The 57,671-nt window shown below is 64.3% G+C and carries 48 protein-coding genes and 1 pseudogene (1 of these 49 running past the window's edge); 12 read left to right on the forward strand and 37 right to left on the reverse strand.

Annotation, left to right across the window (positions count from 1 at the left end):
• A partial coding sequence (locus BM031_RS07105; RefSeq protein ID WP_143084523.1) for an IS3 family transposase occupies positions 1 to 476 on the forward strand: 476 nt, incomplete at its 5' end.
• 673 nt (positions 477 to 1,149) lie between these two features.
• Here BM031_RS07105 and BM031_RS24960 read toward each other — a convergent pair.
• Positions 1,150 to 3,375 carry a hypothetical protein gene (locus BM031_RS24960; protein ID WP_143084524.1) on the reverse strand — a complete coding sequence of 742 codons (2,226 nt, stop codon included), beginning with the start codon at positions 3,373 to 3,375 and terminating at the stop codon, positions 1,150 to 1,152.
• A gap of 334 nt (positions 3,376 to 3,709) precedes the next feature.
• Here BM031_RS24960 and BM031_RS07110 point away from each other — a divergent pair.
• A pseudogene (locus BM031_RS07110) lies at positions 3,710 to 4,646 on the forward strand (IS5 family transposase).
• Between the two features lie 558 nt (positions 4,647 to 5,204).
• Here the strand turns inward: BM031_RS07110 and BM031_RS07115 are convergent.
• From BM031_RS07115 to BM031_RS07145, 6 genes are all read right to left on the reverse strand, one after another.
• A complete protein-coding gene (locus BM031_RS07115) occupies positions 5,205 to 5,690 on the reverse strand; it encodes a Mov34/MPN/PAD-1 family protein (RefSeq protein ID WP_177207677.1) in 486 nt (161 codons plus the stop codon).
• Positions 5,687 to 7,369 (reverse strand): ThiF family adenylyltransferase, encoded by a 1,683-nt coding sequence (locus tag BM031_RS07120; protein ID WP_218147573.1) that lies wholly within the window; start codon positions 7,367 to 7,369, stop codon positions 5,687 to 5,689. Before BM031_RS07120 ends, BM031_RS07115 begins: the two co-directional genes overlap by 4 nt.
• Positions 7,362 to 8,609: a nucleotidyltransferase domain-containing protein gene (locus BM031_RS07125; protein WP_218147574.1), complete on the reverse strand. Its 1,248-nt coding sequence runs from the start codon at positions 8,607 to 8,609 to the stop codon at positions 7,362 to 7,364. Before BM031_RS07125 ends, BM031_RS07120 begins: the two co-directional genes overlap by 8 nt.
• A gap of 16 nt (positions 8,610 to 8,625) precedes the next feature.
• Positions 8,626 to 9,627: an SAVED domain-containing protein gene (locus BM031_RS25470; RefSeq protein ID WP_177207678.1), complete on the reverse strand. Its 1,002-nt coding sequence runs from the start codon at positions 9,625 to 9,627 to the stop codon at positions 8,626 to 8,628.
• Positions 9,628 to 10,864: 1,237 nt separating this feature from the next.
• Complete coding sequence (gene ppsA / locus BM031_RS07140) at positions 10,865 to 13,324, reverse strand: phosphoenolpyruvate synthase (protein ID WP_091873026.1); 2,460 nt, start codon at positions 13,322 to 13,324, stop codon at positions 10,865 to 10,867.
• A gap of 37 nt (positions 13,325 to 13,361) precedes the next feature.
• The gene (locus tag BM031_RS07145) at positions 13,362 to 13,919 is read right to left on the reverse strand and encodes a glutathione peroxidase (protein ID WP_091873029.1); all 558 of its coding nucleotides are present in this window, start codon (positions 13,917 to 13,919) and stop codon (positions 13,362 to 13,364) included.
• A 109-nt stretch (positions 13,920 to 14,028) separates the two neighbouring features.
• Between BM031_RS07145 and BM031_RS07150 the strand changes: the two genes are divergently transcribed.
• The 3 genes from BM031_RS07150 (at position 14,029) to BM031_RS07160 (ending at position 16,621) form a co-directional block, all read left to right on the forward strand.
• Positions 14,029 to 14,496, forward strand: a complete 468-nt coding sequence (locus BM031_RS07150) for a bacteriohemerythrin (RefSeq protein ID WP_091873032.1) — start codon at positions 14,029 to 14,031, stop codon at positions 14,494 to 14,496.
• 116 nt (positions 14,497 to 14,612) lie between these two features.
• Positions 14,613 to 16,010: an aromatic ring-hydroxylating dioxygenase subunit alpha gene (locus BM031_RS07155; protein ID WP_091873034.1), complete on the forward strand. Its 1,398-nt coding sequence runs from the start codon at positions 14,613 to 14,615 to the stop codon at positions 16,008 to 16,010.
• A gap of 41 nt (positions 16,011 to 16,051) precedes the next feature.
• Complete coding sequence (locus BM031_RS07160) at positions 16,052 to 16,621, forward strand: 3-phenylpropionate/cinnamic acid dioxygenase subunit beta (RefSeq protein WP_091873037.1); 570 nt, start codon at positions 16,052 to 16,054, stop codon at positions 16,619 to 16,621.
• 108 nt (positions 16,622 to 16,729) lie between these two features.
• Here BM031_RS07160 and BM031_RS07165 read toward each other — a convergent pair whose 3' ends face one another.
• From BM031_RS07165 to BM031_RS07240, 16 genes are all read right to left on the reverse strand, one after another.
• Positions 16,730 to 17,929 carry a multidrug effflux MFS transporter gene (locus BM031_RS07165; RefSeq protein ID WP_091873039.1) on the reverse strand — a complete coding sequence of 400 codons (1,200 nt, stop codon included), beginning with the start codon at positions 17,927 to 17,929 and terminating at the stop codon, positions 16,730 to 16,732.
• Positions 17,930 to 17,991: 62 nt separating this feature from the next.
• A complete protein-coding gene (locus tag BM031_RS07170; protein WP_091873042.1) occupies positions 17,992 to 18,918 on the reverse strand; it encodes a quinone oxidoreductase family protein in 927 nt (308 codons plus the stop codon).
• Complete coding sequence (locus BM031_RS07175; protein WP_091873044.1) at positions 18,918 to 19,748, reverse strand: SDR family NAD(P)-dependent oxidoreductase; 831 nt, start codon at positions 19,746 to 19,748, stop codon at positions 18,918 to 18,920. Before BM031_RS07175 ends, BM031_RS07170 begins: the two co-directional genes overlap by 1 nt.
• Before the next feature lie 27 nt (positions 19,749 to 19,775).
• Entirely contained in the window at positions 19,776 to 20,597 is an 822-nt protein-coding gene (locus BM031_RS07180; protein ID WP_091873046.1) for an enoyl-CoA hydratase/isomerase family protein, read from the reverse strand.
• Position 20,598: 1 nt separating this feature from the next.
• Positions 20,599 to 21,564 carry a VOC family protein gene (locus BM031_RS07185; RefSeq protein WP_091873049.1) on the reverse strand — a complete coding sequence of 322 codons (966 nt, stop codon included), beginning with the start codon at positions 21,562 to 21,564 and terminating at the stop codon, positions 20,599 to 20,601.
• The gene (locus tag BM031_RS07190) at positions 21,557 to 24,013 is read right to left on the reverse strand and encodes an efflux RND transporter permease subunit (RefSeq protein ID WP_091873051.1); all 2,457 of its coding nucleotides are present in this window, start codon (positions 24,011 to 24,013) and stop codon (positions 21,557 to 21,559) included. The genes BM031_RS07185 and BM031_RS07190 overlap by 8 nt, the downstream gene beginning before the upstream one ends.
• Before the next feature lies 1 nt (position 24,014).
• Complete coding sequence (locus BM031_RS07195) at positions 24,015 to 25,145, reverse strand: YCF48-related protein (RefSeq protein WP_091873054.1); 1,131 nt, start codon at positions 25,143 to 25,145, stop codon at positions 24,015 to 24,017.
• 134 nt (positions 25,146 to 25,279) lie between these two features.
• Positions 25,280 to 26,644, reverse strand: coding sequence for a DUF1329 domain-containing protein (locus tag BM031_RS07200; RefSeq protein WP_091873056.1), 1,365 nt, complete (start codon positions 26,642 to 26,644; stop codon positions 25,280 to 25,282).
• Positions 26,645 to 26,665: 21 nt separating this feature from the next.
• Positions 26,666 to 28,345, reverse strand: a complete 1,680-nt coding sequence (locus tag BM031_RS07205) for a DUF1302 domain-containing protein (RefSeq protein ID WP_091873059.1) — start codon at positions 28,343 to 28,345, stop codon at positions 26,666 to 26,668.
• Positions 28,346 to 28,546: 201 nt separating this feature from the next.
• Positions 28,547 to 29,398 carry an SDR family oxidoreductase gene (locus tag BM031_RS07210; RefSeq protein WP_091873061.1) on the reverse strand — a complete coding sequence of 284 codons (852 nt, stop codon included), beginning with the start codon at positions 29,396 to 29,398 and terminating at the stop codon, positions 28,547 to 28,549.
• Between the two features lie 73 nt (positions 29,399 to 29,471).
• On the reverse strand, positions 29,472 to 30,644 hold the full coding sequence (locus BM031_RS07215; RefSeq protein WP_091873066.1) for a thiolase family protein: 1,173 nt from the start codon (positions 30,642 to 30,644) through the stop codon (positions 29,472 to 29,474).
• Positions 30,641 to 31,546 (reverse strand): 3-hydroxyacyl-CoA dehydrogenase, encoded by a 906-nt coding sequence (locus tag BM031_RS07220; RefSeq protein ID WP_091873069.1) that lies wholly within the window; start codon positions 31,544 to 31,546, stop codon positions 30,641 to 30,643. Before BM031_RS07220 ends, BM031_RS07215 begins: the two co-directional genes overlap by 4 nt.
• Positions 31,547 to 31,556: 10 nt before the next feature.
• Positions 31,557 to 32,429, reverse strand: a complete 873-nt coding sequence (locus BM031_RS07225; RefSeq protein ID WP_091873071.1) for a fumarylacetoacetate hydrolase family protein — start codon at positions 32,427 to 32,429, stop codon at positions 31,557 to 31,559.
• Positions 32,426 to 33,520 (reverse strand): amidohydrolase family protein, encoded by a 1,095-nt coding sequence (locus BM031_RS07230; RefSeq protein WP_091873073.1) that lies wholly within the window; start codon positions 33,518 to 33,520, stop codon positions 32,426 to 32,428. The genes BM031_RS07225 and BM031_RS07230 overlap by 4 nt, the downstream gene beginning before the upstream one ends.
• A 143-nt stretch (positions 33,521 to 33,663) precedes the next feature.
• Positions 33,664 to 34,302 carry a TetR/AcrR family transcriptional regulator gene (locus BM031_RS07235; protein WP_229408689.1) on the reverse strand — a complete coding sequence of 213 codons (639 nt, stop codon included), beginning with the start codon at positions 34,300 to 34,302 and terminating at the stop codon, positions 33,664 to 33,666.
• A gap of 32 nt (positions 34,303 to 34,334) precedes the next feature.
• The gene (locus BM031_RS07240; protein ID WP_091873076.1) at positions 34,335 to 35,135 is read right to left on the reverse strand and encodes an SDR family NAD(P)-dependent oxidoreductase; all 801 of its coding nucleotides are present in this window, start codon (positions 35,133 to 35,135) and stop codon (positions 34,335 to 34,337) included.
• Between the two features lie 98 nt (positions 35,136 to 35,233).
• Between BM031_RS07240 and BM031_RS07245 the strand changes: the two genes are divergently transcribed.
• Positions 35,234 to 35,977 (forward strand): DUF2889 domain-containing protein, encoded by a 744-nt coding sequence (locus BM031_RS07245; RefSeq protein WP_091873078.1) that lies wholly within the window; start codon positions 35,234 to 35,236, stop codon positions 35,975 to 35,977.
• A 36-nt stretch (positions 35,978 to 36,013) separates the two neighbouring features.
• Here the strand turns inward: BM031_RS07245 and BM031_RS07250 are convergent, their stop codons facing one another.
• The 4 genes from BM031_RS07250 to BM031_RS07265 all read right to left on the reverse strand — a co-directional run bounded on the left by BM031_RS07250 (position 36,014) and on the right by BM031_RS07265 (position 40,411).
• On the reverse strand, positions 36,014 to 37,246 hold the full coding sequence (locus BM031_RS07250; RefSeq protein ID WP_091873080.1) for an NAD(P)/FAD-dependent oxidoreductase: 1,233 nt from the start codon (positions 37,244 to 37,246) through the stop codon (positions 36,014 to 36,016).
• A gap of 43 nt (positions 37,247 to 37,289) precedes the next feature.
• Positions 37,290 to 38,555, reverse strand: coding sequence for an MFS transporter (locus tag BM031_RS07255; RefSeq protein ID WP_091873082.1), 1,266 nt, complete (start codon positions 38,553 to 38,555; stop codon positions 37,290 to 37,292).
• 81 nt (positions 38,556 to 38,636) lie between these two features.
• On the reverse strand, positions 38,637 to 39,623 hold the full coding sequence (locus BM031_RS07260; protein ID WP_091873084.1) for a fumarylacetoacetate hydrolase family protein: 987 nt from the start codon (positions 39,621 to 39,623) through the stop codon (positions 38,637 to 38,639).
• An 89-nt stretch (positions 39,624 to 39,712) separates the two neighbouring features.
• Positions 39,713 to 40,411, reverse strand: coding sequence for an SDR family NAD(P)-dependent oxidoreductase (locus tag BM031_RS07265; RefSeq protein WP_091873087.1), 699 nt, complete (start codon positions 40,409 to 40,411; stop codon positions 39,713 to 39,715).
• Between the two features lie 145 nt (positions 40,412 to 40,556).
• Here BM031_RS07265 and BM031_RS07270 point away from each other — a divergent pair, with 145 nt between their 5' ends.
• From BM031_RS07270 to BM031_RS07295, 6 genes are all read left to right on the forward strand, one after another.
• Positions 40,557 to 40,955, forward strand: coding sequence for a Zn-ribbon domain-containing OB-fold protein (locus BM031_RS07270; protein WP_091873090.1), 399 nt, complete (start codon positions 40,557 to 40,559; stop codon positions 40,953 to 40,955).
• On the forward strand, positions 40,952 to 42,145 hold the full coding sequence (locus tag BM031_RS07275; protein ID WP_218147576.1) for a thiolase family protein: 1,194 nt from the start codon (positions 40,952 to 40,954) through the stop codon (positions 42,143 to 42,145). Before BM031_RS07270 ends, BM031_RS07275 begins: the two co-directional genes overlap by 4 nt.
• Positions 42,146 to 42,221: 76 nt before the next feature.
• A complete protein-coding gene (locus BM031_RS07280; protein ID WP_091873092.1) occupies positions 42,222 to 43,007 on the forward strand; it encodes an IclR family transcriptional regulator in 786 nt (261 codons plus the stop codon).
• Between the two features lie 92 nt (positions 43,008 to 43,099).
• Positions 43,100 to 43,315, forward strand: a complete 216-nt coding sequence (locus BM031_RS07285; protein WP_091873095.1) for a ferredoxin — start codon at positions 43,100 to 43,102, stop codon at positions 43,313 to 43,315.
• An 18-nt stretch (positions 43,316 to 43,333) separates the two neighbouring features.
• Positions 43,334 to 44,092: an SDR family NAD(P)-dependent oxidoreductase gene (locus BM031_RS07290; protein WP_091873100.1), complete on the forward strand. Its 759-nt coding sequence runs from the start codon at positions 43,334 to 43,336 to the stop codon at positions 44,090 to 44,092.
• 38 nt (positions 44,093 to 44,130) lie between these two features.
• A complete protein-coding gene (locus tag BM031_RS07295) occupies positions 44,131 to 45,051 on the forward strand; it encodes a VOC family protein (protein WP_091873103.1) in 921 nt (306 codons plus the stop codon).
• Positions 45,052 to 45,062: 11 nt separating this feature from the next.
• Here the strand turns inward: BM031_RS07295 and BM031_RS07300 are convergent, their stop codons facing one another.
• The 10 genes from BM031_RS07300 to BM031_RS07345 form a co-directional block, all read right to left on the reverse strand.
• Positions 45,063 to 45,803, reverse strand: coding sequence for a Crp/Fnr family transcriptional regulator (locus BM031_RS07300; RefSeq protein ID WP_229408690.1), 741 nt, complete (start codon positions 45,801 to 45,803; stop codon positions 45,063 to 45,065).
• A gap of 12 nt (positions 45,804 to 45,815) precedes the next feature.
• Positions 45,816 to 46,745 carry an electron transfer flavoprotein subunit alpha/FixB family protein gene (locus BM031_RS07305; RefSeq protein WP_091873106.1) on the reverse strand — a complete coding sequence of 310 codons (930 nt, stop codon included), beginning with the start codon at positions 46,743 to 46,745 and terminating at the stop codon, positions 45,816 to 45,818.
• Positions 46,746 to 46,757: 12 nt separating this feature from the next.
• Entirely contained in the window at positions 46,758 to 47,507 is a 750-nt protein-coding gene (locus tag BM031_RS07310; protein WP_091873108.1) for an electron transfer flavoprotein subunit beta/FixA family protein, read from the reverse strand.
• Positions 47,508 to 47,518: 11 nt separating this feature from the next.
• Complete coding sequence (locus BM031_RS07315; protein ID WP_091873111.1) at positions 47,519 to 51,040, reverse strand: indolepyruvate ferredoxin oxidoreductase family protein; 3,522 nt, start codon at positions 51,038 to 51,040, stop codon at positions 47,519 to 47,521.
• Positions 51,041 to 51,109: 69 nt separating this feature from the next.
• Entirely contained in the window at positions 51,110 to 52,234 is a 1,125-nt protein-coding gene (locus BM031_RS07320) for an acyl-CoA dehydrogenase family protein (RefSeq protein WP_091873113.1), read from the reverse strand.
• Between the two features lie 32 nt (positions 52,235 to 52,266).
• Positions 52,267 to 53,067, reverse strand: a complete 801-nt coding sequence (locus BM031_RS07325) for a crotonase/enoyl-CoA hydratase family protein (RefSeq protein ID WP_091873116.1) — start codon at positions 53,065 to 53,067, stop codon at positions 52,267 to 52,269.
• Positions 53,064 to 54,119: an acyl-CoA dehydrogenase family protein gene (locus tag BM031_RS07330; RefSeq protein WP_091873118.1), complete on the reverse strand. Its 1,056-nt coding sequence runs from the start codon at positions 54,117 to 54,119 to the stop codon at positions 53,064 to 53,066. Before BM031_RS07330 ends, BM031_RS07325 begins: the two co-directional genes overlap by 4 nt.
• A gap of 2 nt (positions 54,120 to 54,121) precedes the next feature.
• A complete protein-coding gene (locus BM031_RS07335) occupies positions 54,122 to 55,267 on the reverse strand; it encodes an acyl-CoA dehydrogenase family protein (protein WP_091873121.1) in 1,146 nt (381 codons plus the stop codon).
• Positions 55,268 to 55,399: 132 nt separating this feature from the next.
• Positions 55,400 to 56,707, reverse strand: coding sequence for an amidohydrolase family protein (locus tag BM031_RS07340; RefSeq protein WP_091873124.1), 1,308 nt, complete (start codon positions 56,705 to 56,707; stop codon positions 55,400 to 55,402).
• A 122-nt stretch (positions 56,708 to 56,829) separates the two neighbouring features.
• Positions 56,830 to 57,671, reverse strand: the 3' portion of a protein-coding gene (locus tag BM031_RS07345) for a cytochrome P450 (protein ID WP_091873125.1). It continues 433 nt past the right edge of the window; 842 of the gene's 1,275 nt are visible here — the last part of the coding sequence; the start codon falls outside the window, past its right edge; its stop codon occupies positions 56,830 to 56,832.

Here is a 57,671-nt window from a genome sequence, read left to right on the forward strand (position 1 = left end):
TCACGTACATCCGCACCTATGAGGGCTGGCTTTATCTGGCCGTCGTACTGGACCTGTTTTCACGTCAGGTGGTCGGCTGGTCGATGAGTTCTCGAATCGATCGCGAGTTGGCCATGAATGCGCTTTTGATGGCTGTCTGGCGTCGGCAACCCAAAAATACAGTGATGGTGCATTCCGATCAGGGCAGCCAGTTCAGCAGCTACGACTGGCGCGACTTCCTGGACCAGCACAACCTGCAGCAGAGTATAAGCCGGCGTGGGAACTGCCACGATAACGCCGTGGCCGAGAGCTTCTTCCAGCTCCTGAAACGGGAACGGATCCGACGCAAGACCTACGGTACTCGGGAAGAAGCAAAACAGGATGTCTTCGATTATATTGAGATGTTTTACAATCCCAAGCGCCGGCACAGCGTCAGCAATGACTTGTCGCCGGTGGAGTATGAAAAGCAGTACTTCAAGCAGCTCGCGAGTGTCTAGGAAACTCGTGGCGATTCAATACCATGTCAAGGTTGTAGATCTTTCGCCTGACAAAGACGGGCATTTAACTGCTCTTACGGTACTGCGACTACCATTCTCGCCACCAGAGCCTTGTGTCCATGGTATCGCGAACGAAGTGCCACCGACGGACCTGAAGCTACTGGCCTCCACAAAGCTGGAGCGGTTCAGTTGTATGCACCAGCGCTACTGAGTCCCCCCGGCGGGCAATCATCGCCGCCGCGCTCACCGGGTTACCGAAGGCCGTCGGGCGCGCAGCCCTATGTCGTAAGGCAGCATCGCGACACTGCAGCCCTCCTGATCCGTACACTAAGCTCCGGCGAACGCTACCTCAATTGGCTCGTCACCGAAACGCTCATCGTGCAGATCACAAGCCACCCCATTGTTCCGCAGCAGGTCGAGCGCTTCAACAAGACAGCCCCGCGGCAAAGTAACATGCGGTAGTTTGTTCTCCGCGTTCCCGATCAAGTAAGCAAATGCTGTTTATCGCTTTTTGACTCCTGTAGAGACCGTAGCGGGGGCTTCTTCCTTGACGTATTCCACGACTCAATGTTTTAGCAGAGAAAATTAAACGGGAGAAGAAGTTGTTGCTGTTAGGCGGCTTGAGGCCCCGCTTGCCGAAACAAATCGCCCAAAATTTTATTGGCGAGAGAATTTAATCGACAATATCGTCCATGCCGAAATTGGCGATCGAGCCAATTTGTGCTCGCGCTTTATCCAAATGATCTCGAACGTTTCTCTGTATGACACGTTCAGGCAGACCAGCAAAAGACGACCTAATCCTTTCAGCCTCGTCCATTAAATCCCTCGTTAGAAGAGAGCCACTACGGAAGGTCATCAATAATGGAAGATGGGATCCCTTAGCTTTTGGAACATTACGTCTGTTAGGGCCGAATGCTAGGTAATTAATCAAAAAATCCGCAGCCATAACAGGGGAGTCGTGTGGAGTCACGTCTTGGCGTTGGGACAGGAAATTCTTCAGCCCGTAGGCTTGTCGATCAACTGTAAGCCACCAAGCACTATAACCGAACGCCGACTTACTTTCCTTCTGTCGAAGCTGTACTATGCCAGCGTAGCACTCGATGTCGTGTTTTACTAGCCGAGTTATGGCAATGTCGTCAAGCCTATATCCGTACTGTTCCTGTCGGCGGTCGTATCGCTCTATCAAAATTTGTTCTAATGCATGTCGTAAAGCAGGTTCAGCTGCAGCGCATTCAACGTCGAGATCGCGCTCGGTGATTCCAAACTCATCATTGAGATAATCTGCCAAATCATCCAGAGGACGTGCTTCCCCTCTAAAATTGAAAAGCCAGTTTTCGAATGATGCTGCAGATCTACCGTTCGAAATGTACTGATCTAACAGATAAGGAATTGAACCTTGCCATTGATCATGTTTAAGACGGGTGCAATACAGCGCACGGTTCATATGACGTTCCACTTCTTCGATAACCCCACGGGTAACATTCAAGGTCAAGCCTGCCGCCCTTGCCGCATCGATCATCTGCGTAAATCGACCTTGCAAACTCTCACCATCAGCTAAAGTCTCTGCAATCAACGGCAGAATGATGTTGGTGTCGAGCCATAGAGTTCCATGCGAAAACATCTTTGCCACGGCGCCCTGCACGTCGGGCGTCTGTTTCAAAAACGCCATTAGTGTGTATGAGTCGGCAAGAAGACGCAAATAACTCTGGATCTCGAGATCGGAGCTAATAAGTATCTCACGTACAGCAATTTGAACGGTGTCAACCCAGTCAATACCCTTGGTTTTTTTAAGGTGCGAACTGGAAATCTCAGAAGTTACTGTAGACCTAAAATCTTCTTCTGCAAGGCTATCCAATTTCCCCATCTGGATGGCCATAGCGAATGATTGACTACGTTCAAACAAAACCGCGTCGGTTGCAAGCCTAATAACTGATGCCAACTCACCAAGCTGCGCCGCTGTTATAGATTTTTGGGGAACAATTTTTTCCGCAAGCCTCGCGATTACATTACTCACCCTTTCTTCCGACATTGCAGCGTCGACTCGATAGTCCTTTACACGAAGCACTTCGTCATGTGAAAGACAAAACTCATCCTGTTTTGCCCAATGCTTGATTGTAGCCTTAGATAAGCGGGTTAACGCGTTATCAACGTAGGTAATAATCTGTTGCTCAGGATGCTCAGGCAGGAGCAATCTAACCTGCATTCGTATTTTCTCACGGCTTAGACGATTATCAGAATCGGTCGACGATAGAGCAGCAAGAACAAGAGATTCAAAAGTAAGTTTTGTCAAACCTTTATCGCGTTCAGAATCGTGCCACTGCAGCCCGAGATAGGTAACCGCAGCAGTAAGTTCGTTATTAGACAACTGGGCTTGCACCTTCGGACCCACGCCCGACTTAGCTAACAATGGGTCGACAATAACACTTGAAAGCTCCTCGGCAGCTGCTTGACGCTGCATAGTCGAATTTACGCGTTCAATAAACCAATTCTTATCTCGAACATCAAGCGTAAGACCTTCTTGACGATAAGTTTTTTTAAGATCGTCAGCAGCAGCACCAATTACCTGATTTGAAACATATATCAGCATCAAAGTGTTTGGAAGCGTCGATTTTAACCGCTTAACTGTTGCCTTAATTTTTGTGTTCCATTTAGGCGTCACGGAGTATTGGAACACAATCGACGGCTCTTGCGTCGGTGAAAACAACTCTGCATCTCTTCCGTCATCTCCTCCTGGAAATGCTACAGTCCGTATGTGAGTAAATTCATCAATTAGAAAGGCAGATGCTAGTTTCTCAAATCGTTCCCAGTCGGAGGGCTTTAAGCGGTCAAGCGCTAATTCAAGTCGATTGCTATTCATTTTTTCATAATTTCTGAAAGCTTTTTTTGGGTCTTTGATCACAGTCCCTCCCGCGCTCTAACGAATTCTTGAATTAAAGACGGTGTGACGCTCTTGTTATTGAAGTTTATCAGCTGTAGCGCGGAGAATGTGAACAACTTTTAGTTATCAAAAAAGACACTACATAGAATTTCATCCTCTAACGCTACAAGAATCCGCCTCGTATGCAGCGGCCCCGTGGGGCTTCGTGATGTGTGATTGCAAACGGTCGCATGCCACGTAGTCTACTGGTTCACCAACCCTGCTCACCCTGCGCTTCGTATTGAGATCGAACTGGCTTTATTGCACAAATCGGCCCGTGCAGCGGGCCAGAGTGGGTCCAGACTAAACTGATGACATGAGCGCCCTGACAAAACCGAAGTACCGAACAACCAGCCGGAACGATTCCAACCCAGCGCTGAAGGCGCGCGGCTCTCTGCTCATTTGGCTAGACAAGGGAATGTGCTGTACGGCAGCGCCAGCAGCAAGCGAGGCCGCCAACCAAAGTACAGCGAGGCAGCGATCGAGTTCTGCCTGACGATCAAGGGCTTGTTCAGTCTGGCCCTGCGCCAGCCCATGGCCATGAACATGGCGCAAAGTCTACTCAATCTCGCTGGCCAGGCCTGCCCTAGCCTGGCCTGGCAGCTGCCTGACCGGCGCAACATTTTTCGCTGACGATCGGCGCGCAGCCGATGACCACGGAATTACACGTCCTGGTCGACAGTACGGGCGTCACGATGCTGGGCGAACGTGAGTGGAAGACCAAAAAACATGGGGCCGGCTACCGCCGCCAGTGGAGCAAGGTTCACTTTGGCGACGAAGCGTCCATGCTCGAAATCCGGGTCATCAAAGTGACCGACAATGCCACCGGAGATAAGCCGATACTTCCATGCCGGCTTGACCAGATTCACGGTGACAAGACCGTCACGAGCGTCAGCGGCGAAGGTGCCTGCGACACCAAAGGCTGTCACGAAGCGATTGCACAAAGTGGGAAGCAGGCGATTATCTACTCGCAAGAGCGCCAAACCATACGAGGACCCGCGTCCTGGTGCCGCAGCCCGCGATGCTATCCTGGCGGCGACGCGCCTGCTTGGCAGGAAAATCTGGAAATATTGGAGCGGCAATTACCAGAGCAGCTTGGTTGAACTGAGATGCGTCGCTTCAAATTACTTGACGATCGCGTGATGGCGCGCGACCTCGACCGCCAGATCGCCGAACTGCGGGTCCGTGCCACTATCCTCAATTGGTTCACCCGGTTGGGCACGCCCACGACTAGCTCGCTGAACAAATCGTAATTGTGCCTTGGGTCAGGGAATCACAAACTCCACTGCCTCACGCAAAAGAGCCCCGTGGCCCCGTAACCTCACGCGCTACGCGATTCTATGGGTGAACGCGATCTAGTTTGCAACAAGGAAACCGAAGGGCCATTGATCATTCAGATCGAACAATCAATGGCTCAAGCAAATTTCCTTTAAAATCAGTTGTTTGACTTACTACAATCGTTCCGATCACTCCGACACATTTCAATGACTGAGCTAAGCGCTTAAATTGCTTAGTGTTTTCCGGTCCCTCTCGGGCATGTACCATTCCCGATACCATACAGAGGTCATCGATCTGTGAACCGGCAACAACAGCATTACCTCGAATTTCCTTTACCGCGAACAATTCCCGCTGTTGATTCCTATTTTCATAGGTTTCGCGAACGATCTGCTATCGACCAGACTTAAACTAACCGCTATCCACGAAAGCCGGGCGGTTCAATGAGGTGACGTGAACTAGCCCTTCAGCAACGAACAATGTGGAGGTGCGTACACATGTACATTCTCTGCCCAATGACCAAGCCTACACTTCGCCTATGCCTCTACCAGTTTGAGCCAATCAGATCGGTGATCTGCTCGGGCCAGCCATAAAGCCAGATGAAGAGGGCAGCCTTGGTTACCCAAGATAACCAGTAGGAAGCCCCTCATCGCACCCTCGAAAGCGTCAAGGTAGTCCATGGCAGTATTCCGATCCTGTACAGATGGCGTCGGATTGACTTCGGGATGCGTGTGCCACAAGCCAACTGCATAACGTCCCTCGGCAAAATGGCTGTGCCTGTCCGCAGTTGCGCGGCGGGCATCTGGAATGAAAGCATGCCGGCGGCGCACATCGCTGCGATGCGGCCCAGTCGCGTGCGTGATGATAACGGCACTGTCATGGGGGGTGTGGCTAAACAACTGCCCGCCAGCCTCACGGTCAAGCCAGCGCTTTTGCGCATATTCATACATGTGAGTAAGTACCGGCTCATCGAACAAGACGTATCCCGCCCCGTCCGGCAAATAGAATTGGCGATTGTTCATGGCCATGGGCGGCAAAGCAGCACACCGTCGAGTTTCGTTGCTGAGTGGGCCCACTCGCGCAGAACCAGACCGGGGTAGTGAGCATCCAAAAAACTTTGCCCGCGAACCCAACTCCGGAGATGTGATGCCGCGACCTGCCGGTCGATCAGCGCGAGTGCGGCCTCCGCTACGAGTGCAACAGCGAACGTCGCTTGAGCCGGCGTGTAACTTTGAAACTGGCTGCTACAGCCGGGTTCTTGCATGATGACGTCATCGGGCCAATCGACCGCTTGCAAGTCGATCAGCCTGTCGGGAAGCCCGGCGAGCCAGTGCTCCGTGTCCTTCAGGACGCAAACGTGGGCGGCAGCAACATAAGGCTCCATCCAGCTGATCACGAGCGGTCGCGGGTGAAGCAACCTGGCCGTCTCAAGCGCTGCACGTACATCCGGTTCACCAGTGATATCCAGAACGATATCGACGCCGGAAAGCGTGGCCCGCATTAACCAAGCTTCTGCATCTTCTCTGGAATAGTCCAATTGACACGAGGGCACCGCCCGCCCGACATGCGCAGCGATGCCCTGGGCTTTCGGCAAACCGAGCATGTCGGCACCGAGCAGATGCCTGCCAATGTTAGACGCCGAAAGGAAATCAGGATCAACGACGGTGATCCTGCCGACACCCGAGCGCGCAAGGGTATCGATCACTACACTACCGAGCGCACCGGCTCCCAGAACGAGTACATGCGAACGCTGACGCGCACCTACTTGTGCATGCTGGTCCCGGCCACAGGTCCATCCTGGGTCGACCCGCTCCACCAGCAATGGCAAAAGCTGCCCAGTTGGATAAGCACGCTTTGTCTTGCCCTTGACCACCACGGTTGGCGGGCCGCCGGGTAATAGGTAGCCGTACGTGCAAGTCGGCGCGCGCAGTAGAACTAGACGATGCGTTGCCCGCGCGTGGGATGCCCGTTCAAACGCCCGGTACTGCACATCATTCAGGCGACTCTGCAGAAGGCTCAGGATGTCGGTCAATTGTGCCGGCCAAGTCCGCGGCGTAAAAGGAAAATCGACTGGGATATCTGCGACGATGACCGTCGCGACTTGGGTCGCACGCGGACCAAGCGACGCGATCAGCCGCGAAGCCAACGGGAGATTGTCGCCAACGATCAGGGTGCGCGAAGGTTGCAGTAACTGGCCATCAAGCAGACGCGGCTCGGTCGGGCGCACATCGAGCGTATACACCCGCTTTACTGCGTCGACATCCGATGCGTATCGATTGACATGGATGGTCCAATAATTGGCTGTTTCCTTCTCGAAGTCGCAGTCAAGTTTGCCCGTCAGCCAGGGAACGAGAAACTCTTCCTGGAACAGGGCCAATAGCCGATCCAGGCGTGCTTCCGCCGTAGCCCCGCTCGCAGGACCTGCTTCGCCGGAAAAACAGAGATCGCCGCTGGAGTCGACATGCGGCACGCGTAGGATAGCGTCTCTGGACAACTGAATGCGCGCCCGTTCTTCAGGAAACTTCCCGGGCAATACCAGCCACGCATTCGAGAAAGCCCTCTCCTCCGGCATTGGGGGCAGAACGAGAGCGAACCGCCGTTGACGGCGCTGGTTGGCGTCTTCCGCCACGCCAGCTATCAGTGGATGCTTAAGCAGATGGCTCTCGAGAGGGCTGGCCGCGGCACCAATCGAGTCAGGCAAGGCCGCGTCCTGGACGTACCGGTTGCACTTGGCGCGGCTGTGCTGCCGCGAGGCCAGTCAGCATGCTGTGTGCCGCATCAGGCGAAACCACCGCGCCCTCGCAGCCAAACGTTTTTTGTACGCGTTTGCGAACTTCGGCTGGCTCGGTCGCGCCAAGAATGAACGTGAGATCTGCAACCAGCAGGCGGCACCAGTGCGTGAACGCGCGGGCACGCTCGCCATTGTCGGTGTTCCAGCGCTCAGCGAAGTTTTCGCCCTGAACGGTAGGATTGGCGATCACATATTCCCCGTTATGGCGCTCGACCATGTTTGGCAGCAGTTCAGCCAGTTCAGCCAGCAACTCGACTGGATGGTGATACCGGCGCTGTTGATCGGCCAGACCTGCATAGCACTGCGTCAAGAGCGTCACGATGATGACCGAGATGGGCTTGAATTTGCCGTCGATCTGACCACGGCGAACCGACATGCAACGGTGCCGCTTGAAAAGGCGGATCGCCACGCGCAGCGTGTCCGAGAGCGGCACTTCTTGGTCAGGCACTGGCTGGATATCGGCACGTTTCGCCACGGCCTCCGCCTTTAGCAGGAGCTGGATGAGGAGCTGGCGCTTGGCTTGATCGTTGACCCAGGCTGCAAACCCCGCCGGATTCGACGTCTTCCAGGATTGTGACGGCCGGTCCACCACGGCGAGGGCGGTCGACTCGTAGCCAGCGGCAGGCTGGTAACGCACAAACGCGCGCTGCCCGGCAGGCACCTTATCCAGCGGTACCGAAGGGGTGAAATCGATGTAGTAACCCTTGTTAGGAAAATTGATCCGCCAGCACCTGTTCATCTCCTCGGGTTCGTAGCCTTCCAATGCACGACCAACGTCATCGAAGAACTGCATTGGCTCGCTCGCATCCACACGCGACAGGTCGACTGCGCACACCGCGTCAATGTCGAAGCGCTCGGCAGTTGGGGCGCGTACCAATGTTTTCGTATTGGTCGAGCCTTGCGGTGCGATCGCGATGGCATCTTCTGACCAGCGCAGCCGCTCGACCAGACACCGCCCGAGTTCCTCATAACTCGCCGCGGCTTCCTCGACCAATTCGCGGTCCACTGTAATGTGCCGGTTTACGATGTCGAGCTCGCGCCCCCACACATCCAACGCGACGGCGCCGCGCTCTCGGATCGCCTTCTCAAGCACATCGGTACGGTAGGTCAATGCTGATTCGACGAGCTGGTCATACTTGGTCTTGGACATGGATTCTCCTTATGGGCTAGCGAAGCTGGATGCGAACAGGATGGCCACTGCCAGGCGCCAGGGCATCGGTGGCCTGCTGGCCGTCGATCGTCATGGCAGAGAGGAAGCGGGTTGTATGGTTTGGACGGTCGTAGACGACATAAGGACAATGATGCCCAGCCTGCAGCATCTGGCCAAAACGGAACAGCGTGCTGGCCGGCGACAACCCGATGAAATGAACTTTGGAAGCGCGCATCCCGTCCTGGACCGCCGCGATAGCCTGCCTGGCAATCTCATTAAATTGTTCGAGATCGTCGGGGTGCCCAATACAGGACAGATTCGGATGGGCAGCGCGGATGCGCACCCAAGGAATGGCGCCGGACTTGACTGCCGCATCGAGCTCCAGCGGTAGTGCCTGGTCGTCCGCGGTCGCGGTCAACTCGAGCGTCAAGAGCACTTCGCTTGCGCGGCCAGCGCCCGCTCCCTCCAGGTAGAACGCTCCCCTTGGCTGCGGTGTCGCACCCTCCTCCCAGCGCCAGGTGCTGCGATGACGATGGTACTGGAAGACCTCGACCCTTCTCGCCTCACCGACAATACGGCCGGCAAGAAGCAGTACTGGGACCGTATGCAAGGGGAAGACCGACAGCACGTCGAAGTGATCGTCCTGGTCCTGTGGGGTGCCGAGTTCCCGCACGAACGCATCCAGTTCACGCGCATGCTCGTGCAGCAGGTGCCGCCAGAAATCTGGTTGATCACGGTCGTCGCGCTGCGTGCGCCGAATCGGATAGCGGACAGAAGGAAGGCAGGCAAGGCCGCGATCCAGCATCGCTTGCCGGATTTCACGTTCCGACGCCTGAGACCAGGCGCCGGCGACGTTACCGAGCACCGCGATCGCCTTCGAACGGGGGAAAGCAAGGCCATCGAGCGACCTGCGCACGATTTCTGCATGCTCTCGACGCATGTCGCGCAAAACTGGCACAGAATAGCCATCCGGGTCGATCCTGTCGATCAGGCGATGGTGCTGATCGCACATTAACATGACATTTTCCGGGTCGGCCGACAGCCGATGCGAATTCGTTGGGCAGCCACGCGGCCCATCCTCATCGGAAGCAACGATGTGAGCCAGGTAGCCAGCCGCGGCTAATTCGGTCGTTAGCGATGTCCGTCCAAGGTCCACACCGCACCCACGAAACATGCAGCGACCGGCGGCGTCGTGCCAGACGCGCCGCCCTCCTGCGGGCGGTAGCGGCTTACCGCGCCCTGTATCGAACAATGCTGACCTTGCCTTAAACCACTTCCTGAGATCGTCCTTGTCCGTCCCAAGTGCACTTACACTCCAACGAGGATCAGGCGTCGCGTGCCCCTGCAAAGCACTTTCGGCCACTTCGACCCGGCGCAGCCGATCTGCCTGAGCAATGAGTCGTAAGGACTTAACCGAGTGCGGACCTGGGTCCGCCGGCCACAATTCGCTGGGACGGCTGTCATCATAAAATGCGCAGCGATGTTTGGCATAGACGATTGTGACCAAGCATTTCTGCTTGTGGCAGTCCTTCAACCACACATCCAGGTCGTCATCATCCAGGGTGCGCTGTTTAGATATCGGAGCCGTGCCTTGAAGGGGAGCTACGATCAGACCCTGCTGTAAAGGTGAGACTGCGTTTGTCAACAAACTCTCCTATGATTTTCGGCAACTCTTTCGCGAATCCATATATGGCAGGTTTTCGCAATATCAATAGGCTTCTAAAAAAACGTTCACGTTGACGACAGCGTACAGCCAGCGTCCAAGCTTGCGCGTCAACACATCGAGCGCAACGATGAAGGAGCGCAGTTGACTTCCCCTACCTCATGGGGTTGCAAAGTACTGTGGGCTCCGAAACTCAGGGACGAAGACCAGTGCGGAACCCTGATCTGCAAATCCTTGAAGTGAAGGTAGGAGTCAATCCCATCCCCGCAACTCAGGCTGCTGCAAAGCCTGTTACCGCCGTAGCAGAGTTTTACGTAGGTAAGCTGACCTAGAACGCCAGCTTCGATAAGTACTAGCCAGCTTCGATCGGATCGACTATCAATCTTGAGCGGTCTTAAGGCTACCCTCGTTGGACCGCTTAATCTAAAAGAAAAGCTCGCCGAAGCGAGCTCTCTTCAAAACCGCAAAAACGCAGTTTCCAGCGGGAAACCCTACTCCCACTCAATGATTAATGGATAAGCTAAGTAACTGAAACATCATGGTTTTTCCAAGACGGAGCTCATCCATACCATGAGCGATACCATTGGCCGGACTACTCCTTGGCCAGCCTGTTCCAGGTATCGATTACCGAATCGGGATTGAGCGACATCGACTCGATTCCCTCAGCCACCAGCCACTCCGCGAAGTCCGGATGATCCGACGGCCCTTGCCCGCAGATGCCGATGTACTTGCCTTGAGCGCGGCACGCCTTGATCGCCATCGACAGCAGCGCCTTGACGGCCGGGTCGCGCTCGTCGAAATCCTTGGCCAGCAGCTCCATGCCGGAATCGCGGTCCAGGCCCAGAGTGAGCTGGGTCAGGTCATTGGAACCGATCGAGAAGCCGTCGAAGAACTCAAGGAAGCGCTCGGCCAGGATCGCGTTGGACGGCACTTCGCACATCATGATCAGACGCAGGCCGCCTTCACCGCCACCTTCGCCGCGCTTGAGGCCATTCTTGGCCAGCAGGTTCACGACTTGCTCGGCCTGGCCCAGGGTGCGCACGAACGGGATCATGATCTCGACGTTGGTCAAGCCCATGTCGTTGCGCACGCGTTTCATGGCGGTGCACTCCATCTCGAAGGCTTCGGCGAAGTCTTCGGCAAGGTAGCGCGCGGCGCCGCGGAAGCCCAGCATCGGGTTCTCTTCGTCCGGCTCGTAGCGCGAACCGCCGATCAGCTTCTTGTACTCGTTCGATTTAAAGTCCGACAGGCGCACGATGACCGGCTTTGGCCAGAACGCCGCCGCGATGGTGGCGATGCCCTCGGCCAGCTTGTCGACGTAGAAGGCGCGCGGCGAGGCATGGCCGCGTGCGACGGATTCCACCGCTTTCTTCAAGTCGGCATCGATGTCCGGGTACTCGAGGATCGCCTTCGGGTGCACGCCGATGTTGTTGTTGATAATGAACTCGAGCCGCGCCAGGCCGACCCCGTTGTTCGGCACCGACTGGAAGTCGAACGCCAGCTGCGGGTTGCCGACGTTGAGCATGATCTTCGTTTTAATCGGCGGCAGTTCGCCGCGCGAGACCTCGGTGATCTCGGTTTCCAGGATGCCGTCGTAGATGCGGCCTTCGTCGCCTTCGGCGCACGACACGGTCACGAACGTGCCGTCCTTGAGCACGTCAGTCGCATCGGCGCAGCCTACGACTGCCGGCACGCCCAGTTCACGTGCGATGATCGCCGCGTGGCAGGTACGCCCGCCGCGGTTGGTGACGATCGCCGCGGCACGCTTCATGACCGGCTCCCAGTTCGGATCGGTCATGTCGGCTACCAGCACGTCGCCCGGCTGTACGCGTTCCATCTCGGAGGGATCGCGAATGACGCGCACCGGACCGGCGCCGATCTTCTGGCCGATTGCGCGGCCGCTGGTGAGCACCGTGCCCGAGCCCTTGAGGCTGAAGCGCTGCTGCGAGTCGGTGGCCTTTTGCTGGGATTTGACGGTTTCCGGACGCGCCTGCAGGATGTAGAGTTTACCGTCGCGGCCATCCTTGCCCCATTCGATGTCCATCGGGCGGCCGTAGTGGTTCTCGATGATGACGGCGTACTTCGCCAGCTCGACGACTTCGGAATCGAGCAGCGAGTAGCGGTTGCGCATCTCGATCGGCACGTCGACGGTTTTCACGGAACGGCCGGCTTTCGCCTCGTTCGTAAACTCCATCTTGATCAGTTTCGAGCCGATGTTGCGGCGGATGACCGCCGACTTGCCCATTGCGAGCATCGGCTTGTGCAAGTAGAACTCGTCCGGGTTGACGGCGCCCTGCACCACGGTCTCGCCCAAGCCATAGCTGGAAGTGACGAACACCACGTCCTTGAAGCCCGATTCGGTATCGATCGTAAACATCACGCCGGAGGCGCCGGTATCCGAGCGCACCATGCGCTGAACGCCGGCCGACAGCGCCACTTCGGCGTGCGTGAAGCCCTTATGCACGCGGTAGGAGATCGCGCGGTCGTTGTAGAGCGATGCGAACACATGCTTCATCGCCTCTAAAACGTTGTCGATGCCGACCACGTTCAGGAAGGATTCCTGCTGGCCCGCGAACGACGCGTCCGGCAAGTCTTCCGCGGTGGCGGACGAGCGCACGGCGAACGACATTTCGCTTTCCGAGCCGGCCACCAGGGTATCGTAATAGGTGCGGATCTCCTGTTCCAGGCGCGGCTGGAAGGGCGTGGCGACGATCCACTGACGGATTTCAAGACCGGCGGCCGCCAGCGAGCGCACGTCGTCGATGTCGAGGCCTTCCAGGCGCGTGGCGATACGCTGGCCGAGCGATGGGCCGCCATCGAAACGATGGTCGAGGAAATCGCGGAAGGCGTCGGCCGTGGTGGCGAAGCCGCCCGGCACGCGCACGCCGGCGCCGGCCAGCTGGCTGATCATCTCTCCCAGCGAGGCGTTCTTGCCGCCGACCGACTCGACGTCGGTCATGCGCAGGTTCTCGAACGAGGCGACGTACACACTCCTTGTCCCATCGGCCGCCGGATGGGGCGTGGTCACCCCGATATTGAACAGTTCAGTCATCCTAGCTTCCCTTACACGTTGTTGATTCTGTTCGCAGCTACGCGAGCTTGCCCAGCTCGCGCTCGACCGCCTCCACCAGCACCGGGTGATCAGGCGCGAGGTCGGGGCTGAAGCGTGCAACGACGCGGCCGTCGCGTCCGATCAGGAATTTTTCGAAGTTCCACAGCACATCCGAGGGCGCGGCCTGCTGGTAGCCATAGCCGGCAAGTCTGGCCCGCATGGCGCCGTCGGCAGGATCGATCGCTTGCGGCTGCAGGCGCGTCAGCGCGCCATACAGCGGATGCCGGGCGGGGCCGGTCACCGCAATCTTCTGCCCGAGCGGAAAATCGACACCGAAGGTGGTCTCGCAAAACTGCGCAATCGACTCGTTATTGCCTGGCTCCTGTCCGCCAAAATCATTGGCGGGAAAACCCAGCACGACCAGGCCGTCGCCGCGGCGGGCCGCGAACATCCGTTCCAGGCCCTCGTACTGCGGCGTGAGACCACATTGCGACGCCACATTCACCACCAGCACGACCTTGCCGGCATAGGCGGCCAGCGTAGCTTCGCTGCCATCCATGAGCCTGAACGGTATGTCGACGATCTGCGTTTCCATATTTGATGCTCCTCTCCGGTTGACGATATTGCCGATAACTTGTGAACCTATGCTACCATTTTGCTAGACACTTTAGTCAAAAGTGTCACGATTAATGGGAGACGAGAATATGGCAGCGCATACCGAAGAAGCATTCACCTGGTCCGATCGTTTCCTGATCGGCCACGACGCCATGGACGCCACGCACCGTGAGTTCGTCGACATCGTCGGCGCCATGCTCTCGGCTCCCGATCATGAACTCGGCCGCCTGCTCGATACCTTCGCGGAACACGCTGAACGCCACTTCGAGGAAGAGCGCCAGTCGATGCTCGCAACCGCCTTCCCCGCCGCGCAATGCCACATCGACGAGCACCAGGCCGTGCTGGCGTCGGTGCACGAAGTCCGGGCGCTGCTGGCCGGCGGCGGGCGCGAGCCCACCTGCCGCGCCCTTGCGCGCGAACTAAGCCGCTGGTTTCCCGCGCACGCCGACTACATGGACGCTTCGCTCGCCCAATGGCTGGTGAAAAAGCGTACCGGCGGCATTCCTGTCGTGCTGCGGCGCAACGCTTGCGCCGGCGCGCCCGTGGAGACGAGCTAGCCTTCACACCGAAGCGGTGCTGCCATGACAAATAAATCGACACATCCGCATCCATTAGTTGAACATACTTCGTATTTGTGTACAATTAAAGTGCGGGCAAAACAAAGGAGACAAAGATGCACCAGAATGCCGAAACAAGACTGCGGGACGGGACCAGGATCTCGGACCTGATCAACCACGAGACACGCGAAGTCAAGGTACGTACCCTCTCCGATCCGGAGCTGTACGAACTGGAAATGGAGCGGATCTTCGCCAAGACCTGGATCTTCCTGGGCCATGACACAGAAATCCCCAACAAGGGCGATTTCATCACCCGTGACATGGGTTCCGATGCCGTCATCGTCGCGCGCGACCGCGACGATCAGATCCACGTCTCCCTGAATGTCTGCCCGCACCGCGCGATGAAGGTGCAGACACATGACGCCGGCAACACCAACGTCCACATGTGCATCTACCATGGCTGGGCGTTCAAGCCGAACGGCGACTTCATCGGGGCGCCGGTCGAAAAAGAATGCATGCACGGCCACATGACGCCCAAGGACCAGCTGGGGCTGAAGAAAGCGCGCGTCGCCCTGTACGGCGGCCTGATCTTCGCCACCTGGAACGTCGATGGCCCGACCCTCGAGGAATTCTTTGGCGACGCCAAGTACTACTTCGACACCCTGTTCCTGCGCACCAAGGGCGGCCTCGAGGTCCTCGGCCCGCCGCAGCGCTTCCGCCTGAACGCCAACTGGAAGACCGCCTGCGAACAGTCGGCGGCCGACGGCTTCCACACGCTCACCCTGCACCGCTGGCTGGCCGAAGTCGGGCCGTATGCAAAGAAGCCGGACGCCGAGGGCAAGGGCGCCGACCTGTCGCCGGAGATGTACGGCAGCGAAGTGTGGACCGATCATGGCCACGCCATGCGCTGCATCGACCTGGACCGCAAGATCGTCCGCCTCACCGGCAAGAACCCCGATGAGCTCTCGCCCGTCGAGCGCCTCACCGCCCTGCCGCCGCCGGGCATCACGCCCGAAATGATTCCCGAGCTGCTCGAGCGTTTCGACGACGGCCAGCTCAAGCTCATGTCCTGGCGCCCCCCTCAGGTCGGCGGCTTCTTCCCGAACGGCCTGTTCGAATTCATCTACCTGCCGCAGCCGGATGGCACGATCGTGGGAGCCTGCGCGCTGCATGCCTACATTCCCAAGGGACCGGACAAGCTCGAGTTCATGAACTGGATCTTCGCCGAGAAGGACACGCCGCCTGAACTCAAGGCGCGCATGCTGCGCCAATCGGTCCAGATGCTCGGCACCTCGGGCATGGTGGAGATGGAAGATTCGGACACCTGGCCGCACCAGACCGAAGTGGCCAAGGGCGTGGTCAGCAAGACCATCACCCTGAAATACCAGGCGAAATTCGACAAGGGCGCTCCCGAAGGCTGGCCGGGTCCGGGCCATGTGGGCGACGGCTTCACGAAAGACGACACCCAGTGGGCATGGTGGAAGTACTGGCACGAGCTGATGACCGCAGAATGAGCAGTCAGCCCGAACCCCGACAATACCACCAGGAGACTCACATGGAACGAAATCCGCTCGAACCGACGCCGCTGCCGCCTTCGGTGCGCGCCAACCGGGTCGCCATCGGCAGCCAGGTCTACAACGACATCGTCGAATTCATGTACGACGAAGCCGAATACTTCGACACGCTGCGCCTGCGCGACTGGCTGGCCATGGTCGCCAAGGACATCGAATACACGGTGCCGCTGCGTCATACCCGCGCCACACGCGACCAGGACAAGTCGATCGTGCGCACGGTGCAGCACATGTTCGACGACTACCGCTCGATCACGCTACGCGTGATGCGCGTGATGGACACCCGCAGCGCCTGGGGCGAAGACCCACCGTCGCGCACCAAGCACATGGTGTCGAACATCCGGGTCTACCGTACCGACAAGGAGAACGAGTTCAAGGTCCACAGCTATATGTTGCTGACCCGCAACCGTTTCGACAACGACAAGTTCGACCTGGTCCCCTGCGAGCGCCACGACGTGATCCGCAAAACCGAGGAAGGCTACCTGCTGGCGCGGCGCGAGATCATCATCGACCAGGCGGTACTGGGCACGCCGAACCTGGGCATCTTCCTGTAAGCCTGCACCTTCGCACAAGGAAACAAGCCCTGCGGCCGTACCGGCCGCAGGGCTTTGTCATTGGTGCTCCGGGACCAAGGCGCGATGCCTCGGTGATCTTCGTGAAGCCTATTTCGACAGCCGCGCCGCGAGCAGCGTGCCGAGCCCGGCGCACACGAACAGGGCGGCCGCACCCAGCGCCAGCGACAGGAGCGATCCCCACAGCAGCGGCGCCAGGACAGCCGCGATGAATGCATTGAATCCGGTCTGCGCGAACAGTTGCACCGACGACCCCATGCCGCGCCGCGCGGGCACGCAATCGAGCGCACGGATGGCCAAGGTCGGGATGGCGAGCGACATGCCGATATTGAATACGGCCACATACAGCACATACCACACCGGTTCGGGCGGGGCGGCCAGGCACACGGCGAGGTTGTACAGCGTCGCCGCCGCCATCAGGCCGAAGCCGCCGAGCAGCGTACGCCGCACCGACCACCGCACCGCCATCCTGCCCGCCAGTGCCGAGCCGCCGACCAGCCCGAGCGTCGCAGGGCCGAACAGCCAGAGGAAATCGGTTTCGCCCAGGCCCAGGTGCTGCATCAGGAACACTGGCGCCGACAGTACGTAGATGAAAAAAGCACCGAACATCAGCGCGTAGGCCAGCGACCAGGCCATGAAGGCGCCGTTGGCCAGCAGCGCGGCGTAGCCCTGCACCAGGTCGGCGGCGCGGAAAGGCCGGCGCTGGGCCGGCGGCAAGGTCTCGGGCAGGCGCAAGGCGACTGCGAGAAACAGGGCGGCCGCCATCAGCGCAAGGAACAGGAACACCGACCGCCAGCCGAACGCGAGCTGCAGGGCGCCGCCGGCCAAGGGGGCAATCGCGGGAGCCACGCCATACAGCATGACTACCTGCGACATCATGCGCCGCGCGAGCGGGCCGTCGTGCAGGTCGCGCACGACGGCCCGCCCGATCACGATCCCGGCGCCCGCGGAAAATCCCTGCAGCGCGCGTAGCGGCCAGAGTTGTTCGACACGGGTTGCAAACACGCAGCCGAGCGAGGCTGCTGCATAGACAGCCAGTCCGGCCAGCACCACCCTCCGCCGCCCGTACGCGTCGGAAACCGCTCCGTGCCACAGGGACATGAAGGCGAAGGCTGCGAAATAGACCGAGATGGTCTGCTGGAGCGCCACCCGGTCGGTATGCAATACCCGCTCCATTTCGGGGAAGGACGGCAGGTAGGCATTGATCGAGAACGGACCGAGCATCGCCAGCCCGGCCAGGATCAGGGTGATGCCGAACCGGCCGGGCGCAGCGGTGGCGGCGGGGCCCACCTAGCGCCGCATGCCGAGGACGGCGGAGGGTTTGTGTCCCTGGCCTGTTGCCATGTCGGGGTTCAGCCGCGCACGCGCGCGGTGATCTTCGCGTGCGGCCCGCTCACTTGCGCCGCCCATGCCTCGGCCGCGTCGTCGAATGCGAAATCCGTGTAGTCCACCTGGATGTTCTGCTCGCGTGCGATGCGCAGCAGGCGTTCCCAGATGGCGCGGCGGTCCGCAGGCGGACGCTGGCCGGTGCCGATGCACGACAAGGTACGGAACAGCAGGTCGGCGATGTCGAGCTGGACCTGGCGGCCGGCGCCGGTGCCGATGGTCATGATGCGCGCGCCCCAGCGGGTGGCCTTGAGTGCGTTGAGCATCGGCTGCCCGCAGACCAGGTCCAGCACCACGTCGAAGCCTTCGCCGGCGGCGGCCTTGAGCGCCGCGACGTCGTCGTCGCCGCCCAGTACCACGACCTCGTCGGCGATGCCGCGTTCTTTCAGCCGCGCCAGCGCGTCAACCGAGCGTGCGGCCGCCACCACCCGGCCGGCGCCGAGGAAGCGGGCCAGTTGCAGGGCGATCTGGCCTAGCGTGCCGGTCGCGCCCAGCACCAGCACCGCCTCGCCAGGCTGGATATTGGCCTGCTCGAGCGGCACCAGGGCGCCGGTGGCGGCAATGCCCATCGAGATGGCGGTACGGTCGTCGACATCGTCCGGTACGTCCCACACTTCCGCGACCGGCACCAGGGTGCGCTGAGCCCAGGCGCCGTAAGGCAGAACCGAGCGCTCGCCGAAATAGACCCGGCGCCCGTCAGGAGCACGTCCGACGCCTTCTCCGCGGATCACGCACGGGTATTGCACGCCGAGCCGGTAGGCGCCCAGCACGTCCCAGCCGCCCAGGCCGGCCGTGTCGACCACGATCAGGACCGCGCCTTCTTGTGCGGCCGGCTCCGGAAAGTCGCGGATAACCGGCGCCGCGCCGCGTTCGTGGATGATGGCGGCCTTCATCACATCCCCTTCGCGCCGGTCTGCGCGAACAAGGCCTTCATCGCCACCAGCGAGGGCGTATGGCTGCCGAAGCCGCCGTCGGCCACCAGGGTGGTACCGGTGACGAAGGCGGATTCGTCGGATGCCAGGAAGGCCACCACGTCGGCGATCTGGCGCGGCGTTCCGAGTTCGGGCGTGAGGTGGTTGTCGCGCAGGATATCCAGCAAGGGCGCCGGCATGCTGCCGTGCGCATTCTCGGCCGGCGCCAGGCCGATCTGCAGCGCGTTCGAGCGGATGCCCTGTTTGCCGTACTGGGCCGCCACCGAGCGGCTGAGCATGATCAACGCCGCTTTGGAGGCCGCGTACGCCGACAGCGACAGGTCGCCCTGCACCCCGAGGCCCGAGGTGACGAAGATGACCGAACCGCGGCCATGCTTGAGCATCTCGCGGATCGCGTATTTACTGCACAGCATGGCGCCGCGCAGGTTGACCGCCATCGCACGGTCCCAGGCCTCGACGTCCATGTTGATCACGTCGCGGTCGCGCTGGCGCTGCTCGACGCTCAGCACCGCGGCGTTGTTGTGCAGGATATCGACGCGGCCGAAGCGGCCGACTACCGCCTCGACCATGTTGCGCACCTCGGCTTCAACCGAGACGTCGCACTGCACCGCAAGCGCCTGCCCGCCCTGTCCTTCGATCTCCGCCGCCACGCGCTGCGCTGCTGCGCCATCGATGTCGACGATCGCCACGTGCGCACCGTGCAGTGCCAGCACGCGCGCAGCCTCGGCGCCCAGTCCGCCGCCGGCACCGGTCAGGATGGCGACCCGGCCATCCAGTTTCTTGTTACTCATTTATTGTCTCCTTCAGTATGCCGACGTTCAGCGGCCGGTGAATTGCGGTGGACGCTTCTCGCTGAAGGCCAGCGCCGCTTCCCGTGCGTCGTCGCTGGGCTTGAGCATGGCGAACAGGTCCAGCTCGAGGTCGAGGCCCTGGCGCAGTTCGAGATCGAGCGCGCTGCGCGCCGCCCGTTTGACCGACAGCGTGGCGGCCGGCGCGCGCGCGGCGATGCGCAGGGCGAAAGCGCGCACTTCCTCGACCAGCGCACCGGATTCGCTCGCCATGCGCGTGACCAGCCCGATGTCCCTGGCAGCCCGGGCGTCGAGGCGCTCGCCGGTCAGCAGCAGGTCCATCGCACGTCCGGGTCCGACCACGCGGGCCAGGCGCTGGGTACCGCCGCCGCCCGGGATCAGGCCGAGCGCCGTTTCCGGCAGGCTGAATACCGCATCCGGGGCGGCAAAGCGGATGTCGCAGGCCAGCGCCAGCTCCAGGCCGCCGCCCATGCAATAGCCGTGCACGGCGGCGATGACCGGTTTTTGCACCGTATCGATCGCCTCGATCCAGCGCGCGCCCTGCATGCGGCGGCGCACCTCGACGGCGGTTTCGGGACCGCGCTTCTCCTTGATGTCGGCGCCGGCGCAAAACCCCCGCGCGCCGTCGCCGCGTATCGCGATGACGCGCACCGCCGGGTCGGCGTCGAGCGCGCGCAGGGCTTGCGGCACGCCCTGGCGGATGTCGTCGTTGATGGCGTTGATCTGGGCGGAGCGGGTCAGCACCACCCAGGCGAGAAGCCCTTCGCGCTCGATGGTGACGGCGGCATTGACCACGCTGGTCGACAGGTCGTCCGGGTCGTGGAAGTCCATGTCAGGCTTCCTCGAACTCGACGAGCTGCCCGCGCAGCTCGGACGCGTCGATCCGGATCAGGGCCTTGCCGCCAGCCGATTCGGATTCTTCCACCCAGGTAAACTTTGTGCCGCGCTCACGCAGGTCGTCGGCCTTGGCCGCCAGGCCGTTGACGGCGATGCGGATGTAATACAGGCCCGGCCCCCAGTTGTTGAGGTAATGCGCGGCCGGAGTGTTCCAGGCGGTCGGCTGGATCACGTGCAGGGCGGCGCTGTTGGCCACCGTGAACGGCATGACCGCGCGGCGCTGGCCCTCGCGGCCGAGCAGCTCGACCCCACCCTGCGGTTCCCAGTCGAGGTTCTTCGAGCAGCAGCGCAGCGTGTGGTCGAGGTCGCGCACCAGGAAGGCGCGCGCGCTGACCCGCAGCATGTCGCCCGGACGCGGGTCGCGCGGCTGGGCCGGCGGCGTGGCGAAGGTGTCGGGCGGCATCTGCAGCGGCTCGGTCGGCATCACTTCGATGCACAGGCCGCCGTCCACGTCCGGGGAGTAGCGCGGACGCTCCGGGGTGGCGCCCAGCCACAGGCGGTCGAACGGCATTTCCGGAGTGCGCTGGGCCATGCGGAAGGCCAGGCCCCGGCGCATCAGCTTGTCCACGAAGGCATCGAATTTCGGCCCCTGCAGCGCCAGCACCACCGAGTGGGTCAGCATCGGGCGGTGGCGGCCCTGGTAATCCTTCAGGCTTTCCAGGAACTCGTGGAACATCGGGTCGCCCGGGTTGTCGTAGTCCAGGTGCCACTGCGGCTCCAGGCGCGTGGGCGAGACGGCCAGCGACTTGTGCACGCGCAGGAAGTGCGCGATATACGGATGGTTGTCGAAGGCCTGGCGCCAGTTCGGGTGGCTGTGCACGCCGAGCTTCTTCACCAACAGTTCGGTCATCCCGTCCGGGTCGGGCAGCATCATGTCGGCTGACAGCAGCAGGTCAAACATAGGTCTTCTCCAGTGTTGGGGTAACGCGCGCATCGTCACGTGCGCTTTTTGGATTGAGCAGGAAGTAGGACAGGGCCGGCGTCAGCATCAGCGCGCCCAGCATATTCCAGAGGAACATGAAGGTCAGCAGGATGCCCATGTCGGCCTGGAACTTAATAGGCGACCAGGCCCAGGTGACAACGCCGGCCGCCATCGTCAGGCCGACCAGCGCGACCACCTTGCCGGTGAAGTCGAGCGAGCGGCGGTAGGCCGCGCGCAGGCTGTCGCCGCGGCGCTGGCAGGCGATCTGAACCGACAGCAGGTAGAGCGCGTAGTCCACGCCTACCCCGACCCCTACCGCGATCACCGGAAGGGTCGCGACCTTCAGGCCGATCCCGAGCCAGACCATCAGGGCCTTGCACAGGATGGTCGTGATCACCAGCGGGACCAGGGCCACGATGGTGGCGCGCACGCTGCGGAAGGTAATCAGGCACAGCAGCGCGGTCGAGCCGTACACTGCCAGGTACATGGTGATGATGCTCTTGCCGACCTCGATATTGGTGGCGGCCTCGATGCCGGCGCTGCCGGCGGCCAGCAGGAACTGCACCGGTTCCTTGGCGCCAGGTGCGGTGTTGTTGAGCTGTGCGTAGCCTTCCGCGGTCTTGAGGATGCGCGCCACGGTGTCGGCCTTGTGGTCGGACAGGTAGGCCACCAGCGGCGATACCGAGCAGCTCTGGTTGGTGATGTCGGGGGTGGCGATGGCCGCCGCCGACATGGCGCCGTCGGTGATCGACTGGTTGCGGCTGATCGTCAGCCACTTGCCGCTGCCTTCGGTCATGGCGGCGGTGGTAAACCTTACCGTCTCTGCCAGCGAAGTCGTGGTCTGCACAGCCGGATCGGCGCGCAGCAGCTGGGCCAGGCCGTCCATCTTGTTCAGCGCCGGCACCAGGCGGCAGCCTTCGTCGGCGGTTTTCATGATGACGACGAACTGGTCGCTCGACAGGCCGTAGTTGCGGGTGATGTAGGCGTTGTCGCGGTTATAGCGCGAATCCGGGCGCAGTTCGGGTGCGCCGGCATCGAGGTCGCCGATGCGCAGGTCCTGCATCACCACCGCCGACACCGCCGTCATGGCAAGCGCGACGCCGATCACCGTGATCGCCCAGCGCCTCTCGGTCAGCCGGTCCAGGTGCGCCCAGAGCCGTCCCAGCACCGAGCGGCCCTGCGCCATCTCCTGGTCTTCCTCGAGCGCGCGCTGCGCCGCCTTCGGGCTGATGCCGATATACGACAGCGCGACCGGGATCAGGAACAGTTTGGTGAACACCAGCACCGATACGCCCATGCTGGTGGTGATCGCCAGGTCGCGGATCACCGGAATGTCGATGATGATCAGTACCGCGAAACCGACGATGTTGGCCAGCAGCGCCGTGACGCCGGCCACGAACAGGCGGCGGAAGGTATAGCGCGCAGCGACATAGCGGTGGGTCCCGCGCCCGATGTCCTGGATGATGCCGTTCATCTTCTGGGCGCCGTGCGACAGCCCGATGGCGAAGATCAGGAAAGGCACCAGGATCGAGTACGGATCGAGTTCGTAGCCGAGCAGCTGCATCAGTCCCAGCAGCCAGACCACGCCGAGGACGGCCGCGCTCACCAGCAGCGCCGTGCTGCGCAGGCAGCGCGTGTACATGTAGACGAACACGGTGGCGATCGCCACCGAGACGGCGAAGAACAGCATGACGGACTTCAGGCCTTCGATCAGGTCGCCGACGATCTTGGCGAAACCGACAATGTGGATGCCGACCTTGTCGCTCTCGTAGCTGCGGATCTTCTGTTCCAGCTGCTGGGAAAAAGCACCGTAGTCCAGCGGCTCGCCGGTCTTGGGATCGGTGTCGAGCATCGGCGCGACGATCATGCTCGACTTCATGTCGAGCGCCACCAGGCGGCCGACGATGCCGGCCTTGGCCACGTTCTCGCGCAGCTTGGCCAGTTCGGCCGGGCTGCCGTCGAACTGCGCCGGCATCACGGCGCCGCCGGTGATGCCGTCTTCCGTGACCTCGCGCCAGCGCACGATCGGCATCCAGATCGACTTCATCCAGGAGCGGTCGACACCCGGGATCATGTACAGGTCGTCGTTCACCTTGCGCATGACTTCCAGAAAAGCCGGGTCGTAGATGTCGCCGGTCTTGTTCTCGACCACGATGCGCACCGTATTGCCCAGGCCCGGGAGCTGGTCCTTGTGGGCCAGGTAGTTCTGGATATACGGGCTGCTGAGCGGGATCATGCGCTCGAAGTTGGCGTTGACCTTGATCCGCGTTGCCGCATAGCCGAGGAATAGCGTCGCCAACAGGCAGGCCAGCAGCACCAGGATGCGGTGGTTGAAAATGACCCGCTCGAGCAAGTTGCCCGAGGAGCGGTCGAAGGAATGGAGGTCCCGCACGACGGGCATGCGGGGCTGTTCGGTATGCGCGGCCATGTCAGTTCTTCCCCATTCTTGCAGCGTCGGCCCCGCAGCCTGGAACCTGCGCCATCCTCGCGCCAGCGGTTCCGGCCAGGGCGACCTGCCCCGTCCCGGCGGGCGCCGCGCCATACACCTCGCCGTTGCGCGCGAGACGTGCATCGACGGTCTTGCCGCCGCGGTGAACGAGCATCTGCCCGGATTGCGTTACGAAGGCCAGTTCCCCCGGTGCGCAAGCGAAGGCGCCTACCACGGTAGCCTGGGTGCCGAGGGCGAGGGGCTCCCAGCTTGCCGCGCCATCGTTACTGACAAAGACATTGCCGCGCAGGCCGAACGCGAACAGGCCGGCTTCGTTGGAAGCAAGGCCGAACCAGGTGCCGGTATAAGGAGTTTCGACCTCGGCGAAACGGCCAGCTGCGCGGTCGAGCCGGCGTAGCAAGCCCTGCTCGCCGGCCAGGTAGACGTTGCCATCGATGGTCTGCTCGAGCGCATACAGGTGCATGCGGCGATCGTTCCCGGCCTTCTCCAGCCAGGGCTCCCATGTCTTGCCGCCGTCGCCGGTGCGCAGCAGCAGTCCGAATGCACCGGCCACGAAGCCTTCGCCGTCGGCGCCTATGCGGATGTCGAGGAAGGGATACGGCAGCACGCCGGGCGTAGCCGAGAGCGCGGCCGCGCGCTTGACTTCGTCGACGATGGCCGCGGCGTCCGGAACGCCGGCCGCAAGCTGGGCGCGGTAATGCTTGTCCAGCATGGCCAGCAGGCTGCGGCCGTCGAGCACCCGGACCCATGCCTGACCGCCATCGCTGCTGCGCAGCACCACGCCGTCGTGGCCCGTAGCCCAGGCCGTGTTAGGGCCGGTAAAGCGCACATTGGTCAGGTCGGACGTGACCGGCACGTCGGCCTGTTTCCAGGTCTTGCCGGCATCGCGCGAGACCAGTATGGTGCCGCGCACACCGACCGACACGGCGGTGTTGCCCTGGACCGCAATGCCTGTCATCGCCCGCTTGAACGCGGCCGGCGTGCGCTCGGCTGGTTTATCAAGGACTTCGGCGCCGGAGGGAAGCGGCAGGCCCAGGCAGGCGGCCACGGTCAGGACGGCCGCAAGCGCTCGGCGCCCCGGTCCGGATGCAATCGATATAGAGATGTTCAACGGAGACTCCGTGTTGGTACGTACAACTCGACGGCTGCCAAACCGGTAGCGGCGCTATCGGACGGCCTGCCTGCCGCTGCACCGCCGCTGCAGCCAGCAGGCGACGGACAGCCCTTCCAGGAAGCGGCGCCCGATCAGCGCGCGGTTTCCTTGGCCACGATCGCCTCCGGGTTGAGGTCGCGGTTCGAGCGCGGCTTGGCCACCACGCCGTAGCCGCCCACCAGGCCGTCGTTCACCAGCGCGTACATGCCTTTGTTGAAGTCGAAGATCACGTTTTTCACGGTGTACGGTGCATCGACGTCGTAGAGCTGGATCATCGAGTTGAAGATCGAGCGGTACAGCTGGCCGCTGCGGTCGTAGGCGTCGTACAGCATGGCGCCGTAGCTGTCTTCATCGATGTAGTAGGTGCGCTTGGCGTAGGCGTGGCGGAAGCCCTGCTTCAGGGTCGCCTCGACCACCCACATGCGGTGCAGCTCCCAGCGCCAGCAGGCCGGGTTCGGGTACTTTTCCTTGAACTGTTCTTCCACGCCGCAGCCGAAGTACAGCTTGTAGGCGTTGTAGGGAACGTACATTTCCTTCTTGCCCACCAGCTTGAAGTCGAAACGGTCCATCTGGCCCGAGAATACGAACAGCTCGTCGAACAGCGTGACGCCGCCCATGCTGGCCACCGGGGTGTCGTACGAGAACTCGGGCGCGAGCTTGATGCGGCGCTGGCCCGGGGCGTAGCTCCAGGCGCGGCGCGGCTTCTGGGTCGGATCGAGGAAGTCCATCAGGCCGGTTACTTCGCCCGCCTTGCGGATCGGGGCGCTGGTGACCGAGTAGGTGCGCCAGTACATCTGGTCGTCGCGGCCGTCCAGGTCCTCGTGGTAGTAAGGCGTCTCCTCGAAGGTCTGCTGCTGCGAGGTCATGACGGCCTTGCCGCTGGAATCGACCACCCACGAGCGCGAGGACCGGGTGGTGGTGTCGGCCTTGTAGCGCAGCTGCTGGTTCCACATCATCTCGTTGCCGGTCTTGGCGATCGGGAACGGGATGCCGCCGCGGCAGGCCTGGTCCACCGCCAGCCCGCCCTTGGCGGTCTTGCAGGTGGTGGCGTTGCGTACAGTATTGGCCAGCACGCGCTCGGGCACCGCGGCGGTGCGGTGAGTCGGGTAGACGTCCATGTAGAAGCCGGGATGTTTCTTGAACAGCTCCTTCTGGCCGTCGGACAGCTTGTCGCCATGTTGCTGGTAGTTCTTCGCGTCGATGCGCAAGACCGCCGCTTCGTCCTTGAACGGATCGGCCCAGACGCCGCTGCCGGCCTTGAAGCCCCCCGGCGCCTTCTGCAGGCCACCGGTATAGGCCGGGATCGTGCCCTCCTTGTTGGCCGCCTTGACGGCGCCGAGCTGGGTCAGCGCCGCGCCGAGCTGTTTGGCTTCGTCTGCCGTCACCTGTGCCTGCGCGGCGGGTGCCAGTACCGCCATACCTGCCAACGAGCCGATGATGAGTCGCTTGATGTTCATGTCGAGTCTCCTGTTTGCGGCTTAGAACGCCGTCTTGAAGGTAAAGGACAGCCAGCCGCGGTCGATGACGCCAACCGACGAATTGCTGTGGGCCGCGCCCCCGGTAATCCTGCCGTTCAGTTCCCGGACGGGGAGCTTGCGGTCGGCGTACAGGAGCGAGAATTCGTACTTCGATGCGTAGGTTGCCGTGGCGCCGATCGACCAGCGCAATTCGCCCTCGGTGCCACCACCCGAGGACGGCGCGTTGCCCGACAGCCCGTAGGTGGCGCTGACAGGCAGCGCCAGGTCCCACGAAGGTAGCACATTGAGGTACTGCGGAGTGAAGCGCAGCGCCATCAGCCATGCATCTTTGGTAGAGCAACCGTCATCCTTGGTACCCGAACGCGCGACGCCGGTCCGCGAATCGACGCAGGATGCGGCGCCAACCGAGCGATACAACGCTGGATTGGTGCTGACCTCGTCGAGGCGGTTGTAGGCCAGCTCGCCGACAAAGGTTCCCGTTGCCCAAAGGGGAGTAGCGGGCAGCATGTAGATGCCGTTGACGACGGCGTGCCAGGTGTCGCCGCGTGCGCCGGTCGGGGTTGTGATGGAAGACGGCGTGTTCAGGGCGCCGTTCTTGCGGTAGGACAGTTCAGCGCCGACGGCTACTGAATTGATCACACGGCTAAAGCTCAGGCTGTACTGCTCGATCTTGTCCGGATACACGAACCGGGCGCGGGTCGGCAACGGTCCGCTGAAGTTCAGCAGTTGCACGCCCAGCTCCGGCGAGTAATCGTCGAAGCGGCGGTAGTAGGCGCCGAAGTTCGACTCGATCGACTCCACGTTCAGGCGGGCGCCGACGCCCCAGTTGCCATGGTCCCCCGGCTTGCGCGCCTCGATCAGCTGCGCCGCCACGCCCGGGATCGGAAACACCAGGTTGTCCGATGACGGCGCCGTGTCGGCGCCCATCAGGTAGGTGCCGGCGTGCGGGATGCGGGTCGGCTTCCACTCGTAGTAATACTGGCCGACCAGCGTCAAGGTGTCGGTGACCTGGGCGCTCAGGGCGACCTGGCCGATCGGCAGGAACACTTCCTTGGTTTCGACACCAGGATTGATGGCGGCCTTGACGCCGTCCACCGGCGACTGCGCATACGAAATCGCATGGGCGCCGAGCAGCAGGCCTTCGCCCCAGACGTTGGTCTGGCGCCCGACCTTGATATTCAGCGGAACCGTGCCCAGGTCGACGTTGCCCCACACGAAAGCGTCCAGGATCTCGCCGGACGGTCCGTTCACGTAGCGCTGGACCTCGTTGTTGTAGGTGGCGTTGCGATAGGCAGTCAGGAAGCCGGCCGGCGAACGTACCGAATGGTCGTCGTAAGCCTGGTCATACCAGCCGGCGGCCGAGACGCGGGCGCCGATTTTGTTGCGCCAGCTGACATCGAACTCGGTCAGCACGTCGATCCGGTTGGTCACCATGTCGTGCTTGTCGAACTTCGAGTCGCCCTCGTCGTAGATGTAATTCTTCAGCAGGCGGCTGTCCTGTCCCTCCATGCGAACGCCGCCGGTGTAGCGGACGGTGGCATCCAGGCGCAGCTTGATGTCGGGGTTGGCGACGATGATTTCGGTTGCCGCAGCCGGGATGGCGCAGACAAGTGCGGCGGCTGCCGCGATGGACCGCACCGCGTGGCGGGCGATGGGTTGCATTGCACTAGCTTGGTTCATGGAACTGTCTCCTGTTTTAGCGTTTGGACCGCTTTTTAGAATCGTTCAGCACTGCCTGCTTGTTCTTCCAGTGAACCGTGCTGCTCGACTGTCTTCGGCCCAACGGAAACGAGACTCGTGATGCGAATTCATTGTAGCCCGATTATCCGGATTATTCTACTGTTCGATTAACATTCTGTATTGAGAATTTTCGTATCGTATTCACGGCTCTGCCCTACTATTGTTGCGGGCCTTGGCCATCTCGGTAAATTCGCGCTTGAGCGTGGGGTAATACGCGATCTGCCCCTGCAGGCCGCCGCTGATGTCGATCGAGGCCGCGCTGATGAAAGAGGCGTAGTCGCTGGCCAGGAACATGGCCATCCCGGCCACGTCCTCCGGCTTGCCGAAACGCCCCAGCGGCACCACCTTGAGCGCCATCGCATCGAATTCCTCGCGCGACACACCCGGCCCGGCCTCGGCATAGTGGCGGTCCCACTGGCCGGTGTCGATCCAGCCCATGTTGAGCGAGTTGACGAGGATGTTGTCCTTTGCCAGCGACATGCCGAGCGACTTGGAAAGCGCCAGGCAGGCGGCGCGGTTGATGACCGACGGGATGCCATCCGGCGTCGGGAAGGCGCCGGCCAGTGCGTTGATCTCGATGATCCGTCCCCAGCGCTGGCGCCGCATGTGCGGCACGACCGCCTGCACGAAGCGAAAATGCCCCATCTGAAGGATATTCGCGTGTTCGAGGATCTGCTCCGGGGTGAGCGTGTCGAGGTTGCCCCCACGCCCCTGCCCTGCATTGTTCACCAGGACATCGACGCCGCCCCAGGTGCCGGCCACTTCGTCGACGAACGCCTTGACGCCGGCGCTGTCGGTCACGTCCACCGCGCGCGCGATGACGGCCTGCGCCCGCGCCGCCAGTTCGCCTCCGGTGGCCTCGATGGCGTCCGGGCTGCGGGCGCAGACCGCGACCCGCGCGCCCTCCGCCGCGAAGCTGCGCGCGATGGCCAGGCCGATGCCGCGCGATGCGCCGGTCACGATCACCCGCTTGCCGCTCAGGTCGATGTGCATTGCTGTCTCCTTGTTATAGGGTCTGCTGCTTGCGGCGGCCGGTTCTGTGCCGGCCTGCCGCGCGTTTGCCGTGCTAGAGGCGCTCGATCAGGGTCGCCGTCCCCATGCCGCCGGCGCAGCAGATCGCCTGCAGGCCATAGCGCGCTCCCCGCCGTTCGAGTTCGTGCAGGAGCGAGGTCATGATCCGGGCCCCGCTGGCGCCCAGTGGATGGCCGAGCGCGATCGCCCCGCCATTCACATTCAGCTTGTCGTGCGACACGCCCAGTTCCTGCGCCCACATCAGCGGCACCGGCGCGAAGGCTTCGTTCACTTCGAACAGGTCGATATCGTCCACGCCCAGGCCGGCCTGCGCCAGCACCTTGCGGGTTGCCGCCACCGGACCAGTCAGCATCAGGGTCGGGTCGGAGCCGACTGTGGTGAAGGCGCGGATGCGCGCGCGTGGCTTGACGCGCAGCCGGTCTACCGCGGCGCCCGACATCAGGAGCAGGACCGCCGCGCCGTCCGAAATCTGGGAGGAATTGCCGGCCGTGAGTTTGCCGTCGGCGCGAAAACTCGTCTTGAGCGTCGCGAGCTTCTCCACATTGGTGCCCGGGCGGATGGTCTCGTCGGCGCTCAAACTGTCGGGGGCCGGTTCGGCGTAGGCCGCGTCCTTCAACGCGGCCACCGGCACCTCGACGATCTCGCGCTCGAACCAGCCGGCTGCGCTGGCCGCGGCGGCGCGGCGGTGGCTCTCGGCCGCATAGGCGTCGAGCTGCTCGCGGCCGAGCTTCCACTGGTCCGCCACGCGCTCGGCCGCCTCGCCCTGGCTGGTCAGCTCGTAGGCGTTCGAGGCCAGCGCACCGAAGGCCTCGCCGTAGATTTCGCGATTGCCGCCCATGCGCACCCGGCTCATGTTCTCGGCCCCGCCCGCTACCACCACGTCGGCGCTGCCGGCGGCGATCAGGCCGGCGGCCATGTGCACGGCCACCTCGCCCGAGCCGCACTTGCGGTCGATCGTCAGGCCCGGGATCTTTGCAGGCCAGCCGGCGCCGAGCACCGAGGTGCGGGCGATGTTGGCCGACTGCTCGCCGACCTGGGTGACGCAGCCCAGGATGACGTCATCCACTTCGGCGGCGTCGACGCCGGCGCGCGCCAGCAGCGCGCCGAGCAGGTGCGCGCCCAGGTGGTCGGCGCGCACCCCGGCCAGGCTGCCTTTGTACTTGCCGACCGGCGTGCGCACCGCTTCCACGATATACACGTCGCTCATAGATTGCTCGCCTTCAGGCCCGAACCGGCCACGCGCTGCCCGGCCGCGTCGTACTGGTAGACCCCGTGCCCGGTCTTGCGGCCGTGGCGTCCGGCGGCGACCATCTTGATGATCAGCGGGCACGGACGGAATTTCTCGCCCAGCGTCGCATGCAGGTAGCGCAGCACCGACAGGCGGGTGTCCCAGCCGGTCAGGTCGCCCAGCTCGAGGGGGCCCATTGGGTGGTTGAAACCCATGCGCAGCGCGGTGTCGATGTCCTCGGCGCTGGCGGTGCCCTCCTGCAGCATCCACATCGCTTCGTTGCCGAGCATGGCCGACATGCGGCTGGTGGTCAGCCCTGGCGACTCGTTGACCAGGATCGAGGTCTTGCCGATGGCGTCGACCCAGGCCCGGGTGCGCGCCACGGTCGCCGCATCGGTGGCGATGCCGAGCACCAGCTCGACCAGCTTCATCTTGTGGACCGGATTAAAGAAATGCATCCCGATCACCCGTTCCGGCCGTTGCACCGAAGCGGCAATCTCGGTCACCGACAGCGCCGAGGTGTTGGTCGCCACCAGCGCGTCTTCCAGCAGCAGCGGCACGGCTTCGGCCAGCACCGCCTTCTTCACCGCCAGGTTTTCGGACACGGTTTCCACCAGCAGGCTGGCGCCGGGGGCGCCGTCGGCCAGCGAGGTGTGAATCGTGAGGCGCGCCTTGGCCGCCTCGGCCAGGTCCGGCGCCAGCTTGCCGAGCTTCACCCCGCCGTCGAGGATCGCGTGGATGTTCTGGAGCGCTTTTTCCAGGGCCTGGCCATTGCTGTCGACCAGGCGGGTCGGAAAACCGCTGCCGGCGAAGGCGTGCGCGATGCCGGTACCCATCAGGCCGGCGCCGACCACCACCACGGATTGGTTCTTGTCGATCATGTTTGTCTCCTCATGCGCCGGACCGGGGCCCGACGACGTTGCTGATGGCGCCAATGCCTTCGACGCTGGCTTCGACCACGTCGCCCGGCTCCAGGAACAGTCCCGTGCCCTGCCCCACGCCGGCCGGTGAACCGGTGAACATGATGTCGCCAGCGGCAAAGCTGGAGCGGGCCTGGACGAAGCGCACCAGCTGCGCCACGTCCCAGGTCATTTCCGCCGTGCTGGCATCCTGGCGCACCTGGCCGTTCACCTTGAGCGTCAAGCGCAGCTGCGGGCTGCCCGGCGCGAACTCGTCGCGCGTGACGATCCACGGGCCCACCCCGGTACTGCGGTCCTGGCTCTTCGCCGCGAACAGGTCCATGCCGATCCCGGCCGGCCCGCTCCTCTGCAGGTCGCGCGCCGACACGTCGTTGCCGACCATATAACCCAGCACCGCGGCGAGCGGATCGGCGTCAATGATGGCGCCGTCCCCGATCACCACGACCAGCTCCACCTCGTGGTCGAGCTCCTTCGTCAGCGGCGGGTAGCGGATCGGGTCGTTGGCGCCGATCAGGGCGCCATAGGCCTTCAGGAAGGCGATCGGCTGCTGCGGCGTCCTGAGGCCGAAATCGGCCGCAAGGTGCTTGGCGTAGTTGGCGCCGGCCACGACCACGCGGTTGACCGGCTCGACCGGCGGCAACAGGCGCAGGCCTGCCAGCGGACGGGCCGGACCGGCGAACGGCAGCGCATCCTCGCCGGCGGCGGCGCGACCCGAGGCGATCGCGCGAGTGAGCGCCGGCCCCCAGTCGGCAAACGCGCCGGCGATCGGGCGCACCGAGCCCGCCTCGCTGTCGACCAGCGCCCAGAACGGGGCGCCGTCGCCCGCGCAGCGTGCGATCTTCATGCTGCCAGCGCCGCTGGCTTGGCCGGCTCGACCAGCGTGGCCGGGTCGATGTGGAGCAGCTCGCAGGCGTTCTTCCAGCGGATCTTCTGCAGGTCCTCGTCGGAAATGCGCAGGCCGTCGGTCAGGTCGTGGCGCACCGCGTCGCTGCCGCCGAAGTTCGAGCCGTACAGCACGCGGTCGGCGCCGATGATCTCGACCATCGCCTGGCGCATCGGCAGCTCGTGCAGCTCGACGTCGAAGTAGAAGTTGTTCATGTAGTCCAGCACCGGCTTCTTGTTGTGCGCGACGTCCAGGTTGGGATTGGTCTGCGCCAGGCGGCCCAGCTGGTAGGGAACGAAACCGCCGCCATGGGTGATGTAGACCTTCAGCTTCGGGAAGCGGTCGAACACGCCGCCATTGATCATGTTCCAGAAGCACTTGGTCTCGTCGTAGTTCATGCCGACGATGGCGGTAGTCTCGTAGCGGTCGGTGTTGGCATCCTCGCCCCAGGTCACCGACTGGTTATAGCCGTGCACGAACATCGGCAGGTCGAGGTCGCACAGGGCTTCCCAGACCGGGTCCATCTCGGGGGAGTCGAATTCGAGCCCCCCGAAATTGGCGCCGCCCGCCACCAGGCCCTTGGCGCCGAGCGTGGTGCAGGCGCGGCGAATTTCCTTGGCCGCCTCCACCGGCACGTTGAGCGGCGCATGGGCCCAAGCCATCAGGCGGTTCGGGGCGGCGGAGCAGTATTCGGCCAGGACGTCGTTGACCTTTTGCGCGAATGGCACCCCGAACTCGGCATCGGCCCAGTACATGTAGCAGTGCGAAGGCACCGACACCACCTGGGCGCTCTGCCCGGCCGCATCCATGCCGGCCAGGCGGGTCTTCGGATCGGCCCAGCGCGCCAGGTACTGGTTGATGTCGAGGGTCTTGCCTTCGGCGCGCGCCTTCTGCAGGGCGGCGCGGCGCTCGGGCGAACCGAGCGACAGGATCCAGTGGCCGACGCGCAGCTTGATGTCGCCATCCGGGCGCTGCTCGAAGAACGGACCCCAGTGCGGGTGCTGGTTGTAGTAATCCGGATGGGGGGCGTGGGCGTGAAGGTCGATGAGCATGTGGTGTCTCCCTGTGACGATTGGTTATCCCGACAGCAGGCGCATTGGCCGGACACAACACATGTCTCCATCCCGCGGCACTCGGTCGGTGCTTTTGCATCAGGACCTATATTGCCAAAAATGGACAGAAATGGCAAATGTGTTTAACTTTTATTTTGCGCGGTGTCGCCTGACTCGCACTCGACGATCGAATACAGGAAGCTCACGATGCGCTGCACCCCGTCTTCCGGACGCTGGTTGGGCACCACCAGCTCGCTCAGCACGCAGCGGATCAACAGTTCGCAGATCAGTTCGCGGTCGGTGCGGATGCCCAGGCGCCGGTCCCAGGCGTCGAACACGATCCGCATCAGGTCGTCGATGCGCACCAGCGATTCGTTGAACAGGCGGCCGAACAGGCGCAGCGTGTATTCGGGCGCGGCGCGCAGCAGCAGGCGCGCCTGGCCATGCGCGGCATAGTCGTCGAGGTAGCGCACCAGCGCATGGAAGCGCGCGGTCGGCTCGGCATACGGCGCCACAGCCTCTATCATCGCTTGCTGGAACGAGGCGCGCTTGTGGCGCGCGAAGGCGTCGAGCAGCTCGTCCTGCGAAGCGAAATACCGGTAGAAGGTGCCGCGCGAGATCCCGGCCAGCATACAGACGTCGAGGATGGAGATCCGGTCGGAACCTTCGCGCAGCACCATCTTCTCGGTCGCCGCGAGGATTGCCGCGATCGTGGTTTCGGCGCGGCGGTTGCGCTTGCCCGCCGTGTCGCCGCTGGCCTTGTCGCGCTTGACTGCTTGCATCGTGAGGCCTGTATCGTGGGTTGGTGCTGGGCTCAGTATTCGCGGACCGCCACGTTGGCGGGCCTGGAGTTATAGCCCGGCAAGTGCAGGCCGCCGTCGACGTGGAAGGATTCACCCGTCACGTAGCGCGACATGTCGCTGGACAGGAACACCACCACCGGCCCGATATCCTCTTCCGGGTCGCCGCAGCGCCCGAGCGGACGCATGGCCGCGGCGCGTTCGGCAAATCCCTCGTTCTCGGCCGCCAGCTTGTGGAAGGTGGCGCCCATGGCGGTCGGCGCGATCGCATTGACCGTGATGTTGTAGCGCCCCCACTCGGCGGCCGCACTGCGGGTCAGGCCGACGATGCCCGCCTTGCCGGTGTTGTAGTCGGCGTGCAGCCATGCGCCCAGCTCGACATCGATCGAATAGAAATTGACGACCTTGCCGCCGCCGCGCTTGCGCATGTGCGGCAAGGCCGCGCGCATCGCCCACCAGCTGGCCTTGATGGTCGAGGTCAGGGTCTGCTCGAGCATCTCGTCGGTCTTGTCCTCCAGCAGCACGTTCGGGGTCGGCACGAAGGCGTTGTTGACCAGGATGTCGAGTCCGCCAAAATGCGCCACCGCCGCGTCGACGGCTGCCAGCACGGACTCCTTGCGCAGCACGTCGGTGTGTACGAACAGTGCGCGCCCGCCGAGTTCCTCGAGCTCGCGCGCCACCGCGGCGCCGCTGTCGCGGTCGATCTCCGCGATCACCACGGCAGCGCCCTCGCGCGCGAAACGGCGTGCCACGCCACGTCCGATGCCGCCGCCGGCCCCGGTAATCAAGGCCACTTTATCGTTCAGCAATCCCACAGTCGTCTCCTCGGTATCGAATCGTTCGGGTATATTATTAGACAGTTTTTCTGTTATTGTACACATTCATTCCCACAACCCCTACCAGGAATTACACCATGCAGCGTTTTCGCCGGCGAATCGAACTGGCAGGCCGTCACGACCGCGAGGGCGGCCAGGTGCGCGCCGTACTGGAAGACGATTTCCACCACTTCCGCGTCGTGCTGGATCATCATGGCGGGCAAGTGACCGCGGTGCGCGGCGAGACGCCGCGCCACCCGTTCAGCGCCTGTCCGGGCGCCGTTCCGGAACTGCAGCGCCTGGCCGGCATGCGCCTGGACGACATCGCGCACTCGGTCAACCTGCACACCGATCCGACCCAGCAGTGCACCCACATGTTCGATCTCGCCGGCCTGGCCGTCGCCTGTGCTGCGCGCGGCGACGACGCACGCCGCTACGATATCGAGATCCCGCGCCATATCGACGGCCGTACCCATGCCTACCTGGAACGCGACGGCCAGCTGGTACTCGACTGGTCGGTCGAGGGCAGCACCATCCTCGGGCCGGATCCCTACACCGGCATCGACATGCGCCAGGGTATGGCGCGCTGGGCCATCGGCAGCTTGCCCGCCGAGGAAGCGGAAGCGGCGCTGGTGCTGCGCCGCTGCGCCCTGATTTCGCTGGGCCGCCTCAAGGACATCGACAAGGAGCCGCACGCGCACCTGACCGGGCGCTGCTACGCCCAGCAGCCGCAGCGCGCCCCGCAGGCGATCCGCATGCTCGGCTCGACCTGGGATTTCACGGCGCGCGCTGAAGCGCTGTGCGTCGACGACCAGGCCTGGCTCGCCGACTTCAGCGCCTGAACGACCGGCGCAGCCTCCAGCCGGCACCGGACGCGCTCAGCGGTTGGCCGCTTCCCATTCCTTCAGGTCGAACCCTGGCGCCGCCGCCACCGCCGGGGTGAGCGCGGGCGGGCGCGCCAGGATCTTGCGCGCCGCCATATGGTCGCCCGCGCGGCAGCACGACTCCACCGCCAGCAGCTGCTCGCCGCGAAAGCACAGTACCGAGACCTGGCGCGCGGCCGGGTCGCCCAGCACCACGTGGTTGTCGGCGCACAGCGCCAGGCCGGCGATCTGCAGTTTCAGGCTGCCCTGGTCGGTCCAGAACCAGGGCAAGGCGGTATAGGGAGCGGGCTTGCCGACCAGCCGGGCGGCGATCAGCTTGCCCTGGTCGCAGGCGTTCTGCACCGATTCGAGCCGGGTCAGCTGCGACCCGTTCTGCAGGCAGGGAAAGGCCGCGACATCCCCGAGTGCCGAAATGTTCGGGTCGGAGGTCAGGAGCCCGGCGCTGACCTTGATGCCATTGTCGATGTGCAGCCCGGCTTCCAGGGCCAGCGCCACGTTCGGCACCACGCCGATGCCGTACACGACCAGGTCGGCCGGCAGGCGCCGTCCGTCGGCCGTGATGACGGCCACCGCCCTGCCGTTGTCACCTTCGATTTCCGCGACCGCGTCGCGGAAGTTGAAGTGCACGCCCCAGCTTTCGTGGGCGGAGCGGAATATCTCGGACATCTGCGGCGATATGGCGCGCGCCATCGGCCGTTCGCCCAGCTCCAGCACTTCGACCGCCGCCCCTTCGGCGGCGGCAACGGCCGCGAACTCCAGGCCGATGAAGCCGGCCCCGATGACCACTACCTTGCGCGCGGTCTTGAGCAGCGGCGCCACCGCGTCGGCATCGGCGCGGGTCTTGATGCCGAATACGCCGGCCAGGCCGGAGCCCGGCACCGTCAGCGGTCGGTTGTGGGCGCCGGTGGCCAGCACCAGGTGGTCGTAGTCGAGCGCCGTGCCGGATGCCAGCACCAGGCGGCGGTTCTGGCGGTCGATCGCCGCGCCCCTGTCGGCAATCAGCTCGATGCGCTGCTCGGCGTAGAACTCGTCGGAGCGGAACTGCATCGCCGTGGCGCTGATCTTGCCCAACAGGAAGGCCTTCGACAGCGGCGGGCGCTGGTAGGGCAGCCATGGCTCGTCGTTGACCAGGGCAATGCGTCCCGCGAAGCCCTCTTGACGCAGGGACAGGGCGACCTGCACGCCGGCATGCCCGGCGCCGGCAATGACTACCGATTGTAGCGACATGATGCTTGTTCCTTATGAAGTGAGGAGCGGTGCGCAGGCCGGCTTACGCGCCGGCAGCCTGCGGCTGGACCGCGGCCTGCGGACTGCGTCCCAGGGTCAGGAGCAGTGCGGCGCCCACCAGCGTACTGGCCGTGCAATAGGTGAGCATCGCGCCATAGCTGCCGGTAGCGCTGAACATCGCAGCGAATGCCAGCGGCGCGCCGGCCGACGCGACCGTGATCAAGCCCTGGTGCAGGCCGAAGATGCGGCCGTAGTCCTTGAGCCCGAAATAGCGGGCCATGAGGAAGGCCGCGATATCGAATTCGGCGCCCGCGCCCAGGCCCGCCAGGGCAGCGGCGAGGCTGAGCACGGCGATATCAGGGTTCCCGGACAGGAAAATCGCGGTGCCGATTGCGGGCAGCGCCAGGCTGATCGCCGCCACGCCCGGGGGCCAGAGGCGGTCGAGCAGATAGCCGACGACCAGCCGGCCGAGTACCAGCGCGATGCCGAACCAGGCGAAGACCTGGGCCGCGGCGGCGGCATCGAGGCCGCGGTCGCGCAGCATGGGCACCGTGCTCGTGACCACGCCCATCACGGCCGAGACCACCAGGCACAAGGCCAGGTTGCAGATCCAGTACTTGGGCGACGCCAGCGCAGCGCGGAAGGACATCCCCGTGACCGGCAGCGCTGCGGCGCTGCCCGGCCTTGCTGCTGCGGTGGTTTCCGGAAGCCGGAACCACGCGAGCGTGAGCGGGATGCCGATCACGACGTTGACCAGCGCCAGGATCACGAACGGCGCCTGCCAGCCCCAGTTCGCCACGCTCCACGCAAACAGCGGCGGCGTCACGGCGGCCGTGATGCCGGTGCCGGACAGGCCCAGCGCCAGCGCCAGGCCGCGGTTGCGCACGAACCAGAGGTTGAGCAGCTGGGTCCAGGTCACCGCCAGCGCGCCCATGCCCACGATCGGCAGCAGGAAAAACGCTGCGTACAGGGTCCATACCGATCCACCGATCTGGGTGGTGGCCAGGTAACCCAGGGCCATCGTCAGCAGCGATACCACGGTGACGCGCTTGATGCCGAAGCGCAGGTTGAGCCAGCCGACCAGCTGCAGGCCGATCACCGCGCCACCGAACAGGAAGCTGATCGCCGCCTGCAGCGCCGGCCGCTCCCAGCCGAATTCGGCCTGCAGCGGGATTACAAGCACGCCGAAGCCGTACAGCAGGGCGGCGTTAATGCTGATCATGATGCCGGCGATGGCCAGCAGCAGGACGCGCCACGACTGCCTGAATTCGGCGAAGTCGATTGCCGCGCCGTTCTTTGATGTGACCATGGGTGTCTCCTGGTAGGTCGTGGAAGCGGCGTCCGGGGATTCTCTGGCCCGTGACGCCGGATAGGTGCACTGTCCCGATGCTCAGGTCAGCCTGATCCGGGTGCGCAAGGTGCCGATTCCCTCGACCTCGAGCTCGATCACGTCGTCGGGCTTGAGGTAGCGCAGCTGCTCGAGGCCGCAGCCGTTGCCGACTGTGCCCGACCCGAGCACTTCTCCGGGATACAGGGTTTCGGAGCGCGAGATATGGACGATCAGGTCCTCGAACTGCCAGCGCATGTCGCGCGTCGATCCCCTGCCCCATTCCGCGCCGTTTACACGCGCGATCATCGTGAGGTCATACGGGTCGGGCAGCTCGTCGGCGGTCACCAGGCATGGGCCCATCACGTTGCCGGTATCGAAATCCTTGCTCTTGGCCGGACCGAGCATGCCGCCCATTTCCTCCGCCTGGGTGTCGCGCGCGCTCATGTCGTTGAAGATCGTGTAGCCGACGATGTGCTCGCGCGCCCTTTCGCGTGGAACGTCCTTTGCCTTGCGCCCGATGTAGCAGGCCAGTTCGAGCTCGAAGTCCATCGCCTTGCTGTACGACGGCCAGATCACGTCGTCATCCGGTCCGACGACGGCGAAGCGGTTGCACTTGTAGTAGATGGGCTGGCGGTTGAAGGTGGCGATCACTCGCTCGTCGGCGCGGGTACTCATCTGCGCCAGCGCCTCTTCGGGATTGGGCAGGTGGGCGACGCGGGCGCGGCGGGCGGCGGCGAAGCTCTGCTTCAGGTGCAACTCGAAGCAGGAGCAGTCGCGCATCTGGGGCGGCGGCTGGATCGGGGCGCACAGCTTCACGCTCGCGCGCTCGATCACCGACGCGGTGGGCGCCAGCGCCACCATGCGGCGCGCCTCCGTCATTGCCTCCTCGCCCGCTTCGACCAAGGCCAGGATGCTGTTGAAGGCCGGCCAGGCGCCCAGGCCGGCGCTTCTTGCGGCGATGCTCAGGTCGACGATGGCGCTGTCCGATTCGATCAGCGCCCCGGGACGCATCGCGCCATGTGCGTCGCGATAGGTAACCAGTCTCATTGCTTGTCTCCGTCGGGGTTGGTGACGCTTGCGTCCTCGCCCTCGTTGTGGTGGTTAGGGCGCCCATTGGCAGGCGCGCTGGTTGGCGTTTACACCCGTCCGTTCACCGGAATGCAGGCGCCGGTTAGCGCCGCAGCGTCGGCCGACAGCAGGAAGGCCACCACTGCGGCCAGCTGGGCCGGCGTGACCCAACGGCTGGCGTCCGCCTCCGGCATCTCGGCGCGGTTCGCGGGCGTATCGATGATGCTCGGCAGCACCGCATTGACGGTGACGCCGCGGTCCTTCAATTCTTCGGCCAGCGCCTCGGTCAGGCGCGCCACGCCGGCCTTGGAGGCGGCGTAAGCGCCCATGCCCACGCCGGCCTTGTGCGCTGCCGCCGCGCCGACGTTGACGATGCGCCCGGCGCCACGCGCCAGCAGGTGCGGCAGCCCCGCGCGGCAGCTGGCCACTGCGGTGCGCAGGTTGGTCTCGTACATGCGGTCCCACGAGGCCAGCGCGCCGCTTTCCACCGTCTCCCAGGTGAAGCCGCCGGCGACGTTGACGATGCCGTCGATGCCCCCGAGCGCTTCGCGCACCCGGGCGTAGGCGGCCTGGCAGGACTGTTCGTCGGCCAGGTCGACGCCGCCGAGCGCCAGCGCGACAGCGGGCAGGCCGGTCGGCGGCGCCGGGGCACGGTCGAGCAGCGCCACCTTCGCGCCATCGGCAAGGAGGCGCTCTGCCAGGGCGCGGCCCAGGCTGCCGAAGCCGCCGGTTACAACGATGATCCTGGTGTCGAGTGGTGCAGGCATGGCAGTCCTTCTGCTTGAGTCAGGTTCTACCGGTGACGAATACCGGAACTTGGCTAAAACTTTAAACAGATTTTCCATTTCTGTCTACATAGTTGTAGAATCCTTGCATCGACAGCTGCACCGAACTCCCCTGAAAGGCCAGCACATGACACGAAAACTTCCCGCGCTCACCCCGGACAACAGCGCCTTCTGGCAAGGCGGCGAGCAACAGGAACTGCGCATGCACCACTGCAACACCTGCGCACGCTTCTTCCACCCGCCGGCGCCGATCTGCCCGCAGTGCCTGGGCGCGGAGGTCGGACCGAGGGCCGTGTCGGGCCGCGGGACCGTGTTCACCTATACGGTCAATCACCAGCCATGGCGGTCCGACCTGAAAGAGCCCTACGTGGTGGCGATCGTCGAGCTGGCGGAGCAATCCGGACTGCGTTTCGTGACCAACATCGTCGGCGCCGCGCCCACGGACGTGCACATCGGGATGCCGGTGCAGGTACGCTTCGAGCACGTCGAGGATGTCTGGCTTCCCCTGTTTGAAAAGGCTGCATGATGTTCGACCGGATCTATGAAAAGGACGTGGCCATCAGCGGGATCGGCCAGTCGGAAGTGGGGCGCCCCTCGGGCAAGACCGCGATGCGGCTCACGCTCGACGCCTGCCTCGAAGCGATTGCGGATGCGGGCCTGAGCCGCGACGACATCGACGGCGTGTCGTGCTGGCCCGGCGACAACAACAATGGCGACGCCTTCTCGCCGATCGGACCGAATGCGCTCATCAGCACCTTGGGGCTGAAGGTCAACTGGTATGGCGGCGGCTATGAAGGTCCGGGTCCGCTGGCCGGCGTGATCAACGGCGCGATGGCGATCGCGGCCGGGCTGTGCCGCCATGTGCTGGTATTCCGCACCATTACCGAAGCCACCCGGCGCCAGACCGACAAAGGCGCCAGCGCGCTCACCAACAAGACGGTCGGCCGCGACAACAGCTTCTTCTGGCAGTGGTACACGCCCTTCAACGTGCTGTCCGGCGCCAACCTGATGGCGCTATATGCGCAGCGTCACTTCCACGAGTACGGCACCACGCCCGAGCAGCTGGCCCAGATCGCCCTGACCTGCCGCGCCAACGCCGCGCTCAATCCGAAGGCGGTGTTCCGCACCCCGCTGACCATGGAGGACTACATGGCCTCGCGCATGATCTCGACGCCGCTGCGCATGCTCGATTGCGACGTCCATTGCGATGCTTCCACCGCCATCATCCTGTCGCGCGCCGACGCCGCAAAGGATGGTCCCAACCCGCCGATCCGCATCGACGCCATCGGCGCCGCCCTGCACCAGAGCTGGTCGTGGGACCAGATCGACCTGACCGCGATGGCCACGCGCGACGCAGCCGACATGATGTGGGCGCGCACCGACCTCAAGCCTGCCGACGTCGGCAGCGCGCAGCTCTACGACGGCTTCTCGATCCTGACCATGATGTGGCTGGAAGCCTTGCGCCTGTGCCCGCGCGGCGAGAGCGGCCCGTTCGTCGAAGGCGGCGCGCGCATCGCGCTGGGCGGCGAGATGCCGATCAATACCAATGGCGGCCAGCTCTCGGGCGGGCGCACCCATGGCCTCGGATATGTCCACGAAGCCTGCAGCCAGCTGTGGGGCCGCGCCGGCGCGCGCCAGGTGGCGCGGCACCACGCTACGGTGGTGGCGTCGGGCGGCGGACCGCTGGCAGGCAGCCTGCTGCTGGTCAAGGACTGATATAACGCAGCCGCGCTCCTTGCTGCCCACTCATTCTGACCTTAGAATGGGATTTTAGATTTTCACCGGAGCGCGCATGGCAGATGAGCACAGCAACGAAGAGCGTCCCGACATATCGACCGGCGTGACGGTCAAGCCGGTCGTCAATGCAATCCGGATTCTCAGGCACCTCGCCTCCGGCTCGCCGGAGCGCGCAAGCGACATCGCACGCGAGCTGGAAATCAATCCCAGCACCTGCTTCAACACCTTGCGCACCCTGGTGGCCGAAGAGATGCTCGATTTCGATCCCCTGTCCAAGACCTATACGACCGGCCTGGGCCTGGCCAAACTGGTCGAGCACCTCGTCACCCAGGGCCAGCGCCTCGAGCTGGTGCGCCCGCTGATGCAGGAATTTGCCGCAGCCCACCACGTGACCGTGACGCTGTGGCGCCGCATGGGCGACGACCGGATCGTGCTGGTCAGCGCCGAGACCAGTCCCGGCGACCTGCGCATCGAGATGGCGATCGGCCAGCGCCTGCCGGTGCTGATGGGCGCCAGCGGACGCCTGTTCGCCGCCCATCTCAGCCTGGACGACGCGCGCCTGCGCGCTGCCTTCGACAAGGTGCGCTGGGCGCGCCCGCTGGCGTTCGAGGAATACCGGCAGCAGGTGGCCGACGCCCGCGCGCACGGCTGGTCCAGCGACGACGGCTATTTTTCCGCCGGCATCCTGGCGGTGGCGGCCCCGGTGAACGACCGCAGCGGTGCCATCGCCTATGCGATCTCGGCCGTTACTTTCCGCGGACAATACGAGCGCGCGCAGGTTGAAAAGCTCGGCGAGCTGCTGCGCAAGGCTGCGGCCAAGGTAGGAAACATCATCTTCTGATTGTCCGCACACAAAACGTGACAGTTTTTCGATTTGTGTGCATAATCGTCTCACAGGCCCCCGCGGCCGGATAATTATTAAAGAGACGAATCATGAGCGAACATCAGCTTCACCGCGTAGTCATCGAACGCAGCCGGTGCTGCGGTTACGGCCTCTGCGCCGCCATCTGCCCTGAAGTCTACAAGCTCGACGCCGGTGGCATCGTGTACGTCGATAGCGACCTGGTGCCCGGAGAGCTGCTGGAAGCGGCGCGCGAAGGCGCCGCCGCCTGTCCGGCCGAAGCCATCGCGGTCCAGGCCCCTGCCTGATCGACTGCGGGGTCCTCCATGAATAGATTAGCTGGAAAGATTGCCCTGATCACGGGCACCGGCGGCGGCCAGGGACGCGTCGCGGCACTGTACTTCGCCCGCGAAGGCGCCACCGTGGTCGGCTGCGACGTCGATCGCGCCGCGCACGAGGAGACCGCGCGCCTGATGGCGGCCGAGGGACATACCCTGCATGGGGCTGCGCCGGTCGACCTGGGCGACCATGAACAGGCAAGGCGCTGGGTCGACGCCGCCGCCGAGGAGTTCGGCCGCATCGACATCCTCTACAACAACGCCTCGGCCGCGAAATTCGGCAATGTCGGCGAGATGTCGATCGAAGACTGGCATTTTACGATCCGTAACGAACTCGACCTCGTTTTCTTTACCACCAAATATGCCTGGCGGCATCTCTCGGTGCGTGGCGGCGTGGTGATCAACATCGCCTCCACCGCCGCCTGGGGCGGCTCGAAGGCAGCCGGGATCAGCGCGCACAGCGCGGCCAAGGGTGCGGTGGTCTCGTTCACCCGCCAGCTGGCGGTCGAAGGCGCGCCGCTGGGCATCCGCGCGGTCAGCATCAGCCCCGGCTTCGTCAGGACACCCGGCACCGCCGCTTTCGTCGATAACCCGGTCACCCGCCGCATCATCCTCGACGGCGTCCTGCAGGACCGCCCGGGCGAGCCCGAGGAAGTCGTGTCGCTGGCGCTGTATGTGGCATCCGACGAGGCGCGCTTCATGACCGGTTCCGACCTGGTGGTCGACGGCGGCCTGCTCGCGGTCTAGCTCCGGCGCAGCGAACACACAACTACAGGAGGAGACACATGGACATCATCGGCATCGGCTACCTCGGTTTCGAAACGGCGAATCTGGACGCGTGGCGCGATTACGGCCCGCAAGTGATGGGCTTCCAGGTCGGCCCCTCGCCCGAGAGCGACCCCGACTCGCTGTATTTCAAGATGGACGACCGGCGCCACCGCCTCGCCTTTCATCCGGGGAAGATCGACCGCCTTGCCTACATCGGCTGGGAAGCCCGGGGCAAGATGGAATTCCAGGCAGCGGTCGAGCGCTTCCGCGAACACGGCATCGAAGTGACGGTGGCGGACGAGGCGCTGCGCGAACGCCGCGGCGTGAAGGAACTGGTGCGCTTTCGCGATCCGGTCGGCTACCAGCATGAACTGTTCTATGCCCAGAAATGGATGCCCCGCTCGTTCCAGCCGGGCCGCCCGCACGGTGGCTTCGCCTGCGGCCAGCGCGGGGTCGGCCACGTGGTCGTGATCACGCCCGAATACACGCCGGAACTCGAGCATTTCCTTACCGGGATCATGGGCATGCGCTACTACGGCGCCGGCGCCGGCAAGGGCAAGACCGGCTTCTTCCGCGCCAAGCTCAACACCCATACCAGCCACGATATCGCCTATGGCTTCGGGCCGGGCAAGGCCGGGGTGCAGCACGTCGGCATCACCGTCAATTCGGTGCGCGACGTCGGCGAAACCTATGACCTGGTGCGCAAGAAGGAATTGCAGATGATGATGACCCTGGGCCAGCACGTGCAGGATCCGCACATGTCGTTCTACCACTTCACGCCATCCGGTTTCGCCATCGAGTGCATCGCCGAGCTCGAGCCCTGGCACGACGACGGGTATGAGCTCAATCCGGAAAAGCTGTCGACCTGGGGGCATGAGCTGGTCGGGCCGATCCTGGGAACGAGCGTGCGCACGCCGGAAGAGATCTTCGGCCGCTGACCGGGGGCGGGTCAAGGACCCTGCACCAGCTTTTGCAGCGCATCCGGCCTGACGATGATCAGCCGGTGCGCCTCCTTCTGCACGATTCCCTGCTGGGCCAGCGCCGCCAGTGCGCGCGTGACGGTCTCGCGGCTGGTGTTGATCATGTTGGCGATGTCCTGGTGGGTTGGCAGCTTGTCGACCACCGCCAGCCCGCCCGCTTCCCCCTGTTGCTCCTTTTGCATAAGTAGCAGAAAGGTGTAGACGCGCCTGGACGTATTGTGGATGCTCAGCAGCGAACGAAATTCCGAGTCGCGCTGGATCTTCCGGGCCAGGTGCGTGAGCATCTGGTTCGCTACCGAAGGCGAGTGCGAGAATAGATGCATGGCAACGGCTGCCGGCAGGAAGGCAACCAGCACGTCCGACATGGCGACAATCGATGCGGTGCGCGTGGAATTGCTGATCAGTGCGATCTCGCCGAAGAAATCGCCCGGCGCCAGCATGCGCAGGCCGATGGCGCGGCCATCTTCGGTCACGTCGACCACTTGCAGCTGGCCCGACAACAAGAACAGCAGGCCGTCGCCGTGGCCGCCTTTTTGCAGCACGATGTCGCGCTTGCCGTACTGGCGGATGCGCAGCTCCTGCTTGACCCGGACGATCTCCTCGTTCGACAACCCGGCCAGCAGCGGGATCTTGCGCAGGTGGATCTGCACCTGATGCTCGTCCTGCGCGGCCGGTAGCGCCGTGCCGGCGCCTGGCAAAGGGGGCTTCACGAAGTCACGGCGTCAAGCCAGTTCCCCGACCAGCTCCGGAACGGCTTCGAACAAATCGCCAACCAGGCCGTAATCGGCCACCGAGAAGATCGGCGCCTCCGGATCCTTGTTGATGGCGACGATGACCTTCGAGTCCTTCATGCCGGCCAGGTGCTGGATCGCACCCGAAATACCCACTGCGATGTACAGGGTCGGGGCGACGATCTTGCCGGTCTGGCCGACCTGCCAGTCGTTCGGCACGAAGCCGGCGTCGACCGCGGCGCGCGAGGCGCCCATGGCCGCGCCCAGCTTGTCGGCCAGCGGCTCGAGCAGCTTGAAGTTCTCGGCCGAGCCGATGCCGCGGCCACCCGACACGATGATCTTGGCGGCGGTCAGTTCCGGACGGCTCGAGACGGCCAGTTCGCGGCCGACAAACGCCGACTTGCCGAAATCGGCCGCGGCGGCGATCTGTTCGACGACGGCCGAACCACCTGGGGGTGCGGAGTCGAACGCCGTGCCGCGCACGGTGATGACCTTGACGCTGTCGCTCGACTGCACCGTGGCGATCGCGTTGCCGGCGTAGATCGGGCGCTCGAAGGTGTCGGGCGAATCGACCTTGGTGATTTCCGAGATCTGCGCCACGTCCAGGCGGGCGGCCACGCGCGGCAGGATGTTCTTGCCGTAGGCGGTGGCGGGAGCCAGGATGTGCGAATAGCTGCCTGCGATCGCCAGCACCTGCTCGGCGACGTTCTCGGCCAGGCCCTCAAGCAAATGCGGCGCGTCGGCCACCAGCACCTTGGAGACGCCAGCGATCTGCGCCGCCGCTTCGGCAACTGCACCGCAGCCGGAGCCAGCGACCAGGATGTGGACCTCGCCGCCGCACTGCAGCGCCGCGGTCACGGTGTGGTGGGTAGCGCCCTTGAGGGAGCCGTTGTCGTGTTCTGCAATGACGAGTGCGACCATGTTATTTCTCCTTTAGATGACTTTGGCCTCGAGGCGCAGTTTCTGCACCAGGGTCGCCACATCCGGCACCTTGACGCCGGCCGAGCGCTTGGCCGGCTCGACGACCTTCAGGGTCTTCAGGCGCGGCGCCACGTCGACGCCCAGGTCTTCCGGTTTCACGGTTTCCAGCGGCTTCTTCTTGGCCTTCATGATGTTCGGCAGCGTCACGTAGCGCGGCTCGTTCAGGCGCAGGTCGGTGGTGATGATGGCCGGCAGGCTCAATGCCACGGTTTCCAGGCCGCCGTCGACTTCGCGCGTCACGGTCACTTTGCCGTCTTCCAGCACGACCTTCGACGCAAACGTCGCCTGTGGCCAGCCCAGCAGGGCTGCCAGCATCTGGCCGGTCTGGTTCGAATCGTCGTCGATCGCCTGCTTGCCCAGGATGATCAGCTGCGGCTGCTCCTTGTCGGCCAGCGCCTTCATGATCTTGGCCACGGCCAGCGGTTCGGTTTCGCCGCTGGTTTCCACCAGAATGCCGCGGTCGGCGCCGATCGCCATCCCGGTACGCAGGGTTTCCTGGCACTGGGCCACGCCCACCGATACCGCGACGACCTCAAGCACTTTGCCGCCCTCTTTCAGGCGCACGGCTTCTTCCAGAGCGATCTCGTCGAACGGGTTCATCGACATCTTGACGTTGGCGATATCCACGCCGCTGCCATCGGATTTGACGCGAACCTTGACGTTATAGTCGACCACGCGTTTGACGGGTACCAATATTTTCATGCAGATCTCCTTCAGGCTTTTTGTCGTTGGGATTGGGTTGCGCCATACTGCGTCATCAGTTGCGCACGCCGTTCGTCGGCCACGTCCATGGCCTTTTCCTTCACGTGGCCGTAGCCGCGAATCTTTTCGGGAAGCCGCGCCAGCTCGAGCGCCGTGTCCAGGCGTGCCTGCGTCAGCGTCTCGCAGAACAGTGCGATCAATGCAAGATAATCGTCGACCAGGCGGCGCTCCCGGCGCCGTTCGCTGCTGTATCCGAACGGGTCGAGCAAGGTTCCGCGCAAGCAGCGCAAACGCGCGAGCATGCCGAACACCGGCATCATCCAGGGCCCGTAACGGCGCTTGGCCGGCCTTCCCGACGCGTCGCGTGGTGCGAGCAGCGGCGGCGCGAGGTGGAAGTTGAGCGTGTAGTCCTTGCCGGGTTCCCCCTCGAACTGCGCGCGCAGGGCCTCGACGAACTCGGGCGCACTGTACAGCCGCGCTACTTCGTATTCATCCTTGTAGGCCATCAGCTTGGCGAGATTACGCGCCACCGCATCGCTCAAGGGCAGGCGCCCGTGCCCGGGCAATGCCGCCTCGACCGCGCGCAAGCGCGCCACCGCGTCCCGGTAGCGCTGCGCATAGGCTTCGCCCCCATAGCTGCGCAAAAGCAGCGCGCGCTCGCGCACCACGCGCTCCAGCGTCACCGGCATGTCGAGCACCACCGCACCGGCGTCCCTGGCGGGCGCGCTCCCCGGCAGCGCTGCCGCATCGTGGGCCGCGACGCGGCCCATTTCGAAGGCCTGCTGGTTTTTCTCGACCGCTACCCCATTGAGCTCGATGGCGCGCAGCAGGGCCGGCCGGCCGAGCGGAATCCAGCCTTGTTGCCAGGCATAGCCGAGCAGCAGCGGATTGGCGAAGATCGTGTCGCCGAACAGGCGCAGCGCGAGTGCGTTGGCGTCGACGAATTCGCAGGCTTCGCCGATGCTCGCCCTCAAGTCGGCTTCGGCACTGGCACCCGGGAAGGTCCAGTCGGGATTCGACAGGAAAGCGGCGGAGGGCATGGACGCAGTGTTCACCACGGCGCGGGTGCGGCCACGACGAACCCGCGACAGCGCGTCCAGCGAGGCGGCAACGATCGCATCGCAGCCGATCAGCACCGCCGCATCGCCCGTCGGCACCCGCGTCGCGTGAATAAGATCGGTGTGGGCGGCGATCTGGATATGGCTGAGCACCGCCCCGCCCTTCTGGGCCAGGCCAGTGATATCAAGCACCTTGACGCCCTTGCCTTCCAGGTGGGCCGCCATGCCGAGCAGCGCACCGACCGTGACCACGCCGGTACCGCCTACGCCCGGGACCACGATGCCGCAGACGCCGTCCAGCACCGGCAGGACAGGCTCGGGCACCTGCGGCGCCGCAGCTGCGCCGGCAGCCTTGGGGCGGCGCAGTTGCGCCCCTTCGGCCGTGACGAAACTGGGGCAGAAGCCGTTCACGCAGGAGAAATCCTTGTTGCAGGAGCTCTGGTTGATCTTGCGCTTGGTGCCCAGGGGCGTGTCGAGCGGTTCGACCGACAGGCAGTTGGAGGCCACCGAGCAGTCGCCGCAGCCCTCGCACACCGCGGCATTGATGAAGGCGCGGCGCGGCGGGTCGACGGCTTCTCCGCGCTTGCGGCGCCGCCGTTGTTCAGTGGCGCAGGTCTGGTCGTAGATCAGCACCGAGACGCCCGCCGTGTCGCGCAGTTCCAGCTGCAGCGCATCGAAGTCCTTGCGGTGGTGGACCGTAACGGCCTCCGGCAAGCCCTGCCTGTCGGCATACTTTTCCGGCGCGTCGCTCACCACCAGTACCCGCACCGCCCCTTCGCCGGTCACCTGCTGGGCGATCTGTGCCACCGTCAGGGTGCCGTCGACCGGCTGGCCGCCGGTCATCGCGACCGCGTCGTTGTACAGGATCTTGTAGGTGACGGTGGCTTTCGCCGCAATCGCTGCGCGCACCGCCAGCAGGCCCGAATGGAAATAGGTGCCGTCGCCCAGGTTGACGAATACATGCTTGTCGCTGGTGAAATGCATCTGCCCCAGCCAGCTCACGCCCTCGCCCCCCATCTGGCTGACGGTATCGGTGCGCCGGTCCATCCACAGCGCCATGTAGTGGCACCCGATGCCGGCCAGGGCGCGCGAGCCCTCCGGCACCCTGGTCGAGGTATTGTGCGGGCAGCCGGAACAGAACCATGGCTTGCGCTCGGCCGTCACGCGCGGCCGCGCCGCCTCCTTTTCCTTGGCCTCGATGATGGCGACGCGCGCCGCCATCGCTGCCTGCAGGTCGGCGGGCAGTTCGGCCTCGCCGAGGCGGCGCGCGACCGCCTTGGCGATCAGCGCCGGGGACAGTTCGTAGCGGGCCGGCAGCAGCCACTGGCCGCGCGGGGCCGACCACTCGCCGCCGGCGCCGGCGCGCTCGTCGAACTTGCCGTAGACATTCGGGCGGCGCACGGCGGGCCAGTTGAACAGTTGCTCCTTGATCGCATACTCCAGCACCTGGCGCTTCTCTTCCACCACCAGGATCTCGTCGAGTCCGGAGGCGAAATCCTGCACGTCGTCGGCGTGCAGGGGCCAGACGCAACCGACCTTCAGGATGCGGATCCCGATCTGCGCGCAGGCGGCTTCGTCGAGACCCAGGTCGACCAACGCCTGGCGCAGGTCAAGGTAGGCCTTGCCGGCCGCCACGATGCCAAAGCGCGCATGGGGCGCGTCGACCACCACCTGGTTCAGTCGGTTGGCGCGGATGTAGTCGAGCGCCGCATACCACTTCTGGTCGACCAGCCGCGCCTCCTGATCCAGGGGGGCGTCGGGCCAGCGGATCCCGAGACCACCCTCGGGCGCCGGCGGCAGCACCACCTGCAGCCGCTCGGTGTCGATCTCCACCGAGGCCGAGGATTCGACGACATCGGTCACGCACTTCATCGCCACCCACAGGCCCGCGTGGCGGCTCATGGCCCAGCCGTGCAGGCCATAGTCGTGGAATTCCTGCACACTGGACGGATACAGCACCGGAATGCCGCAGGCGATGAGCAGGTGCTCGGACTGGTGCGCCACCGTGGACGATTTGGCCGCATGGTCGTCGCCGACCAGCATCAGGACCCCGCCCTTGGGAGATGTGCCTGCCGAATTGGCGTGCTTGAGGACGTCGGCCGAGCGGTCGACGCCCGGCCCCTTGCCGTACCACATGCCGAACACGCCCTCGCGGGTGGCGCTCTGGTACAGGTTCACCTGCTGGCTGCCCCATACCGCGGTGGCGGCCAGGTCTTCGTTCAGGCCAGGCTGGAACACGACATCGTGGCGTTCCAGGTGCTTCTTCGCCTTCCACAGCGCCATGTCAAGGCCGCCGAGGGGCGATCCGCGGTAGCCGGAAACGTAACCGGCGGTATTCAGCCCGGCGCGCAAGTCGCGCGCCTTTTGCAGCATCGGCAGGCGCGCCAGCATCTGGACCCCGCTCAGGAAAATCTGACCTTGGTCCACGGTGTACTTGTCGTCGAGCGTCACGTCGCGCAGAAGGGGCGAGTTCATGGCATGCCTTGATTCGGAAATGGATGTGCGGGGACCGGCCGCTCGGCGCGGCCGTGGAGGCGGGTCGGTCTACAGCGAACGCGCGATGATCTCTTTCATGATCTCCGAGGTGCCACCGTAGATCCGGGCGACGCGCGCGTCGACCCAGGCGCGGCTGATCTTGTACTCGCTCATGAAGCCGTACCCGCCATGCAGCTGGAGCAGTTCGTCCAGTATCTTCCCCTGCATTTCCGATCCCAGCAGCTTGCACATGGCGCCGACTTCGGGCGAGAGTTCGCCGCGCATCGCCTTGCCCAGGCAGTCATCGACGAATACGCGCAGCATCGTGGCCTGGGCCTTGCACTCGGCCAGCTTGAATTTGGTGTTCTGGAAATCGAATACGGTCTTGCCGAATACCTTGCGCTCGCGCACATAGGCCAGGGTGTCCTCGAGCAGCGCCTCGATCGATGCCGCCGCGCGCAGGCCGATGATGGTGCGCTCCCACGCCAGCTGGTGGGTCAGGTAGCCGAAGCCCTTGTTCTCTTCGCCCAGCCGGTTTTCCACCGGGACCCGCACCTCGTCGAAGAACAGCTCGGACGTATCCTGCCCTTTCAGGCCGATTTTTTCCAGCAGCTTGCCCTTCGAGAAGCCCGGCCGGTCTGCTTCGACGCAGACCAGTGTCAGTTCCTTCGCGCCCGGATCGAGCTTGGTGGCGGTGACCATCAGGTCGGCGTTGCCGCCGTTGGTGATGAAGGTCTTCTGGCCGTTGATGACGTAGTCGCCGCCGTCGCGCCGCGCGCTGGTGCGCATCGAGCGCAGGTCCGAGCCGATGCCCGGCTCGCTCATCGCGATGACGCCGATGAGCTCCCCGCTCACCATCTTCGGCAGCCAGCGCCGCTTCTGCTCTTCGCTGCCGTAGGCGACGATGTAGGGCGTGACGATTTCGGAGTGCGTGGTAAAGCCGATCGCGGTGGCGTTGACCCGGGCCAGCTCTTCGATCATCACGGCCGAATGGCCGAAGTCGCCGCCGGCGCCGCCGTATTCCTCGGGCACGGTGGAGCACAGCAGGCCGACTTCACCGGCCTTGCGCCACACCGACTTGGGGACGATGCCGGCGTGTTCCCACTCCGGCAGGTGGGGCACGATCTCGTTTTCGATGAACCGCCGGGCCATCTCGCGGAACATGTGATGGTCTTCGCGAAAAACACTGCGCATGCTGCTTCTCCTGGTTCTGGTAGGGTGCGGGTCTAACGGCCCTGGTATTGAGGTGCGCGCTTCCCGAGGAAGGCCGATACGGCCTCGGCGTGGTCCTCGGTATGGTGCGCCAGCGCCTGGTAGGCGGCCGACATTTCCAGCAGCGAGTCCAGGCGCATGTGCTGTCCTTCGCGCAGCAGCCGCTTGGTCAGGCGCAGCCCGTGCGACGGGTTGGCCGCCATGCGCCGGGCGATCGCCATGGCGGCCGCCTCGAGTGCGGCAGCAGGCACGACTTCCGTTACCAGCCCCCAGGCCAGCGCGGTGGCCGCGTCGATAGTGTCGCCGGTCAGGGCCATCAGGCTCGCCTTCGGCATGCCGACGATGCGCGGCAGCAGCCAGGCGCCGCCGTCTCCCGGGACGATGCCCAGCTTCACGAAGCTTTCAGCGAACTTGGCGCTGTCAGACGCGATGCGGACGTCGCACATGCAGGCCAGGTCCAGCCCGGCGCCGATGGCCGGCCCGTTCATGGCGGCGATGGTCGGCACGTCCAGCGAATACAGGCACAGCGGAATCCGCTGGATGCCGTTGCGGTAGCTCTCGCTGACCTCGTAGGGCGAGCCGGCGAAGATGCCACCGCGCTCGGCCATGTCCTTGACATTGCCGCCGGCGCAGAAGGCCGGGCCGTTTCCGGTCAGCACCACCACCTTGATGCCCTGGTCGGCCCGCACCATCGCGCACATGTCGACGAATTCCTGCATCTGCGACGGGGCGCTCAAGGCGTTACGGGTTTCGGGGCTGTCCATGCGGACCAGCAGGATGGCGCCGTCGCGCTCCAGGCTCAGGAAAGGCTTCATGCGCGCTGCTCCATCAGGGTGTCGAAACGGCCGTCGGTCACGCCCGGCCAGAAGCCGGCCGGGCCGGCGGCGCACACCGCCCTGCCGAGCCGCTGCGACCACGCGGTGGCGGAACCGAATTCGCTGCGCCAGGACCACAGGCGGCGGGTGCTCAGGTGCAGCGCATGCTCATGGGTGAAGCCGATCGCCCCGTGCACGGCGTGCGCCACGCTGGCGCCGATACCCGCAGCCTCCGAAGCACAGATCTTGGCGGCGATGGCCTGCAGGCGCACGATGCGCGACTCGGCCGACGCAAACGCGGCTTCCGCGGCCATGACACTGGCTGCGGCGTGTTCGGCCAGGACCGCGACCTGCTGCTGGATGGCCTGGAAACTGGCGATCGGTTTGCCGAACTGGACCCGCTCGGACGCGTAGCCGGTGGCCATGTCCAGCACGGCTTCGAGCGCGCCTGCGATCTGGGCCGCGCGCACCATGGCCCCGCCCAGCAGCAGCACGTCGGCCGGCCAGCCGGTTGGCAAGGGCGCCTGCGCGACCGGCGCCACGTCGTGGAACAGGAGCGTGGCGCGCGGTTCCGAGGCCGTATTGGCGCTGTCGCGGCGCTGCGCCGCTTCGGTCGGCAGCAGCACCACGGCCGGCTCGGCGCCGCCCGTGACCGCCACCACGAAGGGCACCGACGCGCCCCAGGGAACATCGGCCGCCTCGCCGCTCACCACGCCGCCGAGCAGGCGCAGCGAGCCGGTGGCCGCGATGCTGACCGCGCCGGCCGCAGGGACCAGCCCGGCGGCGCCGAGCAGCCAGTTGGCCAGCATGGCCTCGGGCAGCGGCAACGGCAGGTTGTGGCGGCCGGCCAGCCGCACCACGCCGCACACGTCGCCCCAGCCGGCGCCGGCGCCGCCCAGCGCTTCGGGCGCCAGGGCCAGCGGAAAGCCGGATTCTTCGACCGCCGCCCACATGGCATGCGGCCAGGACCCGTCTTCGCATGCCAGCACCGCGGCGGGGCTGGCGAGGTCGGCGAACAGGCGCTCGACCGTAGAATCGAACAGTTGTCTCATGATTAACGCATTCCCAATCCGCGTGCGATGATCCCGCGGAGAATTTCGCGCGTACCTCCGCGCAGTGAAAATGAAGGGGCCTCCTGCATCAGGTAGGCCAGCGCCCGCGCGTGCTCGCTCGAGCCGCGCGTGGCCGGCGCCACGTCCAGCAGCAGCTGGGCGAGTTCCGGTATTTCCTGCTCGAAGCTGGCGCCTAGGTCCTTGACCACCGAGGCTTCCCATGCCGGGTTGCGTCCGGCAGCCAGCTGCGCCGTCACCGCCAGCGACATCTGGCGCAGGGTCACCAGGCGCGCGGTCAGGCGGCCGATTTCCCTGGCCTGCAGCGCGTCCGGGTGCCTGCCGACTTCGGCGATCAGGGTTTCCAGCAGCGCGATCGAACTGAGGAAGCGCTCCGGTCCGCTCCGTTCGAACGCCAGCTCGGCCGTCACCTGGGCCCAGCCCTGCCCCTCGGTGCCGATCAGGGCGTCCGCGTCCAGCGTCACCCCATCGAAGAACACCTCGTTGAAGTGACTGGCGCCGGTCAAGTCCTTGATCGGGCGGATCGTGATGCCCGGCAGGCTCAGGTCGATGATGAACTGCGACAGCCCCTCGTTGCGCTTGCTCTCCGGGTCGGTCCGGACCAGGGCGATCATGTAGTGCGAACGGTGGGCGTTGGTGGTCCAGACCTTCTGGCCGTTGACCACCCACTTGTCGCCGCTGCGGCGCGCACTGGTGCGGATCGAGGCCAGGTCGGAACCGGAATTCGGTTCGCTCATGCCGATGCAGAAGAACCGCTCGCCGCGGCAGATCGCCGGCAGGTGGAAATCCCTCTGCGCATCGGTGCCGTAGTGCAGGATCTGCGGACCGCTCTGGCGGTCGGCGAACCAGTGCGCCGACACCGGAGCCCCGGCCGCCAGCAGCTCCTCGATCACGACATAGCGGGTGAAGGGACTGGCGTCGGCGCCGCCGTAGCGCTTCGGCAGCGCCATCCCGATCCAGCCGCGTTCGCCGAGGCGGCGGCTGAAGCCGGCGTCGAATCCCATCCAGGATTCGGCGCGCCGGGTGGGCGGATAATCCGCCAGGCTTTCCACGAGAAAGCGGCGTACCTCGGCGCGAAGGGCTTCGGCCTCTGGCGGGATGGGACTGAACTTGAACTGGTCAATGGACATGGTCGGTCATGCAATGAAGTCGATGCGCCTGGCGCGCGCAGCCGCACGGAACCGACGCGGCCCTGGGGCCGCGGGGATGCGCCGGCTGCGGCGCGGACAGGGTTCAAGGGAGGCGGACCTCCCTGGCGAAGCTCAGAGCGCGGTCTGGGCGTCGGCGGCGGCGAACATCTTGTTGATGTCGCCCGAGGTGACCGGACGCTGCGGATCGCGCTCCGGCGCCGCGCCGCCCAGGCCGAGGGCCGGCTCGATGCTGACGTGGGTGGCCTGCGCCTTCAGTGCGCCGACCGTGCAGTTCTCGCGCCCGAGGATCGCGAACGGATCGTAGGAGAACTCGCGCATCGCGTTCAAGTGCGTGATCTTGTTGATGACCCCGTCCGACAGGTGCTGCGCCTGGCTCCAGAACACGTTCGCCGAATTCGGCCAGGTGCAGTCGGAGTGCGGGTAGTCGCATTCCCAGGTGACCATATCGACATTGATCGAATCGAGGTTCTTCAGCCCGAACGCATCCTCGATGAAGCAGGTGATGATGTGTTCATTGAAGATGTCGCTCGGCTTCTTGTTGCCGAAATTCGAGTTGGTCCACTCGTGGTGATGGCTGTGGGTAAAGTCGGCGCGCTCGAGCAGGTAGGGAATCCAGCCAATGCCGCCTTCGGACAGGGCCATGCGCAGCTTCGGGTACTTCTTCCACATCGGGGCCCAGATCCAGTCGGCCGCCGAATTCGAGATCGAGATCGGCATCGAAGTGATCCAGGCGTCGATCGGCGACTCGTCCGAGGCGTGGGCCGCCTTGACGCCGGTGCCGATGTGGCAGCAGATCACGACGCCGTTGTCGGCGCAGGCCTTCCACAGCGGATCCCAGTGGGCGTTGTGGATCGAGGGGTAGCCGTGCACGGTCGGGTTGTCGGACAGGGTCAGCGCATGCACGCCCTGGTCCGCCAGGCGCTTGACCTCGGCGGCTGCGGCCTGCATGTCCCACCAGGGCACCATCATGAGCGGGATGAAGCGGCCCGGCGCCGCGTTGCACCAGTCATGCAGGTGCCAGTCGTTGTAGGCCTGGATGGCCGCCAGGCTGACCTCGCGGTCGTTCATCACCTGGAAGCGCTGTCCCGCAAAGCCCGGGAAGGTCGGGAAGCACAGCGAACCGAGCACGCCATTGGCGTTCATGTCGTCGACGCGCGCCTTGATGTCCCAGGTACCGCGGCGCATCTGCTCGTAGGAGAGCGGCTCCATGCCATATTCTTCCTTGGGGCGGCCGACCACCGAATTGAGGCCCATGTAGCCGGTCGCCTTGTCTTCGAATACCCAGACGTCGCGGCCCTTGATGGTCTCGACTTTCGGCTGGCGGCCCTTGAATTTGGCAGGCATGTGGCGGTCGAAAGCGCCGCGCGGTTCGATCACGTGGTCGTCCACGCTCACGAGGATCAGGTCTTCATATTTCATCGTTGTCTCCGAGGAAGGTATTCGCTTAACCAGCGTCTGGTTTTCTCTGGCTTCATTCTAGAACAGATTTCGGATTTAATTAAACATTTTTTACGAATCTGTTCATTTTATGTGAGTTGTTCTCAGTCCCAGAGCACGTGCACGTGTTTCGGCCCGCGCAATTGGGCGCCGGTGATGAGCGGCGGCGGCAGGTCCGGGTCGAGCCGCAGGTTCGGCAGCAGGTCGAGGATGGCGTTGACGGCCACCTGCAGTTCGGTCTTGGCGATGAACTGGCCGATGCACATGTGCGGGCCGAAGCCGAAACCGAACGATGGCTTGGGCTTGCGGTCGATATCGAATTGTTCGCTGTTCTCGAAGGCTTCCTCGTCGCGGTTGGCGGAACTGACGATGCACTGCACCATCGCGCCTTTCGGAATGGCCACGCCGGCCAGCTCCAGGTCCTGCGCGGCCTGGCGTACCTTGAAGGTGGCCACCGGCTCGAAACGGATCGCCTCGTCGATCGCCTTCGGCAGCAGGCTGCGGTCCTGGCGCACGCGCTCGAGCAGCGCCGGGCGTTCGAGCAGCAGCGTCATCAGGGTGCCGAAGGTGCGCGTGGTGGTCTCGGCGGCGGCCGGGAGCAGCGAGCGCACGAAGGTGGTCACCTCGTGGTCGTCGAACTTGCGGCCGTCGTTTTCGGCGCGAATCAGGCGGCTGATCAGGTCGTCGCCCTGGGCGCCATTGCGGCGCACCTCGACCACCGCTTCATGGGTGGCATCGTAGAGCGACTTGGCGGCATTCATCGCGGCCTGGCGCGCCAGCGCGGCTTTCTCGGCATCGACTTGCGGCCCGGCCAGGATCGCCAGCGCCCAGGCGGCGTACTGCTTGATCTTGTCCGGATCGCTGCCGGGGAACCCGATGAGGGCGTAGATCAGGCGGATCGGGAAATACAGGCCGAATTCCATCAGGTCGGCCTTCTTTTGCGGGA

Origin of the sequence: Massilia yuzhufengensis, from assembly GCF_900112225.1 — a bacterium.
In the GTDB taxonomy this organism is placed as follows: Bacteria; Pseudomonadota; Gammaproteobacteria; order Burkholderiales; family Burkholderiaceae_D; genus Telluria; species Telluria yuzhufengensis.

Excerpts from the sequence above, each read along its gene's own strand:
- BM031_RS07115 (WP_177207677.1), bottom strand. The coding sequence starts at position 5,690 with ATGAACAATCGCCAATTCTATTTGCCGGACGGGGCGGGATACGTCTTG.
- BM031_RS07125 (WP_218147574.1), bottom strand. The coding sequence starts at position 8,609 with ATGTCCAAGACCAAGTATGACCAGCTCGTCGAATCAGCATTGACCTAC.
- BM031_RS25470 (WP_177207678.1), bottom strand. The coding sequence starts at position 9,627 with ATGTTAATGTGCGATCAGCACCATCGCCTGATCGACAGGATCGACCCG.
- ppsA (WP_091873026.1), bottom strand. The coding sequence starts at position 13,324 with ATGACTGAACTGTTCAATATCGGGGTGACCACGCCCCATCCGGCGGCC.
- BM031_RS07145 (WP_091873029.1), bottom strand. The coding sequence starts at position 13,919 with ATGGAAACGCAGATCGTCGACATACCGTTCAGGCTCATGGATGGCAGC.
- BM031_RS07150 (WP_091873032.1), top strand. The coding sequence starts at position 14,029 with ATGGCAGCGCATACCGAAGAAGCATTCACCTGGTCCGATCGTTTCCTG.
- BM031_RS07155 (WP_091873034.1), top strand. The coding sequence starts at position 14,613 with ATGCACCAGAATGCCGAAACAAGACTGCGGGACGGGACCAGGATCTCG.
- BM031_RS07160 (WP_091873037.1), top strand. The coding sequence starts at position 16,052 with ATGGAACGAAATCCGCTCGAACCGACGCCGCTGCCGCCTTCGGTGCGC.
- BM031_RS07170 (WP_091873042.1), bottom strand. The coding sequence starts at position 18,918 with ATGAAGGCCGCCATCATCCACGAACGCGGCGCGGCGCCGGTTATCCGC.
- BM031_RS07175 (WP_091873044.1), bottom strand. The coding sequence starts at position 19,748 with ATGAGTAACAAGAAACTGGATGGCCGGGTCGCCATCCTGACCGGTGCC.
- BM031_RS07180 (WP_091873046.1), bottom strand. The coding sequence starts at position 20,597 with ATGGACTTCCACGACCCGGACGACCTGTCGACCAGCGTGGTCAATGCC.
- BM031_RS07185 (WP_091873049.1), bottom strand. The coding sequence starts at position 21,564 with ATGTTTGACCTGCTGCTGTCAGCCGACATGATGCTGCCCGACCCGGAC.
- BM031_RS07190 (WP_091873051.1), bottom strand. The coding sequence starts at position 24,013 with ATGGCCGCGCATACCGAACAGCCCCGCATGCCCGTCGTGCGGGACCTC.
- BM031_RS07200 (WP_091873056.1), bottom strand. The coding sequence starts at position 26,644 with ATGAACATCAAGCGACTCATCATCGGCTCGTTGGCAGGTATGGCGGTA.
- BM031_RS07205 (WP_091873059.1), bottom strand. The coding sequence starts at position 28,345 with ATGAACCAAGCTAGTGCAATGCAACCCATCGCCCGCCACGCGGTGCGG.
- BM031_RS07210 (WP_091873061.1), bottom strand. The coding sequence starts at position 29,398 with ATGCACATCGACCTGAGCGGCAAGCGGGTGATCGTGACCGGCGCATCG.
- BM031_RS07215 (WP_091873066.1), bottom strand. The coding sequence starts at position 30,644 with ATGAGCGACGTGTATATCGTGGAAGCGGTGCGCACGCCGGTCGGCAAG.
- BM031_RS07220 (WP_091873069.1), bottom strand. The coding sequence starts at position 31,546 with ATGATCGACAAGAACCAATCCGTGGTGGTGGTCGGCGCCGGCCTGATG.
- BM031_RS07225 (WP_091873071.1), bottom strand. The coding sequence starts at position 32,429 with ATGAAGATCGCACGCTGCGCGGGCGACGGCGCCCCGTTCTGGGCGCTG.
- BM031_RS07230 (WP_091873073.1), bottom strand. The coding sequence starts at position 33,520 with ATGCTCATCGACCTTCACGCCCACGCCCCCCATCCGGATTACTACAAC.
- BM031_RS07235 (WP_229408689.1), bottom strand. The coding sequence starts at position 34,302 with ATGCAAGCAGTCAAGCGCGACAAGGCCAGCGGCGACACGGCGGGCAAG.
- BM031_RS07245 (WP_091873078.1), top strand. The coding sequence starts at position 35,234 with ATGCAGCGTTTTCGCCGGCGAATCGAACTGGCAGGCCGTCACGACCGC.
- BM031_RS07250 (WP_091873080.1), bottom strand. The coding sequence starts at position 37,246 with ATGTCGCTACAATCGGTAGTCATTGCCGGCGCCGGGCATGCCGGCGTG.
- BM031_RS07255 (WP_091873082.1), bottom strand. The coding sequence starts at position 38,555 with ATGGTCACATCAAAGAACGGCGCGGCAATCGACTTCGCCGAATTCAGG.
- BM031_RS07260 (WP_091873084.1), bottom strand. The coding sequence starts at position 39,623 with ATGAGACTGGTTACCTATCGCGACGCACATGGCGCGATGCGTCCCGGG.
- BM031_RS07265 (WP_091873087.1), bottom strand. The coding sequence starts at position 40,411 with ATGCCTGCACCACTCGACACCAGGATCATCGTTGTAACCGGCGGCTTC.
- BM031_RS07270 (WP_091873090.1), top strand. The coding sequence starts at position 40,557 with ATGACACGAAAACTTCCCGCGCTCACCCCGGACAACAGCGCCTTCTGG.
- BM031_RS07275 (WP_218147576.1), top strand. The coding sequence starts at position 40,952 with ATGATGTTCGACCGGATCTATGAAAAGGACGTGGCCATCAGCGGGATC.
- BM031_RS07280 (WP_091873092.1), top strand. The coding sequence starts at position 42,222 with ATGGCAGATGAGCACAGCAACGAAGAGCGTCCCGACATATCGACCGGC.
- BM031_RS07285 (WP_091873095.1), top strand. The coding sequence starts at position 43,100 with ATGAGCGAACATCAGCTTCACCGCGTAGTCATCGAACGCAGCCGGTGC.
- BM031_RS07290 (WP_091873100.1), top strand. The coding sequence starts at position 43,334 with ATGAATAGATTAGCTGGAAAGATTGCCCTGATCACGGGCACCGGCGGC.
- BM031_RS07295 (WP_091873103.1), top strand. The coding sequence starts at position 44,131 with ATGGACATCATCGGCATCGGCTACCTCGGTTTCGAAACGGCGAATCTG.
- BM031_RS07305 (WP_091873106.1), bottom strand. The coding sequence starts at position 46,745 with ATGGTCGCACTCGTCATTGCAGAACACGACAACGGCTCCCTCAAGGGC.
- BM031_RS07310 (WP_091873108.1), bottom strand. The coding sequence starts at position 47,507 with ATGAAAATATTGGTACCCGTCAAACGCGTGGTCGACTATAACGTCAAG.
- BM031_RS07315 (WP_091873111.1), bottom strand. The coding sequence starts at position 51,040 with ATGAACTCGCCCCTTCTGCGCGACGTGACGCTCGACGACAAGTACACC.
- BM031_RS07320 (WP_091873113.1), bottom strand. The coding sequence starts at position 52,234 with ATGCGCAGTGTTTTTCGCGAAGACCATCACATGTTCCGCGAGATGGCC.
- BM031_RS07325 (WP_091873116.1), bottom strand. The coding sequence starts at position 53,067 with ATGAAGCCTTTCCTGAGCCTGGAGCGCGACGGCGCCATCCTGCTGGTC.
- BM031_RS07330 (WP_091873118.1), bottom strand. The coding sequence starts at position 54,119 with ATGAGACAACTGTTCGATTCTACGGTCGAGCGCCTGTTCGCCGACCTC.
- BM031_RS07335 (WP_091873121.1), bottom strand. The coding sequence starts at position 55,267 with ATGTCCATTGACCAGTTCAAGTTCAGTCCCATCCCGCCAGAGGCCGAA.
- BM031_RS07340 (WP_091873124.1), bottom strand. The coding sequence starts at position 56,707 with ATGAAATATGAAGACCTGATCCTCGTGAGCGTGGACGACCACGTGATC.